Source organism: Patescibacteria group bacterium (assembly GCA_035288465.1).
In the GTDB taxonomy this organism is placed as follows: domain Bacteria; phylum Patescibacteriota; class UBA1384; order DATEAH01; family DATEAH01; genus DATEAH01.
The window spans coordinates 57,672-115,342 of the sequence record DATEAH010000009.1; the positions used below are offsets into that span (position 1 = coordinate 57,672).

The window sequence follows — 57,671 nt, forward strand, 5'->3', positions numbered from 1 at the left end:
TCTTTTTGGGTCCAACCGGTGTTGGTAAAACTGAATTAGCCAAAGTTTTGGCTGAAGAAATTTTTGAATCGTCCGAAGCATTGATTAAGATTGATATGTCTGAATTTATGGAAAAACACAATATTTCCAGATTAGTGGGCGCACCTCCAGGTTATGTTGGCTATGAAGAAGCTGGCAAATTAACCGAATCGATACGTCGCCGACCGTATTCAGTCGTTCTTTTTGATGAAATCGAAAAAGCCCATCCCGATGTGCAGAATATTCTACTTCAAGTTTTAGAAGATGGCTATTTGACGGATGCTCGAGGCAGGAGGGTAAATTTTAGAAATACAATTATTATTATGACCTCAAATATTGGCATGCGTGAATTAACGACTCAAGCCGTGGTTGGTTTTCGAGCCCAGGATAATCGCAAACAGGATTTTCTCAAAAGTTATGAACAAATGAAAGACAAGGTTCTACGCGATTTAAAACAGCAATTTCGACCCGAATTTCTAAATCGTGTTGACAGGGTCGTGGTTTTTAAACCTTTGGGCGAAAAAGAAATTGCCGAAATTGTTGATTTAAGACTCTCGGAATTAATCGAAAGACTGCAAAAAGGACAAGAAATTTTACTGAAATTTTCGCCAAAAGTTAGGGAAAAAATTGCCAAAATTGGTTTTGATCCCGAAAATGGCGCTCGACCAATTCGACGAGCCATTTCTGATTTAGTTGAAGAACCATTAGCTGAAGCGATCTTAGCTGGAGAGATAAAATCTGGCCAAAAAGTATTAGTGGATCTTCGTGGAGATAAAATCGTTTTCAAATAAATAAAATCGTATATCTAAAAAAAATCCCTCTAAGGATGATGGTTATGAAAAGTTGGCCCTAAAGGGAAAAGTAAAAAAATAATAGATTAATGTCGTCTCGTCTGCAAACGCGATGGGGGTCGGCGACAGCAATCAGGTTTTGTGGGATGATGTTTTAAATGACCATTTCGGCCGTTATTTTTGGTTGATTTCGGTTGGGTGGGTTCTAAAGGCTGCATTTGCCACTTATTACATGCAAGCGAATCGGGTCGGAAGGATCGCTTACGAAATGAACAAGACAATTCATCTGTATCAATCGCCATTTGATCTGTGGATTCGCCAGTCCAGACTGATTGAAATTGAATTTGGTGGTGGGCATGAGTGCAGAAACCGCACCGTTTCACCCGATCCCGATGTAGCTGTCTGTTGTCTGACGCCTCCGACGAAGTGGTGCTTGGAACGACTGGCTTTTTCGGCAAGAGCTGTCACCTCTTCTGGAGTTCGCACGGATGTTCTTATTATACCAATTTCCAAATTTTTGTCAATGTCGAAAAAATGGCCGAGGGTTCCAAGATGAACATTTATTTGAATCTCTGACCCGTATCTGTTGACGCCAGCAATAATGCATACGCTGGTTAAAAGACGTGCAATTTGCACAAAGCTTTGTGCGGTGACGCTTAGCCTTAATCCGGTGAACTTTTTTTCTTCTCTTTGAGTTTGGGATTAGATCCACCTCCACAAGAATATCAGAATGTTAATAATATACCCATTTTTTGTTTATTTGTCAAATTGAAATCTTGCCAAATAATTTAAAACGTGAGATAATTTAGCAAATGAATATTAAAATTGATGAAGTTCTCAAAATTTGTGCCAAATACCAAAGCAAGACAGATTTAGAATTAATTAAAAAAGCTTATTTATTTAGTGACCACGCGCATTTTGGGCAAAAACGAAAAAGTGGGGAAGATTATATCCAACATCCTTTACAGCTGGCAAAAACCTTAGCCGAGCTTGGTTTGGATGCTCCCACAATCGAGGCTGGATTATTACATGATACTGTTGAAGATGCTGGAATAAATTTAACGCAGATTGAAAAAGAATTTGGCAAAGATGTGGCGGTTTTAGTGGCTGGCGTGACCCGGGTTTCAAAAGTAAGGTTAAAATCAGATTATGTCGAAAATAATTTAAATCCGCGTGAAAAAAGTCAACTTGAAAACTTACGCAAAATGTTTATCGCCATGTCCGAAGATTTACGTGTCATTTTTATCAAATTGGCAGATAGGCTCCATAATATGCGAACTTTGTATGCCTTGCCAGCTTCAAAAGCCACCAGAATCGCCAGGGAAACTTTAGAAATATACGCGCCAATCGCCCATCGACTCGGAATTGGTGAAATTAAGGGCGAACTCGAAGATTTAGCCTTTCCTTATGTATATCCTGAAGATTATAAAACTGTTAAAAGTTTAGTCGGTGTCAGAAGGCTAGAAAATGAAATATATGTCGATCTCGTCATTTCTAAAATAAAATCAGAACTCAAAAAACGAGGCATTAAATTTACCAATATAAATGGGCGGGCAAAACACCTGTATAGCCTTTTTAAAAAACTTAAAAAACATAACCAAAATATGTCTAAAATTTATGATCTCATCGCGATTCGGATAATCTGTAAAACTGTTTCTGATTGTTACGAAATTTTAGGCGAGATTCATCAATTTTTCAAACCCTTGCCAGGCTATATTAAAGATTACATTGCCATGCCAAAGCCCAACGGTTACCAAAGTTTGCATACGACGGTTTTTGCGCTCAAGGGCCGAATTTGTGAAATTCAAATTAGAACCATTAATATGCACGATCATGCTGAAAAAGGCGTCGCCGCGCATTGGCATTATACCAATAATACTGGCGAAAAAAACGAAATTGAAAAAAGGGGGATTTTTGCGCCGAAAAAAGAAATTGCTTGGATTGCTGATTTGGCGCGCTGGCAGGAAAAATTAAATAATCCCCAAGAATTCAAAAAAGTCTTAAAAATGGATTTTTTCTCAGATCGAATTTTTGTCTTTACTCCTGAAGGCGATGTCAGAAATTTGCCCCAAAGCGCCACCCCGATCGATTTTGCCTATTCTGTGCACACGGAAATTGGTGGTACTTGTCGGGGTGCAAAAGTCAATGGGAAAATGGCTTCTCTGGATTACAAATTAAAAAATGGTGATATGATTGAAATAATCACCGCTAAAAATTCAACTCCGAGGCCAGATTGGTTAAAATTAGTTAAAACTACGCAAGCTCGCTCAAAAATTCGAACTTATCTTAAGAACAAAGGCCTAATTTAAAAATTTTAGACTTGATTTCAGATAAAAAAACGTTTAAAATAAGGCTAAATGAATTAAATTTTATTTATTTTAATTAATTAGGAAAGCGAGGCATTATGCTCTTTCAAGCCCCCAGAGGCTGCAAAGACATTCTTCCTGATGATCAAAAGTACTATCAATTTATTGAGCGAACTCTAGACAAGCAAGCAGAGATTAATGGCTATGAAAAAATTGAGACGCCGTTATTTGAATATGAATCGTTATACAAAAAAGGCACTGGCGAAGGCTCAGAGATTGTTCAAAAAGAAATGTATGAAGTCAAAAGGTTGATTAAAGATGAAAACGAAGATAAAGCCGAAAAAGAACGTTTAATTTTGCGACCTGAATATACACCAGGAGTAATTAGGGCTTTTATTGAGCATGGCATGAAAAACTTACCACAGCCTGTTCAATTATATTATTTTGGACCGGTTTTTAGGTACAATCGGCCTCAAAAAGGGCGACTCAGGCAATTTTATCAATTTGGTTTTGAACAAATTGGTGCGGCCGATCCAGCTACTGATGCGCGCATGATTTCTTTAATGCACTCATTGGCAAAAGCTTTACGCTTAGAAGAAGTGGTCATTTTAATCAATAGTATTGGTTGCAGTACTTGTCGGCCGAATTTGAAAGATTATTTAAAAGATTTTTTCAGCAAGAAAAAAGCCGCTCTCTGCGAAGATTGCAAGTCTCGGCTTGAACAAAATCCTTTTCGAATTTTAGACTGTAAAAATGAAACCTGCCAAAAAATTGGCAAAACTACCCCACCGATTATTGACCATCTTTGTGAAGCCTGCAAAGATCATTTTAAACAAGTTTTAGAATTTTTAGATGAATCTGAAATCCCTTATGATTTGGAACCGACCTTAGTTCGAGGTTTGGATTATTATGCTCGGACAGTTTTTGAAATGGTGATGAAATCAGACAATAAGCGACAAAATTCCTTGGCTGGTGGGGGAAGATATGACGATTTAATCCAAATCTATGGCGAAAGACCCACTCCTGCGATTGGGGTGGCTTTTGGTGTCGAAAGAATCATTGAATTATTAAAAGAACGCCATATTAAGCTCGAAGAAGCCGAAAAGCCCCAAATTTTTATTGCTCAATTAGGCGAAAAAGCCAAGAAAAAAGCGATCGCAATTTTGGAAATTTTACAGCATGAAAATATAATCGCTCGTGCCGCTTTGTCAAAAAATACTCTCAAATCTCAGCTCAGAGTCGCGGATCAACTTGAAGTGCCTATTACTGTCATTATTGGTCAGCGTGAAGTGATGGATGGCACCGCCATTATTCGCGACATGCGCGAAGGTGTTCAAGAAATTGTCGAACAAGAAGAGATTTTAGATCGTCTCAAGCGTAAATTAGAACTAAAAAAATAATATTCTGGAGGGAAATTGTCCTCAAAAGTCGGCATTTCAAGAGGCTCAAATCGTCAGGACAATATTCTGGCGGCCTTAAAGCCTTTGGCTGATGATTTGCGCGAAAAAATCGCTCGCAAAAGACGAGTTGTCATAAAGCCTAATTTAGGTTTTATTAAACATAATTTAGCTAACACACAAGCGGAAGCCGTGGAAGCTGTTTTAATGTTTTTACGCCAGTTTTATTCTAAAAAAATCATAATTGCGGAAAGTACTACCGTGGGAGAAACCGATCGAGCCTATTTTGAATATGATTATGAAGATTTAGCCGACAAATACAATGTGGAACTCCGCGATTTAAATGATGATGATTTTGTCGATTTTAAAATTTATGATGGCAGATTATCGCCAAAATCAGAAATTGGTTTGGCTAAAACCTTAGCAAAATCAGATTTTATTATTTCTGTATGCCCGATGAAAACACACGATTCGGTGATTGTCACTTTGGGAATTAAAAATGTCGCGGTTGGTGCGATTAGGCGAAAAGATCGGTCTAAATTGCATGCCGGTCCCAAAGCGATTAATTTATCAATCGCTAAAATTGCCAAAAAAGTTTGGCCAAGCCTATCTGTTTTAGATGGTTTTTGGGGAATGGAGGGGAATGGGCCAGTTGAGGGCGAAAAAGTTGAATTTAAAACCGCCATAGCAAGTCTTGATGCCATGGCCGCTGATGTGATGGGCACGATTTTAATGGGTTATAATCCGCAAGAAATTGGTTATTTATCAGAATTAGCAAATCAAAAAATGGGCACTGCTGACCCATTAAAAATGATTATAATGGGGGGAAATTGGCGAACGATGGTGAGAAAATTTAAACCCCACGAATCATATCAGCAACAACTCAAGTGGCAAACTTAACACGTTTTATTAAGTTCTAAATAGGCGAGCGTCCAATACGAAGAAATAAAAGCATTTGTAGGACCTGAAATCACGGCCATCACTAACAGTAAGAGCACAAAAGCACAAATTGCGTAGATGATAGTTGCGGTAGTGCCAAAAATAAAATATAACGCCACCCCAATCCCGGCAAATAATCCGCCAATTATCAAAAAGCAAATTCCAATTATTATCCCCACAATTAAGCCCAAGATAACAGAAATTAGCCAAATTAGGCTAGTTTCTTTTAGTTTAACCCGAATTGCTCCAAAAGCTTTACCAAGCGCCTCGGAAGCTGATATTTTATCAATCACGATCATTCGTAGGCCGTATTGTCGAATAATATCCAAAATAATCATCGCTAAAATCATTGGCAAAATGACAATTACCATCCAAATAATACCAATCGCATAAATATTTACTATAAACGAGAAAATTACCGGTAAACCTACCAAAAAAATTAAAGCCAGCCCCATTAAAGCTAAAAATAAATCTAAAAATATTACTTGCCAAAAAACATGGTAACCTTTTTTTATGCAACTCGCAAAATCACTTTTGTGGTCGTGCTCTATTTCTTTTACGCCCCAAACCAAACCAGCCTGAGCCACGCGCGAAATGACTATAACCGCGATCGTAATTAAAATAATTATTGCCAAAATAATAATAATCGTTAACCAATGCGCTTCAAGCCAATTGCTGATCCCTGTTAAGGTATCAGTATTATTTAGGCTAATTTTATTGCCTAAAACACGCTCTTTTATGTTTTGCGCCGTGGTAGTGGGATATGTGGGCGCGGTATTGCCATTGTTTTCCCAGATTTTTTTAAATTCATTATAATCTGCAGAGCTAAAATTACCGAAATTAAAATTCGAGCCAGATTGAGTCAAAGCCGCCAAAATTCCCAAGATCCACAAAAATTTGTTTTTGGTAGTAATTAGAAATGCTTTTTTAACAATTCCAAAATAGTTCAAAATAATTCCTTTCAACTATATTATAACAGATTTGTCAAATTATTATAATTTAAAACAATGATTGTTCAAAAAAGTCAATTCTTGACAAGATTTGTCATAGGATTATACTAAAAATAGATGTATAACATTGTGTATAACTTTTAATTTTGATAATTTAGTCGGCGAGTTTAAGGTTGCCCCTCCTTCTTAAACTCGCCCATAGAATTATCAAAGTAAATCAAATCCGAAGCACTAAATCCGAAACAATTTCTAAATCACAAAATCGCAAATCATAAACGAGTTTAGAATTTGAAAAATTAGAATTTAAAATTTGTTTAGAAATTAGATATTAGAAATTATGATTTCTCCGTCAAAAGAGGGCAAAGGAGGTTTAAAATGCCCAAAACCATTACTAAAAATCAAAAGAAAATTTTAGAACTAATTCGTTTGGCCCTCGAAGAGTATGGTGAAGCGCCGACCATCCGAGAATTAATGATGGAAATTGGCGCCAAATCGCCCAGAACCATTTCTCATCACATTGAGCAATTGGAAAAATCAGGTCTGATCAAAAGAACTGGCGAAGCGAAAAGAAATATTATTCTCACCAAAAATGATCCCAAAAATCCTTTTCGAGATTTAGTGCGAGTGCCCTTGGTTGGTTGGACTGCTGGTGGGGAAGCGATTTTTTCTGAAGAAAATATTTTAGATTGGATTTCGATTTCCACGAGATTTTTTAAAGCCCCCTCAAACGATGTTTTTCTGCTCAAAGTACGAGGCAATTCAATGAGCCCAAAAATTGATGATGGCGATATTGTGATTGTTAAAAAACAATATACCGCTGAGCCAGGTCAAACCATTGTCGCTCTTTTAGGTGCGGAAACGACCGTCAAAAAGTATTTACCCCGCGAAGACCATATTGTTTTACAGCCAATCAATGAAAATTTTGAGCCAATTGTAGTTTTCCCCGATGAACTCAGAATTCAAGGCGTAATCCAAGGCGTGCTTAAATATTGTTGAAAACTATGCTTGCAAACTTTATTAAATTATATATTATAATAGGTATAGGGACTAATAATTGATTCGAAGTATAAAGGTATTAATGATTGTTATTATTAGGATCATCATTGTCAGTGCTGTAATCTTTGCTGTTTTGGGTTTTTTATTCTCCATTTTTCAGTGGCTACCTCATTTTCCAGGAGATACCTTTTATACTCGTGAAAATTTTACCTTTTATTTTCCGGTTATTACCTGCGCGGTTATATCAATTTGCGCCGCCGCCATTTTGTGGTTAACCAAAAAAATATAAATTTGAGGTCATTGTGTTTCCATTATCATTTATCCTGCTATTAATCCTCGCTATCCCGTTCCTTTTTTTGGTGTTAAATTATCATATTTCTGAATTAGCTTTTGTCAAATTGGGAATTCCCGCCAATCTTATTTTTGCCGTTTTTATCCTTTCATTACTGGGCGGTTTAATTAATATTCCGATTTCAAAACGAAAAATTACCCAAAAAGATGAATTACCACCCTTAATGTCAATGTTTTTTTATTATCCACCACGAATGAGAGAGCAAATCATTGCCATAAATGTCGGCGGCGCCATTGTCCCGATTTTAATTTCAATTTATTTATTCAAATTTGCCCCAATTGTGCCAGTCATAATTGCCACCACTATTATTACGATTTTAACCAAATTTTTAGCCAGGCCAGTTCCAGGAATTGGGATCGCCATGCCCGCGTTTATCCCGCCGATTGTGGCAGCGGTTTTAGCGATGTTGCTCGCCCATAATCAAAATCCGGCCGCCGTGGCCTATATCTCTGGAGTGATCGGAACCTTGGTGGGTGCAGATTTGCTAAACTTAAATAAAATTAGCAAAATGGGCGGCTATGTCCTTTCCATTGGTGGCGCCGGTGTTTTTGATGGAATTTTCTTAATTGGCGTTATCGCCGCATTATTAGCTTAAATTAATAATTATATAAGGAGGTAGATGAAAAAGAAACAAATTGCGGGAGTTTTGGTTGTTTTGTCTGGATTAGCCATCATTTTAGCTTTCATTGGTTCACTAAATTATGATTTATGGTTAGCTTCAACTCAATGGTTGCTGATTGGTATTGCCTTGGCTGCTTACGGTATTTACGCCAAGTTATAAAGGCTGAGTTTATAATGTAGAATTTATCTGCTGAATTCCAATTATTTCATGAATTAAAAAGAGAGGGAGGGGTTATAATGCCCTTTGAGATTCAACCAAGTTTTATCTTGATAATTTTGGCATTTTTAGGTATTTTTGTTTTTTGGTATCCAAAAACAAGAGTTCTAATTATAAAATATTCTAAATTATTTTGGAAAATTATCTTAATTTGTCTAAATAATCTTTCAAAATTGTATAAAATAATAAGTATTTATTGGGAAAAATACATTTTTGTCTATTTCCGAACACGAGAAAAAGAGCAAATCCGTGGACTGACAAAAATTGCAATTATTCTCATTATTTTTTCCTTTATTCTCAATTCATTTGGCCTTGAACCCGACAGTCCCCAAAAAGCAGTCGCCGGCTATCAATGGACGCCTTCGGGGGGAAGTGTTATTACCGGGAGTGAATATAATACCCAAGATGCAATTGCCAACACGCCTTCATATCGGGCATTAATGTCTAGCGATGATGTCCGCTGGCTGACAAAATATGATCCTGCCGCAGGTTTAGATAAACGGACCTATATTGATGGGGTTCAGCTTCAGGGCGCTAACAAAATGTTTATCACTTATGAAGGTTACGCCAGTGATGCCGCCGGAAATTATACGGTTGAGATTTATGATAACACTGATTTTGTTTGGCGGACTTTAAATTGGCGCGGCACTGCTTTTACTAATACCAGTGACTCAACTTATACTTTTGAAATCTATAATGGTTTTTGGCAATCAGGCGGAAATCCGGTTAATACGCCCTTGTCTCGTTTTGTGACCGGAGATGCCAATAAGAGAGTCTCTATTCGAGTTTATTCGGCCGTAACTGGCGGCAGAATTCATTATTGGGACCGGCTGCAAGTTGAAGTTGGCATTGATCCGGTTTATTACACAAACTCTTTAACTAAATTAAATGGCTGGACAGGGGCAATTACCAATGATTATACCTGGACTAATTATGCCGATGACCAAAGAATGGTTGCCGCAAATCAAGCCGGAACGCCTTTGGATTTTTATCTTTCATACACCGGAATCCAAACATACCCTAGCGCTAATACTATCTTTGTTGATTTTCAAGGCTCAGTTTCAAACGCGGCCCTAACTTATCAGCTTCAAATTTATAATTTTACCGGTTTAAGCTGGGAAAATTTAAACACCACCCTGCTTGCCAATACTACTGAAACAAGTTATTATTTTGCTAAAAATAATGTCACACTTGCAGATTATATTTCTGCTAATGAAGCCAGAATTAGGATTTATACCGCTACTGGCAATACCTACACCTTAAGCGCAGACCGGGTTTATATCACTGTCGGCTCAACTAATACTGACCAAGGTTTGTGTCAGGTTTCTTTTGGCACAGAAGCTGGCGGGACAAATTGTTCAAATACTCGAACGATTGATACTTCAAGCGCCGAGAGTACTTGGCAGCAGACCACAGCGACTACCGCCGCCGCTGGTTATTACCCGGGAGATTACGCTGGAACCTGGGGAACTAATTATTCGGCGTCTGCTAATCTTTCGGTGCCAATTACCATTCCAGACAGTACCGCGGTGACTGGGATTAAATACACGGCTAGATTTCGTTCAAATGTGACCACCAACACGATGATGCCAAGCCTAAAAGATATGTCTGGGATTAATACCTCTGTGGTCGGGACAGGCTATGCCGCACCCGGGGGTTGGGTTGATGTTTCAGCTTCAAATGCATTAACGACTTATTCCACTTTAGAACCAGCCGCTTATACTCTTTCAACTTCATCAGAAGATTTTATTAATACTGAAAGCGATCTTGCGAATATACGCATGCGAACCTCAGCCAGCACTGCTACCGGAAGCGTAACGAGGGACTGGGATTTTGCTTTAATTGCGATTCGATGGCTTGCTGATGACACTGTCGCGGCCGATAATCCCCAATATGTAGCCACATCTGGGTCTCTCCAAACCGGGACAGCGGTTGCAGTTGGCGCGACAAATACCGCATCATATTCCGGCACATTAAATTCTGAAAATTATTACTGGCAAAACCAAAATTCAGCTTCTGGTTTGGATGTTCGGGTCAACATCGATGGTGTTAAACTCAACAATGCCAACAAAATGATTATTACTTATGAAGGCATGGTTTCAAACGCGGCTTTAGTATATTATGTGCAAATCTATGATAATACCAACTCTTTATGGCGAACCTTAAATGACCGAGGAGCAGCCCTCACCAGTATTACGGAATCAAGCTATTATTTCTCGATCTTTAATGGTTTCTGGGGAGCAGACACTCCCTTATCAAACTTTATCACCAGTGATGCCAACAAACGGGTTCAACTAAGAATCTATTCTGAATATAAGGGTACTGCCTATACTCAATCTATAGACCGACTTCAACTTGAAGTAGCCACTGACCCAATTTACTGGGCTAAAGACCAGACAGTTTTAGCGGGTGGAGATGGGGCAGTGACTAGTACCGGAACTAATGCCAGAGCCTTTGATATTACTAAAGATTCCTCTTATACGTATGCAGTAGGATATTGCGGAAATGATTGGTGCATAGAAAAAAGAAGAATTTCTGACGGAAGTTTAGTCAATGATTTTGGCAATAATGGTTTGGTTATTGGTACAATATCGAGCAATAATGCGACTGCGCTTGCGATTGACGCAACTTATATGTATATTGTCGGGAATACTGGTGGATTTCCAAGTAATTTTTATTACGAAAAAAGAAACCTTATTGATGGTAATCTAGATTTAGGTTTTGGGACTAACGGTGTTATTACCGGTGATCCCGATAGTAATATGGCTACAAGTATTGTCATTGATAATAGTAATATGTATGTGATTGGATACGACGATTCAAATAATTTACGCATTGAAAAAAGATCATTAACTAATGGCACATTAGATGCAGGTTTTGGTACCAATGGTGTGATCACTGGCGATCCATCAAGCAATATCGCTGAAGATATAGCCATAGATAATGAGTTTATGTATGTGGTAGGAGCTGATGACACTCCGGACTGGCGAATCGAGAAACGTTATTTATCTGACGGCGACCCGGATGTAACTTTTGGCATTAATGGGGTGAAAACTAGTGACGCCGCCAGTAAATATGCTTTTGCAATTGCGATTGACGCGACTCAAATGTATGTGGTGGGTCAAGATGAAACGCCGGATATTCGTATTGAAAATAGATTGCTTTCTGATGGCAGTTTGGATTTGACTTTTGGTTTAAATGGGGTGAAAACTAGCGACGCCGCAAGTGTTGTCGCCCAAGATATTGCCATTGACGACCAATATATGTATTTGACAGGGTCCAACACTACCCCGGACTGGCGAACTGAAAAACGCCTCTTATCTGATGGCAGTTATGATTTAGGTTTTGGTACTAACGGTGTTGCGACTAGTGCCTCAGCGAGTGACTACGCTTTTGGTATCGTGATTGATGCAAATGATATGTACATCGCCGGTAGTGAATACGCAGCCGATTGGCAGTGGCGGGTTGAAAAAAGAAGTTTATCTGACAGCTCTTTAAATACAATTTATGGAAGTCTTAATAATAATTACAAATTTACTCATCCGGCGGCTGGCAGCGCCATCTCTACTGGCGGTTCAGATGACCAAAGGATGACTTTTGCCAATCCTTCAGGTGCCTCTTTTGATTATTATCTCACCTTTGGCAATGTGACTAAATACACTGGTGCGAATGCGATTCTGGTCTATTATGAAGGCAACACCTCTACTGCCAGTTTAACCTATAAAATTAAAATCTATAATTTTACCACTCCAGGCTGGGAAGATTTATCTAGCACTGTTTTTGCTAATACTTCAGATACTGCATATCAATTTGCCAAAGCTCCCATTGCCAATCTTGATGATTACATCTCTGATGGCAATATCAGGATTGGTTTTTACACCAATACCACTCAAGCTGGTACTTTTTCTGTTGATTACGTTTATGCCACCCTGGGTAGCGTGATTTCCGATGCTGGCAATTCTGAATTAACTTTTGGCGCCACCAATGGCGGCTCTTCATCATTAAATAGCCAATCCATAGATACAAGTTCAACCTCGCCTTCTACCTGGCAGATAAATACTTCAAATACCGGTGCAAATCCTTATGCTTCAGATTGGGCAGGACAATATAGTGTCAATCAGCAAGCCACCGCTTTAATTGATTTTTCAACTACTTTAGGGAATAATACCCCCACCACTGGTATCAGATATGCTTTTCGGATGTTAACTGCTTCCACCAGTTTGACTTGGCAAGGGTATCAACAAGATTATTCGGGATTAATCGGCACTGTTGGCGGTTGGTTAGCAGCTGGTACAACCAATAGTTCCGATTCAACATATACATATACCGAAGGCTGGAATGGCACCACTTTTAGAAATAATGAAAATTATCTCAATACTTTCGAAAATACCTTGAATTTAAAATTAAAACCGACTGCCAGTACCCGAGGTACCCAGTTAACCACCAATTGGGATTTTGCTTTTGCCTCTTTGCGTTGGTATGAAAATTCAGCCAACGCCCATTATAATTTTCAACTCACCCCAACCAATAGCAGTATTACTTTAGGTTCAGATATCGATCCTCAAGATGCGGTGCAAAATGTTGGTTCTTGGCGGGCCGCCTTAGCTTCAGATGATAATAGATGGGTAATTAAAAATGACCCTACCGCCGGACTTGATGCTAGAATCAGCCTTGATAATATTGACTTAAACTCCGGCAACAAAATGATGATTACTTATGAAGGCTCAGTCTCATATGCCTCAGCTTATTATTTTGTCCAAATTTATGACAATGTAAGTTCGGTTTGGCGAACTTTAAATGACCGAGAAGTAGCTTTAAATAATACCACCGAAACTAGTCCATATTATTTTTCAATTTTCAACGGTTACTGGAATGATGGCGGGGGTTCTGTTAACGCGCCTTTGAGTAATTTTATCACCAACGATGCCAATAAACGGGTTCAGATTAGATTTTATTCGACGACGAACATTGTTGGATTTACCTTAGCAATAGACCGTGTGCAGGCCGAAGTCGCGACTGATCCGGTTTATTGGCCAAGTAATTTTAATTTATCAAGCGGCAGTGATGGGATTATGGATGGCGTTGTCGCTAGTGATAGCATTCGCGCTATGGCGAAGGATACCAGCTATATGTATGTGGTAGGTAATGATAGCACTCCTGACTGGCGAGTTGAAAAAAGAAGTTTAATAAGCGGCAGTTTGGATACTGGTTTTGGCACCAATGGCGTAGCCACCGGCGCTTCGGCAAGCAACTGGGCTTATGCCATTGCTATTGATGCTAACTTTATGTACGTTGCAGGGGGTGATAGTACTCCTGATTTGCGCATTGAAAAACGCAGATTGTCTGATGGCAGTTTAGATGTAGGTTTTGGCACCAATGGCGTGGTTACTGGAGCATCGTCTAGTAATGGAATTTCGACCATTGCCATTGATTCTACCTATATGTATGTGGCTGGGTGGGATAGCACTCCTAATTGGCGCATTGAAAAACGCAGCTTGTCTAATGGCAGTTTAGATTTAGGTTTTGGCAATAATGGCGTCATTACCAGCGATTCGGATGGCGATTATGCTCAAGCTATTGCCATTGACACTAATTTTATGTATGTGGCGGGAATAACCGGCGCTCCTAATTGGCGCATTGAAAAACGCAGCTTATCCGACGGCAGTTTAGATTTAGGTTTTGGCACCAATGGCGTAATCGCTTGCGACCCAGCAAGCAATGATCTGGGGGGGATTGCTGTAGCTGCCGGTTTTATGTATATAGCAGGTTTTGATGACACTTTTAATTGGCGCATTGAAAAACGCAACTTATCCGACGGTACTCCGGATAATGGTTTTGGCACCAACGGTGTCGTCACCGGCGACCCGGCGAGCAACAGGGCTTATGCCATTGCCATTGATGCTACCTATATGTATGTAGCGGGACGCGATGAAAATACTAAATGGCGCATTGAAAAACGCAACTTATCCGACGGTACTCCGGATAATGTTTTTGGCACCAACGGTGTCGTCACCGGCGATGTAACCAGTTTTGTTGCTTTTGCCATTACTATTGATGCCAGCAAAATATATACGGCAGGTTCTGATTGGGTGGGTAACTGGCACATTGACAAAAGAGCTCTTTCTGACGGTGCCTTAGATACATCTTCTGGCTCAGGTTTTGGCAATGTTGATTATAATACTTACAAAGCCACTCATCCAATTGCCACGACAGCAATTTCTTCGGGCGGTTCGGATGATCAATACCTAGCTGTTCAGAATATCTCTGGTCAATCGTTTGACTTTTATCTGACTTTCGGCAATGTTGCCACCTATACCGGTGCTAATGCCCTTTTTGTTTATTATGAAGGTAAAACCTCAGCGGCAGGTTTAACCTACAAAATTAAAATCTATAATTTTACTACCCCCGGCTGGGAGGATTTATCAGCCACGGTTTTTGCTAACACCACTGATACAGCCTACCAGTTTGCCAAGGCTCCGATTGCAAATCTCGATGACTACATTTCGGGCGGGAATATTCGGATTGGTTTTTACACACCTTCCACCACAGCTGGGAGCTTTAGTATTGATTATCTTTATCTGATGCCGGGTTCAGTGATTGACAATGCCGCTAATTCGGAAATATCTTTTGGCACAGAAGCGGGCGGTACCGCCGCCACCGGGACGCAAAGCTTGGATACAAGCTTAGGAGCAGGCGCCGAAAATTATTGGGGAGTCACCACCGCGACAACTGCCACTAATCCTTATTTTGGCGACTGGTCAGGAACCTACAGCACAAATGATAACGGCGCCGCTAATATCTCCTTTCCGGTGACAATGCCCGCCAACGCTAAAGTGACTAACACCAGGTCTGTGGCAAGGTATTTGTCTAATTCAGCCGCAAACACGATTGAATACGCTTTTAAAGATTATGGCGGAGCTTTGGGAACAACCGGCGGTTGGGTTGATCCGGGCGCTGTCAGCAATAACTCTTCCACTTATTCTATAAATTACTATCGGCAAACCACAAATCCCGAAGATTTTATCAATACCTCAACTAACAAAATGAACATGAAAATCAGAACCACCGCCAGCACTGATGCTAATTTGGTCACTTACCGCTGGGATTTTGCTTTCGTCACTTTTGCTTGGACAACCGAAGAAGATCACCCTTCGGGTTCTCATCAATTCACCGGTACAGGCGGTTCTTTAGAAGTTGGGATAGGCATGGCGTTGTCATCAACTAATTATGGCAGCTGGCGCGGGACTTTAGCGTCTGATAATGGTTACTGGCAAAACCAAAATTCAGCTTCGGGTTTAGATGTGCGAGTCAGCATCGATGGTGTTAAACTCAACAATGCCAACAAAATGATTATCACTTATGAGGGCATGGTTTCCAACGCGGCCTTAACTTATTATGTCCAAATATATGATAATACCGCTGGTTTCTGGCGGACCCTAAATGATCGAGGCGCCCTATTAACCAGCACCACCGAATCAACTTATTATTTCTCCATCTTCGACGGTTTTTGGGGTTCAAGTACTCCCTTATCAAACTTTATCACCAGTGATGCCAACAAACGAGTTCAATTAAGAATCTATTCCGAATATACTGGCACGGCCTACACCCAATCTGTTGACCGATTCCAACTTGAGGTTGCCACGGATCCTGTTTATTGGGCTAAAGACCAGACAGTCTTGGCGGGTGGAGATGGGGTAATTACTAGTGCTGCTGATGGCTATGAAGCCACTGATGTTGCCAAAGATGATACCTATATGTATGTGTTTGGAAACAATGAATCTTTTGATTGGCGGGTTGAAAAAAGAAAGTTATCCGATGGCACCCTAGATGTTGGTTTTGGTAATAATGGTGTTGTTTCAAGCCCGGGAGCAAGTAATTATGCTGAAGCCATTACTATTGACTCGACTTATATGTATATCGTAGGTAGTAATTGGACAACTGAGGACAAAATACGAGTTGAAAAACGTCGTTTGTCTGATGGTAGCTTAGATATGAGCTTCGGCACAAATGGTGTAATTTTAGGTGATTCAAGTAGTTCTTATGCTTACGCCATTGATGTTGACTCAACTTATATGTACATAGTTGGAACTGATGACACTCCTGACTGGCGAATTGAGAAACGTTATTTATCTGATGGCAGCTTAGATTTAAGTTTTGGGAATAATGGTATTATCACTTGCGATCCTTTAAGTTATGCAGCATTAGCAATTATTATTGATAATAATTTTATGTATATTACCGGGAGAGATGAAACGGCAGATTGGCGCATTGAAAAAAGGGCTCTTTCAAATGGTGATTTAGATTTAGGTTTTGGCGATCAAGGTGTAATCACCGGTGACCCGGCAGGTTTCGCGGCTAATAATCTTGCCATTAATGACACGTATATGTATGTCGTTGGAAATATCCCAACCCCTGATTGGCGCATTGAAAAAAGAGCTTTACTTGATGGTAGTTTGGACTTAAGTTTTGGCAATAATGGTGTTATTTCAGGTGATCCATCCAGTAATACTCCATATGATATTACTATTGATTCAAATTATATGTATGTTACCGGAGATCAATGGGCGGCTGGATATGACTGGCGAATTGAAAAACGAGCCCTCTCAGACGGTGCTCCAGATTTAGGTTTTGGCACCAACGGGGTGATCACCGGTGATGTAGCCACATATCGGTCTTATGGCATTGTTAAAGACTCAAATGATATGTATGTGGTTGGGGGTGACGGTTCTGATTGGCGAATTGAAAAACGAGCCCTCTCAAATGGTGCCCTAAATACTATCTTTGGCAGTCTTAATAATAATTACAAATTTACCCACCCGGCGGCTGGCAGCGCTATTTCCACTGGCGGTTCAGATGATCAGAAGTTGGCTTATGTCAATCCTTCAGGTGCCTCTTTTGATTATTATTTAACTTTTGGCAATGTCGCTACTTATACTGGCGCAAATGCAATTTTGGTCTATTACGAGGGTATGACTTCCACCGCTAGCCTTACCTACAAACTTAAGATATATAATTTTACTAATTTGAACTGGGAAGATTTATCCTCAACTGCTCTTGTCAATACGGCAGATACTGCCTATCAGTTTGCCAAAGCGCCCATTGCAAACCTCGATGATTATATCCAAGGCGGCAATATCCGGATTGGTTTTTATACCTCTACCACCCAAGCCGGCACTTTTTCTGTCGATTATATTTATGCCACCCTGGGCAGTGTGATTTCTGATGCGGGGAATGCCCAAATCTCTTTTGGCTCAACTGACGGTTCAAGCGCTTTAAACACCCAAAACCTCGATGCTTCTTTAGCCAGTCCTGCTGTTTATGGCGTAAATACTGCCACCACTGCCGCCAGTTTTTACGCGAATGATTATGCACCAGGTCTATATAATGTTGCTCAAAATGGGGCCGCGAATATCAATTTTAACATCACACCCACTAATAATACTTTTGTGACCGGTATTCGATATGCGGCGCGTTATCGTTCTAATTCAACTTTACTGACAGTCCAGCCTAATGTTTTTGATTACAGCGGTTTACTTGGGGTATCAGGCGGCTGGTTAGCGGTCGGCACCACCAATGCCCTTACTACCTATACTTATTCTGAAGGTTTTCATAATGCCACGAATAATAACGCTTGGGGTTTTAATAACGATCTTTCTAATATGCGTTTGAGAACTACCGCCAGTACTTTAGGCACCCAAACGGCAATGGGCTGGGATTTTGCCTTTATGAGCATACGTTGGAGTGAGGTTGAGCGAATAGTGACGGTTGGTACCACTGGCACTCAAACTGCCGATATGGATATTCCTTCCTCCAATAATTATGTCGGCGGCGCTTTTACTTTTATTCGGGATGCTAGCACCGCTAATATTACTTCAATTACTATTTCTGAAACAGGTTCAGTCTCTGCCAATGCTAATCTGGCTAATTTAGACCTTTATTATGAAACTGCCGATATTTGTAATTATAATGGGAATGAAACACTTTTTGGCACGGCGGCTAATTTTAATGCCTCGGAAAAAGCGACCGTGACTGGAACAATGGCGGTAGGCACGTCCCAAATCTGCGTATATCCGGTTTTGGATGTAGGGGCTGGCACTGAAAATGGCCAGATCATGGAGATAGAAATTACAAATCCTTCAACCGACGTGGTAGTTTCTTCCGGAATTGTCAGTCCTGATACTGTAGTGGCGATTGCTGGCCTCACCACTTTAGGCAATAATCCGCCTAATAACCCGGCTAATTTAGTCCAGCTAAAAACCGATAATACCGTAATTTCCACCGGCGGCTGGACCAATGAAACTTCAGTCAAATATACTGCCACGGTCACTGATCCCAACAACGATCAAATTAGATTGTGTGTCGAAAAAGACCCGCTTGGAACAGGTTTTAGTGGTACCGAAGATGCTTGCGGTGATTTGGTGGCTTCTGGCTCAACCGCTAATGTCACTATTTCTACTCAAACTGATAATACCCAATACCACTGGCAAGCCCGAGCCAAAGATGATCAAGATGAATATTCTTCCTGGGTTTCTTATGGCGGCAACGGTGAAAATGAACGAGATTATGGTCTTGATGCCAGTCCTCCAACCAATGATTCCTTAACCTTTACTAATCCTTATGCTGGGGTCGGAAACAGCGCTGTGGCCGATGATACTACTTCTTGGAATTTTCAAGCAAAAGTGACAGAATTGGCCGGAGTGGGTAACATTGATTATGTCGAGATTCGTTTTGCAAATTCTTCGGATAACACCCAGCCTTATGATTCTTTGAAATTGCGCTGGACCGAAGCTACAGACACTTTTACTGAAATAACCGATGTGCAAGATACTGCCATCATCACCTCAATCGCGGCTGATTCAAATGCGGTTGACAATCAGTGGACATTGGATTTCAAAATAAAATTTAATAATAATTTTTCTCTCAAAGATACTAATTACAACGTTGAACTTTATGCAGTAGACGATCTTAGCAATGCTGATAATGATGATTATTCAAATCTATATCAAGTAACCGCCCTATCACTGTCCTTAAATCTTGATTCTAACAGTCTAGATTTTGGCAGTTTAGCTCCTGGGACACCCAAAACTTCAACTTCCATTTCAACCGTGACCACCAATGCGCCTAACGGTTATGATTTGAAAATTCATGATGATATTGTCGGCAACAATTCAAGTTTAAGACATACCGATTTGATGACATATATTATGGATTATTTAGGGACGATTAATGCGCCAACGCCATGGAGCGGAACGGGTTTGGGGATATGCGTTTATTCGGCAACTAATAAAGAGGCAAAGTGGGGATTGGGAATTTCTGAAGCTGATATCAATAATCGTTATGCCGGCATCCCCCAAGTCACAGCTACAATTCACAATAAAACGAGTAGCCCAACCTTAAACGATCAAACCAGAATCGGCTATAAATTAGATGTGCCGAATACCCAAAAACCTGGTACGTATTCTGGCAACGTCACGTTTACAGCGACCGCACTTTTATTTTAATTTTGTTTTAGGGGATTTAAGATGAGATATTATAAATTATCAATTATTTTCGTCATTATTGCTTTATTTTTCGTTGGTGCAAATTCTACGCAAGCGGCTTCTCCTTTTTCCCTAAAAATTTCTCCTTTAACCTTTAATTTTGAAATTAAAAAAGGAGGGAGCGAAACTGATAAAATTTTCTTAACTAACCCGGTAAATTACCAAACCAAAATTAATTTTGAGGTAGAAGATTTTATTATGGAAGACGAGCAAGGAACACCGAAGTTTTTGCCAAAAGGATCAGGAAAAACTACTTTAGCAAGTTGGATTGAGGTTTCAGCTGATAATTTTTATTTGAGTCCAAATGAAACTAAAGAAATTCCTTTTACAATTACAGTCCCCGCAAACGGGGAACCCGGTGGTCATTATGCCGCGATTTTTTTCAAAACTGAGCCGACATCGACCAAAGGGCAGGCCCAACTTGAAATATCGGGTCGGGTAGGAGCCTTAGTTTTGGTTTCAGTGCCGGGTCAAGTTTCCAAAACCGGGGAAATTTTGGAGTTTAAAACCCCGAAATTTGTAAATTCGGGGCCGGTTAAACTTTTTGTGAGATTTAAAAATACCGGCACGGTCCATTATCAACTTGGTGGGACAATAAAAATTTATAATTGGTTAGGTAAAGAAACGGCGACTGTCCAGCTACCCGAACATCTGGTTTTGCCAGGCAGTACTCGCCAATTTGAGGGGAGTTGGAAAGCAAATTTTTTATTTGGCAAATATAAAGCTCGGTTGGAAATGAAAGATGGTGGAGGGAACACAAGAACTGCTGAGGCAATATTCTTCGCTTTTCCATGGAAAATAGGTTTAATAATTTTAGGAAGTTTGCTAATTTTAATTAACATCACATATATAATAAAAAGAAAGTTTAAAATAGTTAGAAAATAAAGGGGGGAAAATGCAAAAAAGAAGCAAGTTTTTATCAATTATGGTAGTTATTTTGACAATTTTTTGGCTTTGGCAAACGACCTTGGCAGCTGATACACAATCTTTAAATATGAATGTGAAAGTGATTGATGTGCTACCCCCTGCCAATGTTTCTAATCTAACCACCTCAGCCGGCGATCGCCACATTACTCTAACTTGGGTTAATCCCACAGATGCTGATTTTAAGGGCGTCAAAATACAAAGAAGAACCAACTATTATCCAGTAGATCCAAATGACGGCGATAATGTTTATAATGGCAAAGAGACGTTATTTGTTGACCAGAATTTAACCAATGATATTCGTTATTATTATACGGCTTTTGTCTATGACTATACTGGTAATTTCGCTTCGGGTGCAGTAACCTCGGCAGTCCCGACGGCGCCAACACTCACCCTACTTGAAGAAGAAGGAAGATTACTTTTGCCAACAACCCCACAGACTAATATCAAGGCTCCGGTTAAAAAAGAAAAAATAGAAACTATCGATTTTAACTTTTATATTGTTTTTGATAAAGGTCCCCTTAAAATTGACCTAAACAATTTGCAGCAGTTGAAGGCAGTCAAAGAATCAAAATTGATGATAACGGTGCGAGATGATATTTTTCCAAAAGAGGTGAATGTTATCGCGGTCACCATCGCTGGTTCTTCATATTTAATGCAACGGGTTCCTGATCAGCATCTTTATCGGACTATTTTTACCATGCCGACCCAAAAAGGAATTTATGATATTACGGTGATTATCATCTATAAAGACGGCACCACTCAAGATGTTAAAATTAAAACCGTCGTTGATCCTTTCGGTTATGTTTACCAAGAAAAATCATTTTTCGGATTTGGCGAAAAGCAAGAAGTTAGAATTAATGGCGCCCAAATCACCCTTTATTATTCAAAAGGTAATAAATGGCATGAATGGAATGCCGAGGAGTTTAACCAACAAAACCCAATAACTACCGATAAGACTGGTGAATATTATTTCTTTGTCCCTAATGGTAAATATTATATGAAAGTAACTAAATCGGGTTATTTAAGTTATCAAACTACGCCTTTTGAGGTTAAAGATCAAGTCCTTAACAAAAATATTAAACTTGTGCCAATTTTTCGGGCTTGGTTTTTGCTGATATTGGCGTTAATTGTGCTTCTTGGTATTATTTTGATAATTGTGATTAAGAAGAGGAAACGAAGATTGCAAAAACCGAAAAATCTAGATATAATAAGCTAGTCCAATTATTGCTGGGGCGATTAGCTCAGCCCCAAAGGGGCCCTTTTCCCCAAGGGAAGCCTTCGGCTCGGAGTGGTAGGTATGACTTATTATGTTCATTTTTTAAAAAGTAAAAAAGATAATCAATTTTACATTGGATGTACAAGTAAAAACCCTAAAGAAAGATTAAAAGAACATAATTTCGGGATGGTAAAATATACTTCGGTACGAAGACCATTTAGGTTGTATTATTTTGAAAGTTTTGCCAATAAAAAGGAAGCATTTAAAAGGGAATGGTACCTTAAGCATCCACAAGGATACCAAGATAAATTAAGAATAAAAAATAAAATAAGCGTAAATTAGCTTTGTAGAATTTATCTTCTGAATTCCAATTATTTCACGAATTAAAAAGAGAGGGAGGGGCTAATGCCCTTTGAGATTCAACCAAGTTTTGTCTTGATAATTTTGGTATTTTTAATGCTATTAAATTTTCTATGGAAAATAGTTAAAATTACTCGATTTCCACGCGGTAATTTAATCGTTTTTTTGTTAATTTTGGTATCTTTTTCCTCATTTATGGCTTTCGGGCTTTCGGAACAACCCCAACAAGTCCAAGCCGCTGCTAAAACTTGGGATGGAGAAGGAACGGATGGAACTTGCGGCGGCGGCGCTGGCGATGGCAATAAATGGTCGTGCGCTTTGAATTGGGATAATGATGCCTTGCCGGTGCCGGCAGATACTGTTACTTTTAATTCCACTTCAACAAAAGACGTGACTATTGATGCGGCTGTCACAGTGGCTGGTTTTACCATCGCTGCCACTTATTCTGGTACCATTACTTCTTCCGCGGGAGCAAACTTAGCCATTAATGGCAACTACTCCCAATCAGCCGGCACTTTTTCACCAGGTTCAACCACAATTACGGTATCTGGACATTTTTTCATCTCAGCTGGCACTTTTACAGCTGGAACATCTACCTTAATTATGACTGGAGATTACAGGGGCCTTGCCGCAGAAGGCAAAACCCTAAATAATCTCACCATTTCTGGAATTGTTGGTATCAATACTAACCTTTCCATAGCTGGAACCGGTATCTTAACGGTCGATGCGGCAAAAAGTATTTATATTTCAGAATATTATACTTTATCAATGTTATCTGGAGCCACCACCACAATAAACGGGACAATTGATGGCATTGGCACCTTGGAATTAATTGATGGATCCGGTGTAAATTTATCTGCGGGCGGGACTTTAAGATCAATTACCAGATTTACGACCTCGACTTCTAACACTACTATTCCAGACCGTGCATACGGCTCAGATCTCGAATTATACAACAATACCGGATCTGGATATTCTGGAATAATGGAGGCAGGCACTACCACCATTAATGATAATTTATATTTATACGCCAATGGCGCCGGCAACATCACTTTAGATGCTGTCACAAATGATCCCGACGTAGATATTGAAGGCAGTTTTGATTATATTGGCACCGGTGCCGGCTTAGAAGATGCTTCGCTTGGTGATGGTAATTGGAATATTGCGGGATCAATAAGTTTGGCCGGTGGAACCTTAACTGATGATGCCTCGAGCGTATATTCCGATGGAGGTGAAGTAGTTGAAGCAATGGGCGTAACGCTGGGGAGTAGTGTCATAAATATAATTAAATATAATGGAGATTTAATTGCGGCTGGTGATTTTACCAATATTGGAGGAGACCCAAATGCCGATTATATTGTTAGATGGAATGGTGCAAATTGGGTGGCGATGGGTTCAGGTTTAAATAATGAAGCAGTAGATTTGTTGGTTTATAATGGCTATTTAATTGTGACAGGTTATTTTACCACTGCCGGTGGTGTGACTGTCAATGGTATCACCAAATGGGACGGGGCAAGTTGGACGGCAATCGGTACCGGAATTTCCGGGAGTCAGGGGTATGCTTTGGGAGTCTACAATGGCAAAATGATTCTTGGCGGCGAATTTACCTCAGTGAGTGGTGTCTCGGCAAATCGGATTATCTCCTGGGATGGCATCACTTGGACAGCGCTCGGGACTGGATTAACAGGTGGGCCGTTTGGCGGTAACTGGGTGAATGATTTAACAATTTATAATTCAGGTTTAGTGGTTGGTGGACAATTTGGCACTGCGGGCGGGGTGACTGCGAACAAGATTGCCAACTGGAACGGCTCAACTTGGTCAACTTTTGGTTCAGGTATTGGCAATCAGTACAGTTCGGTCGCAACGGTTGAGGTTTATCATGGTAACCTATACGCTGGTGGCGGATTTAGGACTGCCGGTGGATTAACGGTAAATGGTATTGCTAAATGGAACGGTGCCGCCTGGTCAGCCTTGCCTGGTGGCGGAACTCCAAATTACGTTTTTGCATTTTTCGTTTATCAAGGAAAGTTGCTTGTTGGCGGAAATTTTAACTTAATTGGTGGCGTCGCCGCAACACGTACCGCATTTTGGGATGATTCTTCATGGTCGACCGCGATTAATATGGATGAAACAAGCTCGAGCGTTGGAAATTTTATTGGTTATAACGGTAAAATTGTTATCGTCGGAGATTTAGATAAAACTTACAATGGTACCATAATTCGCCAATTAATCACTTGGCGGGAAAATTCAGTTACTGTTAATGGCCAAACCTTAAATAATCTAGAAATTACCAATACTTCAGCGGCCGGGGTTGCATTTAAAGACTCAGCGACAATTGCCGGTACCTTTACGGTTGATACCGCTTCGGTTATTTTAAATTTTAACGCCGGTTCTACCTATACTGTCAATAATATTACTCTTAATGGTCAGGCTGGTACGTCAAGGATTAATTTATCAAGTTCAAGTGCGGGCACGGATTGGAATTTAAATGTTTCAGGTGCACAAACTATCAATTATGTTGAAGTTTCAGATTCAGACGCTTCGGGTGGCAGTACAATTGATGCTGATGACGGCACGAACCGTGACCGGGGCGGCAATACAAACTGGGATTTTGATGATTCAGAGGATAGATATTGGGTAGGCGCAGCTCCTGCTGGTTGGAATAACACCGCCAACTGGTCTGATATTTCAGGTGGTTTAGGCGGGCATAGTATCCCATACAGAGCAAATTCAGTCTATTTTGACAATGGCGGCGCTGGCAGTATTACGATTAATGACGATACCGATATCGAAGTGGCTAAATTGACGATTGAAGCGACTTTTCCTGGAGGTTCAACTTTTGATGCGGATAATGTTGAAATTACCTGTAATGGAGATTTTAGTGTATTTGGCGGCACATTCAATGCCGGAACCTCTACGCTAATTATGGATGCGACTGCGGCAAATTCAAATTTAATAACTAATGGTTATACTTTAAGCAGTGTTGAATTTCATCTTGATAATACCGCGGCTGCGAATAGAACGATAATTTTAGGATCAGGACCCGGTGAGACCTTGGCTTTTAGCGGTAATTTTACCTTAGATAATAATGATGACAATAATTTAATTGTCGATTCTGCCTCTAATGATCCAACGATTAATATCATCGGTTCAATCAGTGTTTCTGGTACAGGCGCTGGATCTGATTCACTTCAAATGGGTGACGGCACCTGGACTGTTTCCGGCAATGCTGATCTTTACGGAGGTTCAATTACCGCGAATTCATCTACTTTGGTAATGAATGGTTCAAATAAAAATATTATTGGAGGCAGTAATACACTTCATAATCTCACCATTTCAGGCGTGATTGGTTTAGATGGCAGCCTTAACGTTGATGCCACTGGCACCTTAACGGTAGATAACACTAAAACACTTCAAATTTCGCCATCTGTCACCTTGTCAATGCTATCAGGAGCCACGACTACAATAAATGGCACCATTGATGGTCCGGGCACCCTTGAACTTATTGACGGAGCTGGTGCTAATTTATCCACCTCAAACACCTTAAGAGCCAAAACCAGATTTACCACTTCAACTTCGAATATTACCATTCCTGCCCGAACCTATGGCTCAGACCTTGAGCTCTATAATAATACTGGCTCAAGCTATTCCGGCATTGTTAATGCTGGTTCTATCAGTATTACCGGCAACCTCAATATCAGCGCTAATTCCACTGGTAGCCTGACTTTAAATGCCGCCACCAATGATCCTAATTTTGATATTGAGGGCAGCTTAGATTATACCGGCATCGGTGATGGTTCAGAATCTATCTCCATGGGTGACGGTTCTTGGAACATTGCCGGCTACACAGACTTTACTGGCGGTACCTTAACTCAAGATGACTCTGAAGTAATTATGGATGGTTCAACTAATGCTTGGTCAGGATTCGGTGTTGGTACATCAGGTGAGTACCCATATGTTTTATCGATGACAAATTATAACGGAAAACTTATTATAGGAGGTGGGTTTACGACTATTGATGGAGTTCCTGCAAATTACATTGCTCAATGGGATGGCACTAATTGGACTGCATTGGGCACGGGCATGGATAGTTATGTTCGCGCTTTGACGACATACCAAGGTTATTTAGTTGCGGCCGGTAGTTTTTATACCGCCGGCGGTGTAGCTGTTAACCAAATTGCCAAATGGGATGGTGCGAATTGGTCAGCGATGGGAGAAGGTTTAACCGGCACAAATTCTGAAGTTGACGCGCTTTGTGTATATCGTGATAAGCTGTACGTAAGCGGTGATAGTTTTACGATTGATGGGCAAACTGACAATAGTATCGCCGAGTGGGATGGGTCAGATTGGTCAATCGTAAGCGGTTCACCTTCATCAAGCGTTTTTAGCTTAATAGTTTATAATAATAATCTTATTGTCGCTGCATATGATGAAGTGGTACCCGGGATTAGTTATATTGCCCAATGGGACGGTTCAACTTGGTCAGCCCTTGGAAGTGGTGTAAATAATTATGCCTATAGCTTAGAAATATATAATAATAAATTGATTGTGGGGGGTACTTTTACGACTGCCGGCGGCATTACCGTAAACAGTATTGCCCAATGGGATGGCGCAAATTGGTACGCCATGGGTACGGGCATGGATCAATATCAGCTCGTCAGAGCAATGTATGTAGAAAATAATTATTTATTTGCTGGCGGAAGTTTTACGACTGCCGGTGGAGTGACGGTTAATAAAATCGCCAAATGGAACGGTACGAGCTGGTCGGCGATGGGTACGGGTATGAGTGGAAATGAAGTTTATGCGATTAATTCTTATAATGGTAATTTAATTGCAGGTGGCTCTTTTACGACCGCCGGTGGAGTGACTGTTAATAATATTGCGAAGTGGCGGCCATCAACAATTACTTCTGCTTCGCAGACACTTAACGATTTAACCATTAAAGAAACTTCAACTGAGGGGGTTGTACCGGTTGATACTTTAAATGTCGCGGGGAATTTATCTGTTTCTGCTGATGGGGCAGATAATGCTATTTTTAATGCCGCCGCCAACGATCCAACCATAAATGTTGCTGGTAATGTCGATTTTACCGGAATAGGTGGAGGATCGGAATCGCTCTTAATGGGTGATGGCACTTGGACTGTTTCTGGAAATATCAATTTTACTGACGGTACTGCCACCGCCAATAATTCAATCCTTATTCTTAACGGATCTAATCAACAAAATATTACCAGCGCCGGTAGTTATTTGAATAATTTAATTACCAAAAACACCTCGGTTAATGGTGCCAGGCCGACTGACGCCTTAGTTGTTGATGGGTATTTTTATCTCCAAGCTGATGTCGCCTCGGCAGTTACATTTGATAATGCTAATAACGTTGCTGTTACAATCGCCGGGAATTTATATACCAATCTTGGCATTGGCGCCGGTGACAGAAATCTCAAATTAGGCAACGGTACTTGGCAAGTTGGTAACAATCTTGATTTAAGCCTGGGTACGCTTGATGAGGGAAATTCTACCGTGATTATGACTGCCACTTCGGCCGGCAAAACAATCGAAAGTAACGCTCAATCATTTAATATTTTTGAATTAAATGGTTTAAACGGCGGATGGGATTTATCTTCTATATTAAGAAGTATTAGCCTGACCCTCTCCAATGGTACCTTAACCACCAATGATTTTGATTTAGATATGGGTACGGGATTGGCCGGGGGGAGTTATTCTCAAACAAATGGTATCTTAAATGCTGGAGCCTCACAAATTACTTGTTGGGGAAATTTTTCAGTGACCGGTGGAACTTTTAATGCTAATACTTCGCTAATCACGCTTGGTATCCGAGATTTGGGCAGTTCAACTTTTACGGGCGATGGTTATACATTCAATGACATCGCTTTCGTAAAGGTGCTTGGTGGTGGCGTTGGAACAATTAATTTAGGGTCAGGGACTTTGAATTTTACCGGAGATTTCTTTTTATCCAATTCTTCAGGCAACTTAATTGTTTCCGCAGCCACCAATGATCCTGATGTTAATATTGCCGGGGATTTGTATTCTAATGCTGGCGCAAGCGTTGAAACTTTCGATATGGGAGATGGTGATTGGAATGTTTCTGGGGATGTTAATTTTGCCACTGCGACCATAACCGCTGCAGCTTCAACCTTAATTATGGATGGTGATGCGACAATCCTAAACGGAAATAGCCGAATTTTAAATAATTTAAAAATTAGCGCCGATATTTCAATATCAATAGGAAGCGTTGGTGTTTCGGGAATCTTAACCGTTGATCCTACCCAAATACTCACCATTGAAGCGAACAGGTCAGTCGCTATGTCTAACGGCTCCACTACTACATTAAATGGTGAAATTACCGGATTAGGAAGGTTTATTTTAGCTGATTCAGCGGGTGCTAATTTGTCTGCTGGTGGGACTCTTTCTGCCCCAACCCGTTTTTATGCGAGCACTGGCGATGCGACTGTTGCTCCTCGAACCTATGTTGGGTCAGTTGAATTTTATTCAAGTAATGTTAATCCTCGAAATGTGATTTTAGGTACTGTGCCCGGACAAACAATTAATTTTTCATCAGATTTTAATCTAAACGCGAATGGCAATGGCAATTTAGTAGTTTCTGCCTCTGCAAACGATCCGCAAATTAATATTTCCGGCAATCTTGATTATACCGGTGTCGGATTAGGCACAGAATCAATCACTGCTGGAGACAACACTTGGAGCATTTCCGGGAATGTGAATTTCAGCGATGGCAGTTTTACGCGGGAAGGCTCCTCTTTTATTATGAATGGGTCATCCGCACAATCTTTAACTGCAAACAACGTTAATTTTAATAATTTCACATCTCAAAATTCATCAGCCGCCGGTTTAACCTTAAATGACGGATTTACGGTTTTTGGGACTTTTGCCGATAATACTCCTGACACAAAAATTACTTTTAATGCTGGCTCTACCTACAATTTTACAAATATTGATCTTGACGGAACATTGGGTCAAGAAATTGTTTTAGTTTCATCAACTCCTGGTGCCTCCTGGCTATTAAACGTCACCGCTCTTGTTCCAACCGTTTCGTTTATAGATGTTTCAGATTCAAATGCCTCGGGTGGTTCGCAAATTATCGCCACAAATTATTGTCAAAATTTAGGTAATAATCAAAACTGGTTGTTTGGCGCCGCTCACGTCACAATTAACCCGGTTAGTGCAACAATAAATCTTGGTGAAACTTATCAATTTACTGCCCAAGCGTTTGATTCATCATGGACTTTACTTCCAACTGCCACCATCACTTGGTCGGTCGTGGCAGGTGGTGGTACAATTGATAACACCGGCAAATTTACCGCTGGAAATGAAACTGGGATTTATTCAAACACAATTCAAGCCGAATCGAACGGAATCATTAATAATGCCTCGGTGACCATTAACGAATCACCATCACTACAAATTCCCACTGCCCAAATTTCTGCCCCAGATTCAGCCATTGTTGGTGCGGAAGTTAATTTTTCAGGATTAACTAATTCAACTAACTCCCCTTCGTATTTTTGGAATTTTGACGATAGTCAGACCGGATCGGGTAAAAACATTACCCACACTTTTAGTCAAACCGGTTATTTTGATGTGGTCTTAACCGTGACAGATGCTGATAACCAATCAAAATCCACCTCGCATAAAATTACCATCATTCCTCATGCCCCAATTATTATTAAAGCCGAAGAAGCTGAAGGCTTGGAAGTTTCAGTTTCAGGTACCTCAGATCCAAATATGACCATATTAACCACTCTTACCTCTGCCAAATCAGGCTCTAAAACTTCGGCTAATACTACTTCGAACAATGATGGCTCCTGGTCTATTAAGATTGATTTGGCGACACTAAGCGAAATGAAGCCGGGTTGGTATTATTTTCAAGCCATTGCCCAAGATTCAAACAAAATCTCGAGTGATTTTTCAAATCGCTACGATTTATATCTCGTCTTCATTAATAACCCCGAACAACCTGCTCCCCAAAAACCAGACACATGGTACGATCAAGCATACCAACAAATCAGCACTTTTTTGAAAAGAAATTTACCAAATCCGGTTCAAAAAACGATCAAAAGCATGAATTTGCCCATCACCGCTGTCGCCGCCACTTTAAATATCATTCCTGCTTTAGCCTCATTATTTATTTCAACTACTCCCCAAATTGCACCTTTATTCTTTGCCGTCTGGCAAGAAATTTACCGTACGATTCTTAATATTTTGCAGATCTTGGGTTTTAGAAAGCGTCGCAAGCCATGGGGTACTGTTTATGATTCGGTCACTAAACAACCAATTTCTGGAGCCTTGGTGCAAATTTTTGATGCCGTTTCTGGCCGGTTAAAAGAACAAACTTCCACTGACATTTCTGGCAGATTCGGTTTTCTCGTTAATTCTGGTGAATATTTTATCAAAGCCTCAAAAAATGGCTATAACTTTCCCTCCCTGAACATATCAGGTAATTTAGATGTCGGTTATGAAAATTTGTATCACGGCGAAAAAATTAATGTCAAATATGATTTAGGTGTCATTAATGCAAATATCCCCCTTGACCAAAAAGATTTAGCGCCGGGGGCAGAAAAGAAATACTCATTATTTTTTACAATCCTGCGTTTCTTCGCTAAAATTCAACTTCCGATCTTAATTTTAGGCACCTTAGTTTCCCTGACTAGTTTTTTCTTAGAAAGAACCCTTTTTAACGAATTAACACTTCTATTCTATTTTGCCCTTTGGTTATTTGAATATCTCAAGTATCGCCGCGCTAAAGCATATGGTATGATATTAGATATAGAGACCAAAAAACCGATTATTTTAGCTTCAGTAAGATTATTTGCTTCAGACCAAAAACTATTAAATACCTGTGTTTCTGATTGGTTGGGTAGATACCGTTTCTTAGTTCAAAAAGGCGAATATAATCTTCATGCCGACAAATCAGGCTACAATCCACATCAAGAACAAATTAATATTAACTATGAAGGTGAAAAAAACTCAGTCATTAATAATAATATTAAACTTAAAAAAGCCGCCAACATATCCAACCTGGACCTTGACTCGTCGAATTCAGAATCGCAAAATTTAAACCAAAATAATATTAATAATAACCGGAAATTAGATTTAGATATAGAATAAATATAATATTAATAACAGGAGGTTAGATGGCAAACGAGAAGAAAGAAAAAAAGGTGGGGGAGATCATTCACTATTACACTAATTTGAAAGTCGCGGCGGCTAAATTAACCGATACGCTCAAGGTTAGTGATAAAATCCACATTAAAGGTCATACTTCAGATTTTACTCAAACCTTAGATTCAATGCAGATTGACCACAAAGATGTTAATGAAGCGAAAAAAGGTGATTCGATTGGACTGAAAATTTCAGATCATGCCAGAGAAGGTGACGAAATCTTAAAGGTTGGATAACAAGAATATACTCAAAAATTAAGTCAAATAGAATTTAAATAATTATCTTGGGGCACTTTTTATGTTTAAAACGGTTTTAGTTTTTGTTATAATAGTCTTAATATTGATTTTGATTATTAGATATTTATGGATTAAAAATTATGTTTTGAAAACTCAACTTAAAGATATAAATTTTCGAAAACAAAGCCAATCAACAAAATACGGTAAAATGACTGAACAATTTTTACCATTTTTAGATCAATATCCATTTGATGAACATAATTTTCGTTTTATTGGTAACCCTATCGACGGTGTTCAATTTGAAGAAAATGAGATTATTTTCATCGAATTTAAAACCGCGAATTCAAAAATGAGCCAAAAACAAAAATCAATTAAAAATTTAGTTGACAACCATAAAGTATCTTTTAAAGAATATAACATAAAATGAAATTATTAGAATCAATCTTTGCCTCAAAAGCACAAGCCAAATTAATCAATTTATTTTTCCAAAATCCAAACCAAAGTTTCTATCAGCGCCAATTGGTACATCAAACTGGCGAATCTTTAGGAAGTATTCAATATGAAATTAAACGTTTAATTGGCATCAATTTATTAACCTTTGAAAAAGAAAAGCGAAAAATATATTATAAATTAAATCGTGATTTTTATCTCTATCCCGAATTAAGAGATATTGTCATCAAAACCGCTCAAAAAAATTTATAAAGGAGGCAAGTTGAATAAAGATTTTAAGCAAGGTCAAATCGTTAAATTTATAAATAAATCTAAGGTATATAATTTGGATAATAAAACTGAATTTGAAGTTCTCAAAGGCACCACCGGAGAAGTAATATTAGATGAAGATGCCGGCGAAATCGGATCGTGCAAAATAAAATTAAATAACAAAAAAGGCGAAAGTATCATTATTGAATGTGATGATAGTAATTTGCAAATCGCTAAATAAGCATGATTGAATTTATTATTGTTCTCATAATTGTAATTTTTGTAGGGTATATATTGGAACGTTTTTTAATGTCAATTTTCGGTTACCATATATTTCGCTTATTAATAATTCCTGGAATTTTTGTCCATGAATTATCACATACCCTTGTTGCTAAAATTTTTGGAGCAAAAATTAAAAAATTTGAATTTTTAAAAGCTGACGGCGGCGAAGTCGCCTATACTAAACCGGTTTTGCCACTTTTATCACAACCTGCCATTTCTCTCGCACCGATATTAGGAAGTTCATTAATTTTGTATTTTTTAGGCTCAAAATTAGGTTTTAATCTTCAAAGTTTAGGACAAAATTTTTCCTTAATTGACTTTGGCAATCTCGTTGCCCCCCTAAGATTAAATATAACCAAAAGTGTTATTTTAATATATCTTGTCTTAAGTTTAACCGCAGCCATGACACCATCCAAAAAAGATTTAACAAACGCTTTACGGGGTTTAATTGCCTTAATAATTTTAGCTGGTTTAATCTATTATTTTTATCCAGCCTCAAATCAATTTTTTGGTCACTTAGCTTCAATATATTTATTTGCAGTTTATGTAGTGATTCTGGCGCTTATTATTAGTTTTATTTTTTGGACAATTAAAAAATTAATTTTTTTATCGATAGGCAAGCGATAATTTATTTATGAAGAAAAAAATATTAATAATTTTATCAATAATATTAGCCGCAATAATTATTACTATATTCTTGGTTTTAGGAATTTTTTTATTTAGGAAAATTTCCAGTCTTGAAACTAGCCCAGTTCCCACCAAAGTTTCTGAAACAATTTTATATCAATCCAATTTTTCATCTTCCATAGTACTAAGTGATTGGCAAATTGCAGGCTCTAGCGACGCGAAAAATAAATGGAAAATAGCCAATAACAGCCTAATTGCCACAAATAACAATGACCAAAATACCTTAGCAATTTTAAAATCTGGCCGAAATTGGACAGATTATGAAGTTAGCACAAGTTTTTTAATTAATAATCCGGTCGAATTTGGTTTTTTAATTCGGGACTTAAATCCCGAAAATTATTATGAAATTAGGTTGATCCCGGATTCTAATAAAAATTCAGCCATTATTCAATTAAATAAAACTCAAAAGGGATCAATGACAAATTTATTAAATACGAATATAGCATATTTTTTAGGTCAAAAAAATCAAGTTAAAATTAAGATTCAACAAAACACCTTCAATATCTCAATTAACTCAAAAAATATTAGTTCACCCATTAATGATAAAAAAAATTCCATTACGAATGGGAGTTTTGGGTATTTTCTACAAAGTCGTGGTAGTATACACTTTTATGACTTAAAAATTAATAATTTAAGTTTAGCCCAAAATAAGGGACAAGTTCTTTCTGAAAAAAATGTCCTTGACGAAGCTGGTCAGTTGGATATTGAAATTAATCAACTTTTAAAAGAAATCGGCGCTGAATAAATAATAAAAAAAGGGTCCCGCAGAATGAACTTTGGGAACCCTTTTTTATTTAGTATCCGAAACTTTTTGCGATGGCTAAAACCTTATTAACATATGCAGAAGAGTGGTTATAGTGCCATAAAGCACCAGCCACAGATCCTGAGGTTCTCATGTTGGCAGAAATATAGTTAGCCGCAGAGAAGATCGCGTCGGCGACAGAGTAAATTGAAGCGACCCCGTCACTGTTACCGTCAACCGCGTAAGCTCTAAAAGTTGAAGGTAAGAACTGCATCGGGCCAGTCGCACCCGCATAAGAAGAGCGAGAAGTATCGCCAGATTGGCCAGATTCAACAGAGTGAACCGCAGCTAATACTTGCCAGGGAACACCGAATCGTGCGCCAGCCGCTTGATACAAAGCATCAAAGCCACCAGGACCAGGTTTTACAGAAGTGACAACCGGTCGAGAAGCGACGATTTGTTTGGTTTGTCGTTGGGTTTTGGCTAATCGAAGCTCTTGAGCATCGTTAGATTCACCAACGGCAATGTTAATTTTGTAGTTTGGTTTACTAACCGCTAACACATAAGCAGATTTGCGGTCGATAGCTAATTTAATGCTCTCAGCCGCTTGAGCTTTAGTAACTAAAGCGTTAGGATTTTTAGGGTCAATCGCAAAGTGAATTTTTAAGGTGTCATTTTGGGGTTTGGCTGAAACTGAGGCCCCTAAAGTGCTAACCACCATTAAGGCGATTAAAGACACTTTGATGGTTTTAAACATTAACTCATTTCGGCCTTTGGCAATTGGCTGATATAACCCTCCAAAACACCTAAAGAGGTGCTTGAAACTAAAAAGAAGCTAAATTATAGCTTCCCATTAGCTTCATTTTCCAAAGACGACCATATTATAGCATACCCTCAAAATAAGTCAAGTCTTTTAGGCTCGGGACCGAAAAGACTTGTTTTACGCACCCCAAAAGATTATCATATAATAATAGGAGTGATATGTCTGATCTCTTTGATGAACAATATGCTCAAAACTTAAAAGCCCAAGCCCCTTTAGCTGATCGAATTCGACCGACTAAACTTTCCGAATTTGTCGGACAAAAACATTTTTTAGCCAAAGATAAACCATTTCGCCAATTATTACAAAAGGGTCAAATTAATTCATTAATTTTATGGGGACCGCCAGGTTCTGGTAAAACTACTTTAGCTCGTTTAATTGCTAGATTCACCAAATCTCATTTTTTTGAATTTTCAGCTGTAAATGCCGGCGTTAAAGATGTCAAAAAGATTGTTGCGGAAGCTCAAGAAAGATTAAAATTTCGCCAACAACGAACTATTTTATTTGTAGATGAAATTCATCGCTTTAATAAAGCTCAGCAAGATGCGTTTTTGCCCTGGGTTGAAAATGGCACTATTATTTTAATTGGCGCCACGACCGAAAATCCATCTTTTGAAGTAATCTCGCCACTTCTCTCGCGATTACAAGTGATAGTCTTAAAGCCACTTTCAGAAATTGATCTTAAAATTATTTTAAAAAGAGCCATCAAAAGCCAAGTTGGTTTAAAAAATTATTCAGTAATAATTAATAACTCGATTCTTAATTTTTTAGCCAAACAGACAGGTGGTGACGCCCGTTCCGCCTTAAATGCCCTTGAGATAGCCACGATAGCTAAAAAACCAGATTCTCGGGGGATGCGCAATTTAGATTTAAATGATATTACCCAAGCTTTACAAAAACGAATGCTAAATTATGATAAAAAGGGTGATTTTCATTATGATACTATTTCGGCTTTAATTAAAAGTATTCGTGGGTCAGATCCTGATGCGGCTTTATTTTGGTTGGCAAAAATGATCGAAGCCGGAGATGATCCAAAATTTATTGCCCGAAGATTAATTATTTTAGCTTCAGAGGATATTGGCAATGCTGATCCAATCGCTCTAATAGTTGCGACTTCTGCAGCCGAGGCTGTAAATTTTGTGGGACTTCCCGAGGCACAACTCAATTTAGCCCAAGCCGTGACATATTTAGCTCAAGCTCCTAAAAGCAATGCTTCGTATTTAGGTTTATTAGCAGCCATTGGTGATGTTAAAAATCATCCAGAAATTTCCGTACCTTTGCATTTGCGCAACGCCGCCACGGAATTAATGAAAAGTTTAGAATATGGCAAAAATTATAAATATGCTCACAATTTTCCCGAACATTATGTTTCTCAGGATTATTTACCCCGAGAACTTAAAAATAAAGTATATTATCAGCCTGCCGATATTGGCTATGAAGCCAAAATTAAAGCTAGGCTTGATGATTTTAAAAATAAAAAATCATTTTTAAATTAATACTCAATATAATACGAGTTATAAAGCTGGTTTTTTTAATTGACAATTAATTGATTTTGTAATAATCTAAAGGTAATTTGAACATTAAAAATAAATCAGAACGTAAGGGAGGCGTAAACTGATGGCAGGTCAAGCACTAGACACAATCGTGATTCCGGTCTCGCTTAGTTTTTGTGGTATTAAAAAAGGGGCACCCAAAACAGGAGGCAAAAAAGATTTAGGTGAATTTGTCTCAAACATGATTTTTGATCGTTTACATAAAATGGGTGTGAATCCAAATGATCACACTATAATTATTGAAGATCCACAAAATCCCGAAAATGCGATGGTTTTTTCGATGTTATCACGACCCAAACAAAACCCAAGGAGAAGATCAAGATGACACCGCCTGAAAGTCCAATTGCATTAGCTTGGCAATGTTGGAATATTGCCATACATAGTGGAGACACCGGCGAAATGTTGAATATTGTTGATTCTACTTATCGGGTGGAGACTATGCAATCCGATAGCGGTGGTACATATTCAGAACAAATTGGGTTGTTCGCTCAAGCGAGAAGATTAGGGTTAACTTCAGCTATTGTATATGCGCGTGAAATCGCTGATCGTCAATCTTCTGAACGAGCTCAAGTTGCTACTTTTTATCAGCTCGGCATGGAAATTGGGTGGGAAAGCGATTTTTCTAAAAGGGAGCCGAAAATGCTGGGTTACTCTCGGCAATTGCTTTTAATTTTTGCGGTACGCAACTTGACCCTAATGATTATCGCTGGCGCAATAACAACCTGGCTCAATACGAAACCTGTCGTTTTTGTGCCCTTTATACCGCCGCTTTACAGGCCTATCCAGACTTTACTCATCGTGAAATTTGCGAAGCATTGAATTTTCCAAATCCGATGTATCTTGTCAACCATCCCGCAATTTTTCGAACCATAAAACTTATCAGGAAATGGGTTGGTAGATAAAGATAGTTTTCTAATTCAAGCCGTTACCAGGCAATTACCCGAAATGGGTAAAATCCTGAGTCTCGGCTTTTTTTATGTATATAATGGATTTTAAAATTTTCAAACATGACTTTCTGGTATAATTTTTGAAATAATACTTTTGTATATGATATAATAAAATTAATTGTGGATATTTTTAATTCTTATATATTTTAGGGGGGTAAGATTAACATTAAATTCAAAGGCAGAACAATAAAATTAATTGTTTCTGTTTTATTGTTAATGGGACAGTTTGGATTTTTTGGTTATATAGTTCTCAAACCACAAAAACCAGCCAAGGCAACCGATCTAAATGTTAATCCTAATTTTTGGAATCGGTCGGACATGGATTTTGGGACTAAGACGGGTGGGGTTTTGGGCGCCACCAAATTTACCGGAGTGAGCAATAATAATTTTTATAGTACCTCCATTACTAATACTACTGATACCACCGAACTTCAGGTTTCCAAGACCATTACAGAAACTCTTAACGGTAGCTGGAATTATCCTGGTGGCGATTGGGTGATAATCGTTGGCGATTCAGGAAAAATTATCAAATCGACAGATCAAGGATCAACCTGGGCAAGTAAAACTAGCGGCACCGCCAATGCTCTTTATGGAGTGAGTGCTTCTACTAGTGTGCTTGCTTTTGCGGTTGGCGCCTCAACGACTATTCAAAAATCAACCAACAGTTGGGAAACCTGGGTTTCAAGCAATACTGGCGCGCCGGCCAAAGATTATTATGCAGTTCATGTTTATTCAGCTACTGCCGCCGTGGCGGTTGGAGCAGACGGCACGATTATTAAAACGACGGATTCTGGCGCCAACTGGGTACAAAAAGGCGGTGGGGTGACCGCCGCTCATCTTCGCGGAGTAACCACCGCAGACGGCACGAACTTTTTTGCGGTTGGCGACGGTGGCGTGATTGTTAGATCTGCGGATGTGGGAGAAACTTGGGGAATAGTTGGCGGAGAGGTAACAACCAATAATTTAAGAGCCACTCGGGCTTTTAACACTACCAATGCCTGGGCGGTTGGAGACGCTGGCACAATCCTCTATAGCAGCAACAATGGCGCTAACTGGTCTGCGAAAACGTCCGGTACCACTGAAAATCTCTATTGCGTTTATGCTCCAGAAGCGACACGCGTTCGATTTGGAGGTACCAACGGCACTTTTTTATTTACTGATAATACGGGCACTTCTTTTACTGTTAATCAAAGCCCGGGAATGAATGGCATTATTAGGACAATCAACGGCAGATTTAGAACCAAATATATCGCTGTCGGCGATAGCGGAACGATGAGGATATATAAATCTGAAGGAGCCACTCCGGCCACAGACAGCCGTTGGTCCACCGTGCTTTTCGAAGACACCAGCCACGATTTAAAGATGCCTTTGGTTGGTTTTATTAAACTCAAATTAAGCGGGTTTTTGGCCAATGAATATGCCGAAGTTCGGGTGATGGGTTACACTAATAACACTTCCCAAGAAGCCATTACCCCTATTAATTTACTCGGAGGAATCTCTTTTAAGATTTATACTGACAAGATAATGATGGGTGATTTTGCCATCGCCAGGGATGTCGGCAAAACACAGGTGACTATTGACAGCCAAAACTATATGTTTGACGAAATCTATTTTAACGCCCAGCGCCATGCTACTGTTAGAGAAGGATTTTTATTGATAAATTCAAAAGAAACTTTGGGCCAACAGGCAGGAAGTAGCACTTCATCCGTTGATTACAAAAATAGGATTGAGATTACGATTAATAGCAATGCCGGCAAGGTTCAGCTTGACCGGTTGTCTTTAGCGGGGCCGACCGCCCCGGCCAGCAAAAAATCACTTTCTGATTCTTTCCCTGATACTGATAATTTGCAAGCTCTTAGTAATGTCGAATTAACCCAAGCTTCAGCTAGCCCTTTTACCAAAAACCCCGCTAATCCGATTTTACCAGCCGGAGGCGTTGCCACTAATTATTTATATAGCGGTATTAGAAGCGGCAATACTTTTCAAGGATGGGGTGGACATTATGGCACTTCAAATGGGCCATACGCCTGGTATCGTTTTTCGGGTACTTATCCGATCACGGGGCAGTTGACGATGGACGGCACGCCCTTTATCGACACCGGAAATATAAGAAACCGAGAATTTGCCGACCCGAACATATTTTTGGATGATGACGGTTTATATAAAATGATTTTTAATATTTATGCTTGTTATAACGACCGGGTGTATGCCAACGACGATTACGGGGGGGTGGCACTGGCGATTGGCGGCACCAGTCCGACTGATACTTTTGATATTTATCCCAATGCTCAAGATCCGCTTTTACTAATGAGCAGAAGAGGCAATCTTAATCCGTTGGGAGAACTGCCCGATTCGGTAGCCATCACAAAAACAACCGGCTTAAACGCTAATGAAAAATATATGATGTATGGCCAATCAAAGCTTGATGTCGCGGGCTCGATGACTAACCGCGAAATGGTTACCTATACCGGTGCTACTCCTTATAATGTTACGACTTGGCCAACCGGCAATGTGCCTTTGCCGACCTTTTTGTTTTCAATGGAGCAAGTTCAAATAATACAGCGGGATATTGATGACTATATTTTAGTTGGCGGACAATCCGGTTCTACCGGTAATCCGTATGTGGTGCGTTCTCGCAGCCCTTATTGGTGGGAGCCAGGCCTGTTTTATCCGATGACTGGCGCCGGTGGCAGTTGGGAATCAAATAAGGTTTGGTTCCACTTTATGATTCCTAACGAAGAAAGCGGAATTTTTGATTTGTTTTATCGGGCTACGGACGTCGCTGCTAATGGTAACACCGGCACTGCCACTGCCCGTCTCGATGGTTTCGAATGGATGAGTTTATCGGCGGGCCAGGCCTCCGGCTCGATGAACACCGTAGAAATTGTCAAACCAGCCACCGGCTGGAATGAACTTAACCTTAATCTAGATCAAGTAGGCGGTGGCGATAACATTAAAGCCGAGGTTTTAGATGCCGCTGGCAATCCCATTGCCGGCTTTACTCAAGCTGAAGCTGATGCCATCACCACTCCCGGCACGTCGGTCAAAGCCAGCTGGAACGGCAATACCTCGCTTAAATCCATTACTGGCAACATCAAACTCAAGTTCTATTTCACCAAAGCCGTGAATGCCCCTCGTCTTTACCAATATAAATTATATCCCGGCACAAATCCGACCCTAACCTCTCTAAAAGCTGAAAATCGTACCAATCCGGCCGGTACTTCCTTAACTCCCACACTTTCTTGGACATTTCAAGATGCTGATACCAGTGATACGCAAGACGCATATCAAGTAATATTAGCCTCGACACAAGCTAATATTAATAATAATGTGGGCGATCTTTGGGATTCTGCAAAAACTACCAGCGCCAATAGTTCTGCCATTGCCCCGGTGACACTATCCAATGAAACTGTTTATTGGTGGAAAATTCGAACCTGGGATCAAAATGATAATGCCAGTGATTGGTCGCTGGCGCAAACCTTTGCCACCACCAAAGCTGGACCATCAACTGTAACTGAAATTGTTGATAATTATATTACCAATAATATTAATGTCCCATATTCGATTATTAGATATTTACCAGCATCGCTCACTTCAACCTCAAAAGATACTATTGCCCTACAAGAAGAAATCGATAAGCTCAAAGCTGAAATTTGTCCCGGTTCAGCGGCGGATTGTTCTGGCCTAACTCAGGTAGGAGAAAAAATCATTAATAAACCTTTTGGGGTATCTTCAAATATCGCTTATCCGTGGATGATTTTATCTTTAATTTTAAATTTAACCTGGATTTTAAGAATTTTAATTACGCGCACCCAACCCTTTATCCCTTAAAATTTGTTTTTAATAAAAATATAGGAGGAATTTTGGATAAAATGGTTTACTTCACCTCTAGAATTATTACCGGGCTTTTAGTTTTATTATTATTTTTTATTACCATTGGTGAAAGTATTATGGGGTTTAATTTGGGTGGATTTTTAATGCTCTTAGCTTTAGATTTAGTTATTTTATTTTTTACAATTATCGCTTGGCGCAAACCCAAAATTGGCGGGATAATATTTTTAATGCTGGGCATTTTTGCTACTACAATGATGATTGTTATGCCTGACCAAATGGATTTAATGCCAATATTAGTTTTTGGGTTGCCGATTATAGTCGCTGGCATTTTATTTTTAATCGAAGGTTTTTAACTTAAAATAAATAAGGAGGAAATATGAACAAGAAAACGCTTTATATTATTGGTTTGGTAATAATTTTTTTAGCAGCAGGTAATTATCTTTTATATCGATACAAACCCGATTTATTCGCTTCGGTTTTAACCACTTATGGTAATTTTGAGTTCGCCACTAATCAAAATAATGTTAATGTTTATTGGAAATACCCGGGTATTACCACCTATCGATATGCAGGTTCACTGCCAGTTGCACGACAATACAAACTAATTCAATGTAAGCGCGGCGTTACATATAATATCAAGCTGGTAAAAACAGGTTTTCGTGATAATTTTTTTAATGCTTTTTGTCCTAAAAGAACCGGCATTATTCTTTTAACACCAAAATAAATTACTAAACATAAATAGTTAATTTTTAATGAAAAAAATATATATAATAATAGTTATTTTTTTAATTATAGGTTTGGGAACAATTAGTTATTTTGGATATAAATATTGGCAAAATAAACCTAAATCAAATAATCAATCTAATACAAACTCTAATTCAAACAATATCCAAACCACCAATCCACCCTTAGAAAGCAAATATGGATTAGTGTTTCCAGTTGATCAATTTAAAAAACGCCTTTTCAAAAAACCATTTGGAAAATATATCACCTCGCAAAACTCACCGGTTCAACCAGAAAGATTTGCAGGCTTCCATACCGGCGTTGACATCGAATATGAGGATATTACTACTGACGTACCAGTTTATGCGATCGCTGATGGAAAGGTTGTTTTATCGCGAACCGTCTCCGGTTATGGAGGAGTTTTCATGATCGAAATACAGTTAAATGGAGCAACACACACAGTTTTATATGGCCATATTCGGCCAAGCTCTTTACCAAAAGTTGGCTTAAAAGCTAAAAAAAGTGATCAATTAGCAGTTTTAGGCACAGGTTATAGTTTGGAAACTGATGGGGAGAGGCGACATTTACATTTTGCTGTATTGTCTAATCACCGACTTGATTTGAGAGGATATGTTCAAACCAAATCAGAATTAACGGGTTGGATCGATCCGGCGACTCTATATAATTAATAATTTTTATTTTAGGGGGATGATGAAAAAACTATCAAAAAGTTGGTATTTTTGGGGGATTATTATCTTTGGTCTTGGTTTTTGGTGGAATAATTATAATCCTTTGGCGCTATTTCATTCATGTCAATTATTAAGATACACAAATCCGTATTTTAGTTTTACCGGCTGGATATCGGGACAGAGACTTGCCCTAAATAGTTCGTCAAGTATTATTTCGAGTCTCACCCCAAGTTATTGCTATTTTCCAACTTTGTTGGGTTTAATAATAATGACGATCGGAATAATTATTCTTATTGTTGCAATTTATAAACATCAATTATCCCGTCAAAAATTACAACCTAAGCAATTTTAAAATTTAAATATATGAAAAATAATGCCAAATATCTTTTATTATTAATTTTTTTAGCAGTTATTTCTTTTATTGTTTGGGATAAAAGCCAATCGACCTCATTAAATCAAGTCGAAAATAAAACTTTCTTAAAAAAAATTGATAAGATTTATCTCGAACCTGCTCTCGATAGCCAATTTAAGCCGCATATAAAATTATTTTATGAGGACAATAAAGTCCAATATTCTTTAATTTCCGATAAAAATATGGCAGAAATGGCAATTATTTCCCAAAAGGATAATTTTAGTTTAGATAAAATCGAAGAAATTACCAAAAATTATCACCCAACGTATATTAAAAAAAATTATAATACTTGGGAAGCTGAAACTAAAACTATTTATTTCTATTCAAAAACTGCTAATACTCACCAAAAAAAATTATTAGATTATCTTAAACATCAAACCGCTAAGGAAAATTGGACAATGGCTGCTGGTGGAGATATTATGCTTGCGCGTCATGTTGGCAAAAAAATGCTCGAAGCTTCTAATTGGAATTTACCGTTTTTGAAAATTAAAAATCTTTTTTATTCAGCCGATGTCGCTTTTGCAAATTTAGAATCTCCATTTGCTGAAGGAGGACAAAAAATCTTTGAAGGCATGGTTTTTGGAGCCGATCCTAAGGCTGTTTCAGGCTTAAAATATGCCGGCTTTGACGTCTTGTCATTGGCTAATAATCATTTTGGAAATCAAGGCAAAAAAGGTATGAACTACACCATGGATTTTTTGACTGAAAATCAAATTAATTATTCTGGAGCGGGTACAAACCTGACTAAAGCCCGAAGACCCACCTTAATTGACGTTAACGGCTCCAAAATAGCTTTTTTAAGTTATGAAGGGGTAGATTCAACCCCCCAAAATTACGTTGCCGATGCGACTTCCTCGGGTTTTGCCAAATGGAATTTAAACACATTGGCTCTGGATATTAAAAATGCCAAAAATGAAAAAGCTGAATTTATTATCGTCTCCATGCATGCCGGAACAGAATATAAATATTTACCGCGCGACGACCAAAAAGATTTTGCCCGAAAAACCATTGATCTTGGCGCAGATTTAGTGATTGGACATCACCCGCATCGCATACAAACTTTTGAAAATTATCATGGTAAAATGATTTTTTACAGTTTGGGTAATTTAGTTTTTGACCAAATGTGGTCAGAACAAACAAAACAGGGCATGGTAATTAAATTTGAGTTTGTTTCGAATCAAATAAAATCATTTCAAATAATTCCGGTGTATATTGAGAATTATCAACAACCCAGATTTTGTTCGCAAAATGAAGCCGAACAAATTTTGAATAATATTCTCCCTGATTCTAAGCTTTAAGTAATTTTATATTAGTGTTATATTTAAATTAGAATTAAATTTTGGAGGAATAATGGATAATTTACCAGATCCTGGTCCTGAAAAATGTATTTTTTGCCAAATTGCCGCCAATAAAAGTCCGGCTGAAGTTGAATATTCTGACCAAAATGTGGTTGGTTTTTGGGATATTCATGCCCATGCTCCTGTGCATATTCTAATTATTCCCAGAAAACACATTTCTTCGATTGAAGATGTTAAAGAAGAGGATTGGCCAATTGTCTCCCAAATGTTTAAAGCCGCCCGAGAAATTGCGCACAAGAAAAATCTACACAATAACGGGTATCGCTTGGTGGTTAATTATGGTATTAACGCGGGCGCTATGGTGGACCATTTGCATTTACACTTATTGGGTGGCAAGAATTTGGGGCCAATCGCTTGAAATCTTTATCGTTTTTGGGTATAATAGAAAAAGATTAAGAAAGAGAGGTGTTTTAAACCGTGTTAGAAGTTAGAAGCAAGAATCGCGAACCGGCGGAAAAGCTTTTCCGCCGATTTAATCGCTCTGTCCAACAGAGTGGTATTTTAAGTTTGGTCAAAAAGAAAAAATATTATAAAAAGAAGGTTTCTAAAACCGTGAGACGTGACGAAGCTAAACGTGAACAAATGGTAAAAGAGCTACGTCGAAAAAGAAAAGAAGGTTATTAATTTTTAATAGGATTAATATGGTTAAATTATTAGATCAAATTGAAGCAGATTTTATCCAAGCCTTAAAATCAAAAGATAAAAGCCTGGATGTTTTAAGAATGTTAAAAAGCGCTCTTAAAAATGCTGAAATTGCTAAAAAAGAAGCCTTAAATGATACTGAAATTTTATTGGTGATTCAAAAAGAAAAAAAGCAGCGTCAAGACTCAGTTGAGGAATTTACTAAAGGCAATCGGTTAGAGTTAGTCGCCAAAGAAAAATTTGAAATCTCAATTTTAGAAAAATATTTACCAAAAGGCCTAAATGAAGCCGAATTAACCAAAATTATTGATGCCGCAATTTCAGAAACTGGCGCAAAATCAAAATCAGAAATGGGTAAAGTAATGTCAAAAGTTATGCCACAAATTACTGGTCGTGCCACCGGGGAACAAGTTTCTAAAATAGTTAATTCGAAACTTGCGTGAAGTTATAATTATGGAAAAAACTTTTTTGATTTTTATTAATCAAACTCGCAATATAAATTTAAATCAATATCAATCACAATTTGAAGAAATTCTCGAAAAAATTCTCAAACCGCTTAAATTAGCTAATAATCTTGAAATTTCAGTCACTTTTGTCACCAAATCTGCGATTAAAAAAATAAATCTTGAACATTTAGGTAAAAACATTACTACCGATGTTTTGAGCTTTAAAAGTGAAATTCCCCTAAGATCATCTAAGGTTTTAGCGGATATCTTTATTTGCCCCCCTAAAGCTAAAATAAATGCCCAGAAAGCGGCAATTTCCGAAAAACGTGAAATTCTTCAGTTATTTATACATGCCCTAATGCATATTTCAGATTTAGATCATGAAAAACCTCAAATGAAAGAAAAATGGGATTTGATTTTTAAAAAATTGACGAATATAATAGAAGAGAAATAGCAATCGTTTTTTAATTTCATTTGATTATTGTATATTATAATTTTATTTTTATGGGAGGGGTTAGTGGCGACATCAAAATCAATGATCTGCAGCTTAGACATTGGCACCAATAAAATTGCCACTTTAGTTGGGCAAAAAAAAGAATCAGGTGAGATTGAAATTTCCGGTTTCGGTCTATCTCCATCATCAGGTGTCAGAAAAGGCATGGTGACTGATATTGAAGAGACTATTTCAGCCATTTCAGCTTCCCTTGAAGAAGCTGAAAGAATGGCGGGAACACCGCTTGAAAAAGCGATACTCTCTGTTGGTGGGGTGCAAATCTCATCAGCAAATAGTAAAGGTGTAATTGCCGTTTCTCGAGCTGATGGCGAAATTTCCGAAGATGATTTAATGCGTGTGATTGAGGCTGCTAAAGCTGTTTCTTTGCCGGCAAATCGAGAAATTCTCCATGTTATCCCTCGAATTTATACTGTCGATGGCCAAGATGGTGTCAAGGATCCGGTTGGTATGACTGGTATTCGACTTGAAGTCGATGCCCACGTTGTCTCAGCCTCAACTCCTTGTATTAAAAATTTAACTAAATGTGTTTATCAAGCCGGCTTGGATATTGAAGAATTAGTATTTTCAGGGATCGCCACCTCGTCAGCCTTTCTTTCCAAACAACAGCAAGAAATTGGTGCCGCCGTGATTGATATTGGTGCCGCCACTACGACAATGGCAGTTTTTGAAGAAGGCAACATTCTTCATTCTGCGGTCTTGCCGGTTGGGTCAGATCATATTACTAATGATATTGCAATTGGCCTTCGAACTTCAATTGATGTTGCCGAACAAATCAAAATTAAAAATGGACAAGCCACCCCAGACGACATTCGCGAATCAGAAGAAATTGATTTATCCAAAATAGATAAATCAGAAAAGCAGAAGGCTTCTGCGGTATATGTGGCCGAAATTATTGAAGCCAGATTACAAGAAATCTTTTTATTAATTTCTGACGAATTAAAAAATATTGGTCGTGATGGTACCTTACCAGCCGGGATTGTTTTAACGGGAGGGGGATCAAAAATATCTGGAATTTGCGATTTAGCCAAAAAAACTCTCAGATTGCCCGCTCAAATAGCAAAATTACAAGTCCCTGTTACGGGTATGATTGACAAGTTAGATGAGAGCATATATGCTTGTAGCATAGGCTTAATGATTTGGGGATTAGGTGCCACCCGTTCCGGAGTCATTACTCGGGGTGGGGAATTTAATCGCACCGCCAGCAAGCTCAAGTCAATCTTTAAGCATTTTTTACCATAGATTAAATCCCTAAATTTAGTATATTTTTTAAATTAGTATATAATGATTTTAAGATAATAATATAGGAGGGGCTGAGGGGAAATATGATGAAGCCGATCGATAATTCAAAACCCGCGATCGTGAAACCTTCTGGTCCCGTGGAAGCATCAAAAGTGGATACGTTTGCCTTAATCAAAGTTATTGGTGTTGGCGGTGGAGGCTGTTCAGCCATCAATCGTATGATCCAGTCCAAATTGCACGGAGTGGATTTTATTGCTGTCAATACTGATGCTCAAGCTTTAGCTCATAACGAAGCCTCAACTAAGGTACAAATTGGTAAAGAAACAACCCGTGGCTTGGGAGCCGGTGCTAATCCTGAAATCGGTCGAAAAGCGATCGAAGAAAACAAAGAAGAAATTTATGATGTAATTAAAGGTTCGGATATGGTTTTTGTCACCTGTGGTTTGGGTGGTGGCACTGGCACCGGATCAGCCCCGATGATTGCTGAAATTGCTAAAGAATTAGGGGCTCTAACTGTTGGTGTGGTGACAAAGCCTTTTGCTTTTGAAGGACAAAGACGCGCTAAAATAGCCGAATTAGGCTTAGAAGAGCTTAAAGATAAGGTTGACACTTTAATTACTATTCCTAATGATCGGTTATTGTCAATTATCGATAAAAAGACTTCATTATTTGACGCTTTTATGATCGTTGATGATGTTTTGAGACAAGGTGTTCAGGGAATTTCAGATTTAATTATCCTTCATGGTATTATTAATGTGGATTTTGCCGATGTGAGAGCGGTGATGTCTGACGCTGGCTCTGCCCTAATGGGTATTGGTCGCGCTTCTGGTGATAATCGAGCCATGGAAGCGGCACATGCCGCCATTGAAAGCCCTTTATTGGATTTATCTATTGAAGGCGCTAAAGGTATTTTATTCAATATTACCGGTGGTCCAGATTTAAGCATGTACGAAATTGATGAAGCAGCCAAAGCCATCACTGAAGCGGCTGATCAAGATGCGAATATCATTTTTGGAGCCATCATCGATGATGCCATGCAAGGCGAAATAAAAATTACAGTTGTTGCTGCCGGTTTTGAAGGACGTCTACGACACGAAGAAAAAAAGCGAGAAATGACCACTGTTCAACAATTTCCGGACACTTCTAGTTTAGAAAACCCCGTCGAAGACGATTCTTTTTCAGCCTCACCCTTTGCCCCAGAGCCTGCAAAACCCGAAGAAGAAGAGGATGAACTCGAGGTTCCGGCCTTTATTCGAAAAAAATTAAAATAAAAATCTTATTAAAAACAAAATAAAATATGACTAAAAGGGGCGTGTCATATTTTTATTGTTCTAAAATTCAAATATATAATTAGTTTAATAGATAAAAGGAGGGATCGTGGCATCTCAAAAAAAAATCAGCCCTAAACTAAAACTTAATCTTGATGAAACCCATTGGCCTGGCAAAAATAAAATGCCGGATGATCTATCTGAACCAATTTTATCCGACAATGCGCGAGAAATTTTAATTAAGCGTTATTTAATTAAGGATGATGATGGGAATCCTTTGGAATCACCCAAGGAATTATTTTGGCGCGTCGCTTATTATATTGCCGCCGCCGATCTCAAATATAATAAAAAAACAGATCATCTTAAACTAGCGCGTGAATATTATCAATTAATCTCAACCACGGATTTTTTACCAAATTCCCCGACTTTACGAGGCGCTGGCAGGGAGATTCACCAATTATCGGCTTGTTTTGTTTTACCTATCGAAGACACTATGGATGGAATTTTCACGACGCTACATGATATGGCGCTAATTCACAAAGGTGGGGGAGGGACTGGTTTTTCCTTTGGAAAACTTCGACCAGAGGGGGATATCGTGGGGGTAACTGGTGGAATTGCGGGCGGCCCAATTTCATTTATGCGTATTTTTGACTCTGTGGCCCAAGAAGTGATGCAAGGTGGCGTTCGAGTTGGTGCTAATATGGGTATTTTACCAATTACTCATCCGGATATTCAAAAATTTATTAATTGTAAAAAGGACGGCGCCTCATTCCGCAATTTTAATCTTTCGGTGGCCGTGACTGATGATTTTATGGAGAGAGTTGAAAAAGGTGAGAATTATGATTTAATTAATCCCCGAACTAATGAAAAAATGGATCGCCTTAATGCTAAAGAAATTTTTAATGAAATTATCGAAAATGCTTGGACTAATGGTGATCCTGGGATTATATTTATTGACAGCATGAACCGAGATAATCCCACCCCGGCTTTGGGAAAAATTGAATCAACTAATCCTTGTGGAGAACAACCCCTTTTACCATATGAATCGTGTAATTTGGGTTCAATAAATTTATCTCGTCTGGTTACTTTGGATAAAATTAATTGGGATAAATTAAAAAATATTGTACATCTGGCGGTGAGATTTTTAGATAATGTCATTGATGTTAATAAGTATGCCGTCCGCGAGGTTGAAAAAATTACCAAAGCTAATCGAAAAATTGGTTTAGGAGTAATGGGTTTTGCCGACATGCTGGCGCAATTAGAGATTCCATATGCCTCCGAAAAGGCCGTTGTTTTAGCTCAAAAAGTGATGGGTTTTATCCAACGTGAATCTCAAAATGCCTCCCACCAATTAGCTAAAAAACGTGGTCCCTTTCCGAATTTTAAAAATAGTATTTATGCCAAAAAAGAACCAATCAGAAATGCCACCATCACCACCATTGCGCCTACTGGAACCCTATCATTAATTGGCGGTTGTTCAGGAGGTATTGAACCATTTTTTGCCTTAGCTTATAAGAAAAAATCATTATTCAATAAAGATGGTTCAGCATCTTTAGAGCAAATTTATGTCAACCAGACTTTTGAAAATATCGCTAAAAAAATAGGTTTTTATTCGCGAGATTTATTAGAAAAAGTAATCGATACCGGGTCTGTCGCTGATCTTAAAGAGGTTTCGAAAAAATATAAAGATATTTTTGCTACCGCTGGCGAAATTGATCCTGAATGGCATATTAAAATGCAAGCGGCTTTTCAGACACATGTTGATAATGCGGTTTCAAAAACGATTAATTTTGCCAACAAGGCCACCATTGAAGATGTTAAAAATGTTTATTTAACCGCTTATAAAACTAAATGCAAAGGGATTACGATTTATCGAGATGGTTCTCGGGATGTCCAGGTTTTAACTAAAGGCAAACATGATAACCAAATTATTAAAACCACTCCAGATAATGATCTAATTTTGGATACTTCAATTACTCATCAAAAATTAGCACCCCGAGAACGACCCGATAAAATTGCCGGTATGACTTATAAGGTTATTACTGGCTATGGTAATATGTATGTAACGATTAATGAAGATGAATTTGGCGATCCATTTGAAATTTTTACCCATATTGGTAAATCCGGTGGGTTCTTTGCTGCCAAGGCTGAAGCAATTTCCAGGTTAATCTCCTTAGCACTCCGTTCTGGAATTGATGCCCATGAAATCGTTGACCAATTAAAAGGGATTCGTGGCCCAAATCCAGCGTGGGGCGAAAAAGGGATGGTTTTATCAATGCCAGATGCCATTGGTCAAATATTAGATTTGCATATCAAAAAAAATCAAGAACAATTAAGTTTGGATAATTACCAAAAACAAATAAATCCAGAAAATTTAGAAAATCCAAATCAAGAAAATTTAATATCTGCAGGCTCAAACAATGATGCGCCCGACAATCACCAATCAGCCGAAAAACTTAAAACTCTCGCTGATTTAGGCGATGCGCCGGCTTGCCCAGAATGCCATGAAGTTTTAGAATTAGGGGAGGGGTGTTTAAAATGTCATTTTTGCGGTTATTCAAAATGCGCTTAAACTTTAATAATTAAAATAAACAAAAATGAAAAATCAAGGATTGACACAAGTATATACTGGTGATGGCAAAGGTAAAACTACCGCGGCGTTAGGCTTAGCTCTAAGAGCGTTGGGTTGGAATAAAAAAGTTTGTATGATACAGTTTATAAAGGGTGATAAAAAAATTGGCGAAATCAAAATTTCCAAAAATTATCTGCCGCACTTTTCGATTCATCAATTTTCTAAAGACACGCGTTTTATTTTAAAAGCCAATAAATCAGATCAATTACTTGCTCAAAAAACCCTCAAACACGCGGAGAAAGTAATTAATTCAAAAAAATTTGACATTGTGATACTAGATGAAATTAATATTGCTATGTCGCTAAAATTAATTACAATCAATTCAGTTTTAGAAATAATTAAATCAAAACCTAAAAAACTGGAATTAATTCTAACTGGACGCAATGCTCCTCAAAAAATTATCGATGCCGCAAATTTAGTGACAGAAATGAAAATGATCAAACATCCATATTATAAAAATATTCCAGCACGAAAAGGAATTGATTTTTAACTTAAACAGGAAGGAGAACCGTGCCAAACGTAAAAGTTACCAAAATTTCAAGTAAAATTAGTACTGATTCCCGATGGAAAATTGGTTTAGTCGTTGTGATAGCTTTAACTGCTATTTTTGTTTGGAAAGATCTGACCACCCAAAGAACTGGGAGTGAAAATTCAAATCCAGAAGTCCTAGGCGCACAAACCATCACCTACAAAGGTGTTGATGGGAAAACTACTTTGGATTTATTAAAAAAAGATCACCGAGTTGAATATTCTGATTCAAGCTTGGGGGTTTTTATTAATTCAATCGATGGTGTTGCAAACTCAACCGAATCGTATTGGATGTATTATGTTGATGGGGAGTTAGGACAATTAGCACCTGATAAATTTATGACGAAAAATAATCAAACCATTGAATGGAAATATGAAAAAATTGATAATTTAAATATTTAAGTAAATTATATGAGGTTTGATGGTTTACTTTTTTATTTTTGCCGGTGCCGCCTTGCGTTTACTGCCGCATGAACCAAATTTTACCCCAATTGCAGCAATAGCTTTGTTTTCCGGTGTAAATTTATCTCGAAAGCAAGCTTTAATAATTCCTATTTTAACTATGTTGGCTGCTGATATTTTTATTGGCTTTGCCAGTTTTTGGGTGACAATTTCGGTGTATGGCAGTTTTTTAATTATCAGTTTATTAGGTTTATGGCTTAAAAATCACCAAAAAATTCAAAATATGGTTATGGTCAGCCTTACCGGTTCATTTATCTTTTTCTTTTTAACTAATTTTGCAGTTTGGGCCGCAACGCCGTGGTATGAAAAAAATCTTCAGGGAATAATTAATTGTTATTATATGGCTTTGCCGTTTTTTAGAAATACAGTTTTAGGTGATTTATTCTACGTGGCTGTTATTTTCGGTTTATTTGAATTATCAAAATTATTAGTTTCAAAAAGGAGTGTGATATGGAAAAAGATCTCTTTATTGAATTAAATGATTCAAAATGGAAAAATGAAATTATTAAAGCCGAAAAGCCGGTCTTAATTGATTTTTATGCCCCATGGTGCGGTTCATGCAAAGCCTTAGAACCAACCCTTAAAGCCTTTGCTTTAAAATATCAAAATAAACTTAAATTTGCAAAATTAAACGTTGATCAAAATCCCAAAATTGCCAACCTAAACCATGTGATGGGTTTACCAACCTTATTATTATATAATCAGGGTAAGATTGTGACTAATTTAACCAGAGTTCAATCATTAGCCCAAATAGAAAAACAACTTGAAAAGCATCTTTAATGCTGACATTTTTAGATTTTTTAAATTTTACTCTCAATGTTTATTTAGTGATATTATTTATTCGCGTTATTTTATCATGGTTCTCGTTCAATTGGGATAATCCGCTTTTAAACTTTATTTTTGAAATCACAGAACCTGTCCTTATCCCATTTCGAAAATTTGCCACTTTTGGCAACATTGATTTTTCACCCGTGCTCGTTATGATTATCTTAGAAATTATTAGGCAGGTGATTAATAATTTTTTATGAAGCCTTTCCAGCTTAAAAATCAGATAAATTGTGAGATTTTAGGCGAAATCCGCCGAAGTCCGATTATTTATTGGCACGAAGGCGGATAAAATCAATCTAATTTCATTAAATTTGTGAGGTAATCTGAAAATTATCCATTTTGCTGATATTCATATTGGTATGGAAAATTATGGAAAAATAGATAATCTCACCGGTATGAATTTTCGATTCATGGATTTTTTAAATTCATTTGATGAACTAATCGTAAAAGCGAAAAATATAAATCCAGATCTTATTGTTTTTGCCGGCGATGCTTATCGCGATCGAAATCCGACCCCAACCCACCAACGGGAAGCGGCGCTCCGTTTTAAAAAATTGGCCCTAATTGCTCCCACCATCCTAGTGGTTGGAAATCATGATTTGCCGCAAGCCTTAGAAAAAGCCAATACTTTAGATATTTTTTCCGCGCTCGAAGTTGAAAATATTATCGTTTTTCGAAGACCGACCCTAAAAGTTATCCAATCAAAATCTGGTTCGGTCCAAGTTTTGGCCTTACCCTGGATTACCAAAAGTAAACTGTTAGAAAAAGATCAATTTTTAGGAAAATCAGCCGATGAAACTCAAATTTTATTGGCTCAAAAATTAAATCAAATTACTAAAAAATTTATTGACAAAATTAATCCCAAAATTCCAGCCGTTGCAGTTGTTCATGCCACGTGTGAAAATGCCACTTTTGGCTCAGAAAGATCTGTGATGCTTGGCACAGACTTAATTTTATCGGAAAAATCATTTATCAGTCCTAAAATCCAATATGTTGGTTTAGGGCATATTCATAAATTCCAAGTTCTCAGAGAAAATCCGCCCATTATATATGCCGGTTCGATTGACCGAATTGATTTTGGGGAAGAAAAAGATGCCAAAGGTTTTGTGGTAGCTGATATTGAAGTTGGCAAAAAAACTGAATATAAATTTATTAAATTGTCGGTCCGTCCTTTTAAAACCATCAATTTGAAATTAGATTATTTTGATGATTCCCTTGAAAAAACGATTAAAAAACAAATTGGTCATGCAAATTTTAAAAACACGGTAGTGCGCGTTAAGGTTAAAATGCCCGCGGACTTGATTGGCCAGGTTAATGAGCATCTGATTAGAAAATATTTAAATGACGCTTTTCACATTGTTTCAATCACTTTTGAAACCCCGCAAACTCGTAAAATCAAACAAACAGTCTTTTTAGAACAAGGTGAAACTCCTTTAAAAACTCTAATTCACTACCTGGAAATTAACAAAGTCTCTTCCAAAAAACGCGAACAATTAATTAAATACGCTAAAGATTTAATTGAAGAAAGGGAATAGAAGATATTATGGTACCAGAAAAATTGCAATTACACAATTTTATGAGCTATCAAAACCCAAAATCTTTAGATTTTAAGAGTTTTAATTTAGCTTGTTTGGCTGGCGATAACGGTGTGGGCAAAAGTTCGATATTAGAAGCATTAAGTTGGGCAGTTTGGGGGAAATCTAGAGCCTCCTCGGATGATGATTTAATTTTTCAAAAAGCTTCTGAAATGTGGGTTGAATTTACATTTCAACTTGAAAAAAGTCATTACAAAATCTTGCGCAAACGGATTCGCAAAAAAAGAGGTCACTCTGAACTTTATTTGTTTTCTTTTTCACCCAAAACCAAAGGTTATCACTCTTTATCAGAAGACAAAATTTTGAACACGCAAAAGAAAATCGAAAAATTAATCAAGATTCCATACCGAGTTTTTATTAATTCTGCCTATTTAAGGCAAGGAAAAGCCGATGAATTTACCACTAAAACTCCGGCGGAACGCAAAGATATTTTAGCTGATATTTTGGATTTAGAATATTTTGATGATTTATCTAAATTTGCCCGTGAAAAATCTCGAAACTTTCAAAATGAAGCTAAATCTCAAAAATACCATCTCGATGAGCTTGAAATGGAAATGACCCGCGAGCCAGAAATTAAAAAAAGTTTTCAAAAATCATCTCAAGTTTTCAAAAAAATTAATTTACAAATTGAAACTGTAAAACAACAACGACAAAACTTAGAAGTAAAAATTAAGATCGCAAATAAAATTAATTTAGAATTAGAAAATTTGAAATATGGCTTAGAAAATATTATTTTTGAGGGCAAAAAATTAAAAACGGAAAAAATAGAAACCGAAATGGAACTTTCCCAAATTGAAAAATTAACAAAACGCCGAAAACTAATTCATGATAATTTCGAAAGGCTTCAAAAATTAAAAAAAGCTGAGGGATTAATGGCCACAAATCAAATTCAAACTTTAACCTTAAAGCAAAAAACTGCCAGTTTTATAGCAGATATTGACAAAATTAAATCCCAAATTAAGAAAATTAGCCATATTGCTAAATGCCCAACCTGTTTGCGAATTTTGCCTAAAAATGAGGCTGGACAAATTATTAATAATTTAAACCAAGAAATTAAAAATCAAATTCAACCAAAATTAGATCAAATCCAAGCTAAAATCGACAAGATTAACTATTCTCACCCAAAACACAACCAGGTTAAGTTTCTAATTCAAAATTTAGCTTCAGCCGAAGATGATTATAATCAATTATCACAACTCGAAGCCGTATCTTTTGAAAAGAAAAAATTACTCCAAAAAATTAATTTAAAAATCAAAACCAAAAAAGATGAATTTATTAAACTAAACTCAAAAATCACCAAGCTTACTGCCAGCCTGAACAAGTATTCTGAGATTGAAGAAAAATATCAACAAATTAGTCAGAACATATCTGAGTTAGATAAAGCACATTCAAATATTAGGGAAGAGCTTGGCGGTTTGCAACAAGAGATAAAACACTTAGAAAGCGTTTCGCAAAAATATCATCAACTAAAAACTCAGCTTGCCAAAAACCAAAAAGATGCCGATATTTTTTTGGAGCTGGCAGAAATTTTTAGTAAAAATGGCATCCAGGCGAGAATTTTAGATAATGCCATTCCAGAAATTGAAAATCAAACCAATCAAATCTTGTCAAAATTATCGCAAGACACTATGAAAATTAGTTTTGAAACCCAAAAAGCCAAGAAAAGCCAAGATCAATCTTTAATTGAAACTTTAGACATCGCGATTACTGATAATAATGGCACTAGAAATTATGAAATGTTTTCCGGTGGAGAAGCGTTTCGAATTAATTTTGCCATTCGCATTGCCCTCAGTCGGTTTTTAGCGCAAAAATCAGGCGCTAAATTGCAGTTTTTAGCTATTGACGAAGGTTTTGGGACCCAAGATGACAACGGTCGTTTACAATTAGTCGAAGCGATTAATGCTATTTCTCAAGATTTTAAAAAAATTATTGTCATTACCCATATTTTAGAACTCAAAGATGCTTTTGAAACTCGAATTGATATTACCAAAGATGAAAATGGCTCACACATTACAGTGGCTTATTAATATAATTTGTAAAAATTAATAATTTTAAATAATTTATTTAGAATTTATAATTATTTACAGTTGAAATGTTTATTATATAAATAGGAGTAGGACAAATAAAAAAGCTTAACTTGACAAATATTGTCCGATATAGTATAATAACGGCAAAGGAATTTTTATCGATTTTTAAAGGGGGGTCCCGTTTCGGGATCCGTTTTTGAAATTAATTTTTGAAAATTGTTTGCATTAGTTACAGTTGGTGGTTATTTATTGTTTTTTCGGCCAAGGTTTGGCTGGGAATTAGGACAGCTTGTACCAATTTAGGGTTAGTGCCCGCAAGTGAGGTACGAATGTACCACTCTCCCGGTCAAACTCTGTTCGCAAGAACAGTGATGTTATATCAGTGACACCGGCACCCTTTGGGGTTGCCACAGTCAGTACCTGAACAACGAGGTGAAACACAATGACCAGATCCACAGTCGTATCCATCGTGGTCGTTCTGCTCGTCGTCGCGTTCGCGCTTCCTATGGCGGATGCCGCTGGCTTTGGGTTGTCCATGACGCCCAGCCAACATGAAGAGTTCGGACGCTGTAACGTCTGGATAGACGCTGTCTATCCAGATGCCCTGCGAGCCAGCACATCGTGGGGCGCAGATCAAGTTCCAGAGATTGTCTTTGCACCGGACTTGATACTGCGCGTCA

44 protein-coding genes (2 of these 44 cut by a window edge) are annotated in these 57,671 nt (G+C 38.2%); 42 read left to right on the forward strand and 2 right to left on the reverse strand.

Annotated features, from left to right (window positions below):
- From VJJ80_03465 to VJJ80_03485, 5 genes are all read left to right on the forward strand, one after another.
- Positions 1-809: the 3' end of an ATP-dependent Clp protease ATP-binding subunit gene (locus VJJ80_03465; protein HLC39147.1), read on the forward strand. It extends 1,717 nt beyond the left edge of the window; the window shows 809 of its 2,526 coding nt (coding positions 1,718-2,526); its start codon lies beyond the left edge, outside the window; it ends in the stop codon at positions 807-809.
- Positions 810-921: 112 nt separating this feature from the next.
- A complete protein-coding gene (locus VJJ80_03470; GenBank protein HLC39148.1) occupies positions 922-1,365 on the forward strand; it encodes a hypothetical protein in 444 nt (147 codons plus the stop codon).
- A 256-nt stretch (positions 1,366-1,621) separates the two neighbouring features.
- Complete coding sequence (locus VJJ80_03475) at positions 1,622-3,118, forward strand: RelA/SpoT family protein (GenBank protein ID HLC39149.1); 1,497 nt, start codon at positions 1,622-1,624, stop codon at positions 3,116-3,118.
- Between the two features lie 95 nt (positions 3,119-3,213).
- On the forward strand, positions 3,214-4,515 hold the full coding sequence (hisS, locus tag VJJ80_03480; GenBank protein HLC39150.1) for a histidine--tRNA ligase: 1,302 nt from the start codon (positions 3,214-3,216) through the stop codon (positions 4,513-4,515).
- Between the two features lie 15 nt (positions 4,516-4,530).
- Positions 4,531-5,412 (forward strand): DUF362 domain-containing protein, encoded by an 882-nt coding sequence (locus VJJ80_03485; protein ID HLC39151.1) that lies wholly within the window; start codon positions 4,531-4,533, stop codon positions 5,410-5,412.
- On the opposite strand, the gene VJJ80_03490 is transcribed toward VJJ80_03485, so the two are convergent.
- A complete protein-coding gene (locus VJJ80_03490; protein ID HLC39152.1) occupies positions 5,409-6,401 on the reverse strand; it encodes a hypothetical protein in 993 nt (330 codons plus the stop codon). The two genes, VJJ80_03485 and VJJ80_03490, sit on opposite strands and share 4 nt — an antisense overlap.
- Before the next feature lie 375 nt (positions 6,402-6,776).
- Between VJJ80_03490 and lexA the strand changes: the two genes are divergently transcribed.
- From lexA to VJJ80_03560, 14 genes are all read left to right on the forward strand, one after another.
- Positions 6,777-7,397, forward strand: coding sequence for a transcriptional repressor LexA (gene lexA, locus VJJ80_03495; GenBank protein ID HLC39153.1), 621 nt, complete (start codon positions 6,777-6,779; stop codon positions 7,395-7,397).
- Positions 7,398-7,699: 302 nt separating this feature from the next.
- A complete protein-coding gene (locus VJJ80_03500; protein HLC39154.1) occupies positions 7,700-8,344 on the forward strand; it encodes a DUF1614 domain-containing protein in 645 nt (214 codons plus the stop codon).
- A gap of 24 nt (positions 8,345-8,368) precedes the next feature.
- The gene (locus VJJ80_03505) at positions 8,369-8,530 is read left to right on the forward strand and encodes a hypothetical protein (protein ID HLC39155.1); all 162 of its coding nucleotides are present in this window, start codon (positions 8,369-8,371) and stop codon (positions 8,528-8,530) included.
- A 77-nt stretch (positions 8,531-8,607) separates the two neighbouring features.
- Positions 8,608-20,088 carry a hypothetical protein gene (locus VJJ80_03510; protein ID HLC39156.1) on the forward strand — a complete coding sequence of 3,827 codons (11,481 nt, stop codon included), beginning with the start codon at positions 8,608-8,610 and terminating at the stop codon, positions 20,086-20,088.
- A 21-nt stretch (positions 20,089-20,109) separates the two neighbouring features.
- Positions 20,110-21,012, forward strand: a complete 903-nt coding sequence (locus VJJ80_03515; GenBank protein ID HLC39157.1) for a hypothetical protein — start codon at positions 20,110-20,112, stop codon at positions 21,010-21,012.
- A gap of 10 nt (positions 21,013-21,022) precedes the next feature.
- Positions 21,023-22,270 (forward strand): hypothetical protein, encoded by a 1,248-nt coding sequence (locus VJJ80_03520; GenBank protein ID HLC39158.1) that lies wholly within the window; start codon positions 21,023-21,025, stop codon positions 22,268-22,270.
- A gap of 81 nt (positions 22,271-22,351) precedes the next feature.
- Entirely contained in the window at positions 22,352-22,612 is a 261-nt protein-coding gene (locus VJJ80_03525; GenBank protein ID HLC39159.1) for a GIY-YIG nuclease family protein, read from the forward strand.
- A gap of 63 nt (positions 22,613-22,675) precedes the next feature.
- Positions 22,676-31,774, forward strand: a complete 9,099-nt coding sequence (locus VJJ80_03530; GenBank protein ID HLC39160.1) for a PKD domain-containing protein — start codon at positions 22,676-22,678, stop codon at positions 31,772-31,774.
- Between the two features lie 26 nt (positions 31,775-31,800).
- Positions 31,801-32,064 carry a translation elongation factor-like protein gene (locus VJJ80_03535; protein HLC39161.1) on the forward strand — a complete coding sequence of 88 codons (264 nt, stop codon included), beginning with the start codon at positions 31,801-31,803 and terminating at the stop codon, positions 32,062-32,064.
- 61 nt (positions 32,065-32,125) lie between these two features.
- Complete coding sequence (locus VJJ80_03540; GenBank protein ID HLC39162.1) at positions 32,126-32,491, forward strand: Holliday junction resolvase-like protein; 366 nt, start codon at positions 32,126-32,128, stop codon at positions 32,489-32,491.
- Positions 32,488-32,766: a hypothetical protein gene (locus VJJ80_03545; GenBank protein ID HLC39163.1), complete on the forward strand. Its 279-nt coding sequence runs from the start codon at positions 32,488-32,490 to the stop codon at positions 32,764-32,766. Before VJJ80_03540 ends, VJJ80_03545 begins: the two co-directional genes overlap by 4 nt.
- A gap of 10 nt (positions 32,767-32,776) precedes the next feature.
- Positions 32,777-33,004 (forward strand): hypothetical protein, encoded by a 228-nt coding sequence (locus VJJ80_03550; protein HLC39164.1) that lies wholly within the window; start codon positions 32,777-32,779, stop codon positions 33,002-33,004.
- 68 nt (positions 33,005-33,072) lie between these two features.
- Positions 33,073-33,672, forward strand: a complete 600-nt coding sequence (locus VJJ80_03555; protein ID HLC39165.1) for a M50 family metallopeptidase — start codon at positions 33,073-33,075, stop codon at positions 33,670-33,672.
- Positions 33,673-33,679: 7 nt separating this feature from the next.
- Positions 33,680-34,477 (forward strand): hypothetical protein, encoded by a 798-nt coding sequence (locus tag VJJ80_03560; GenBank protein HLC39166.1) that lies wholly within the window; start codon positions 33,680-33,682, stop codon positions 34,475-34,477.
- Positions 34,478-34,526: 49 nt separating this feature from the next.
- On the opposite strand, the gene VJJ80_03565 is transcribed toward VJJ80_03560, so the two are convergent.
- The gene (locus tag VJJ80_03565; GenBank protein HLC39167.1) at positions 34,527-35,231 is read right to left on the reverse strand and encodes a lytic transglycosylase domain-containing protein; all 705 of its coding nucleotides are present in this window, start codon (positions 35,229-35,231) and stop codon (positions 34,527-34,529) included.
- 224 nt (positions 35,232-35,455) lie between these two features.
- Here VJJ80_03565 and VJJ80_03570 point away from each other — a divergent pair, with 224 nt between their 5' ends.
- The 23 genes from VJJ80_03570 to VJJ80_03680 form a co-directional block, all read left to right on the forward strand.
- Entirely contained in the window at positions 35,456-36,790 is a 1,335-nt protein-coding gene (locus tag VJJ80_03570; protein ID HLC39168.1) for a replication-associated recombination protein A, read from the forward strand.
- Positions 36,791-36,911: 121 nt separating this feature from the next.
- A complete protein-coding gene (locus VJJ80_03575) occupies positions 36,912-37,172 on the forward strand; it encodes a hypothetical protein (GenBank protein ID HLC39169.1) in 261 nt (86 codons plus the stop codon).
- Positions 37,169-37,666, forward strand: a complete 498-nt coding sequence (locus tag VJJ80_03580; GenBank protein ID HLC39170.1) for a hypothetical protein — start codon at positions 37,169-37,171, stop codon at positions 37,664-37,666. Before VJJ80_03575 ends, VJJ80_03580 begins: the two co-directional genes overlap by 4 nt.
- A gap of 344 nt (positions 37,667-38,010) precedes the next feature.
- A complete protein-coding gene (locus VJJ80_03585; GenBank protein HLC39171.1) occupies positions 38,011-41,625 on the forward strand; it encodes a YCF48-related protein in 3,615 nt (1,204 codons plus the stop codon).
- 32 nt (positions 41,626-41,657) lie between these two features.
- Positions 41,658-41,981 carry a hypothetical protein gene (locus VJJ80_03590; GenBank protein HLC39172.1) on the forward strand — a complete coding sequence of 108 codons (324 nt, stop codon included), beginning with the start codon at positions 41,658-41,660 and terminating at the stop codon, positions 41,979-41,981.
- A 23-nt stretch (positions 41,982-42,004) separates the two neighbouring features.
- Entirely contained in the window at positions 42,005-42,352 is a 348-nt protein-coding gene (locus VJJ80_03595) for a hypothetical protein (protein ID HLC39173.1), read from the forward strand.
- A 28-nt stretch (positions 42,353-42,380) separates the two neighbouring features.
- Complete coding sequence (locus VJJ80_03600) at positions 42,381-43,040, forward strand: M23 family metallopeptidase (protein ID HLC39174.1); 660 nt, start codon at positions 42,381-42,383, stop codon at positions 43,038-43,040.
- A 22-nt stretch (positions 43,041-43,062) separates the two neighbouring features.
- Positions 43,063-43,392: a hypothetical protein gene (locus VJJ80_03605; GenBank protein ID HLC39175.1), complete on the forward strand. Its 330-nt coding sequence runs from the start codon at positions 43,063-43,065 to the stop codon at positions 43,390-43,392.
- Between the two features lie 11 nt (positions 43,393-43,403).
- Entirely contained in the window at positions 43,404-44,750 is a 1,347-nt protein-coding gene (locus VJJ80_03610) for a CapA family protein (GenBank protein ID HLC39176.1), read from the forward strand.
- A 52-nt stretch (positions 44,751-44,802) separates the two neighbouring features.
- On the forward strand, positions 44,803-45,168 hold the full coding sequence (locus VJJ80_03615) for an HIT domain-containing protein (protein ID HLC39177.1): 366 nt from the start codon (positions 44,803-44,805) through the stop codon (positions 45,166-45,168).
- 59 nt (positions 45,169-45,227) lie between these two features.
- Positions 45,228-45,434, forward strand: a complete 207-nt coding sequence (locus tag VJJ80_03620; protein HLC39178.1) for a 30S ribosomal protein S21 — start codon at positions 45,228-45,230, stop codon at positions 45,432-45,434.
- Between the two features lie 17 nt (positions 45,435-45,451).
- Positions 45,452-45,895, forward strand: coding sequence for a GatB/YqeY domain-containing protein (locus tag VJJ80_03625; protein ID HLC39179.1), 444 nt, complete (start codon positions 45,452-45,454; stop codon positions 45,893-45,895).
- Positions 45,896-45,905: 10 nt separating this feature from the next.
- The gene (ybeY, locus tag VJJ80_03630) at positions 45,906-46,352 is read left to right on the forward strand and encodes an rRNA maturation RNase YbeY (protein HLC39180.1); all 447 of its coding nucleotides are present in this window, start codon (positions 45,906-45,908) and stop codon (positions 46,350-46,352) included.
- A 63-nt stretch (positions 46,353-46,415) separates the two neighbouring features.
- Positions 46,416-47,651, forward strand: a complete 1,236-nt coding sequence (gene ftsA, locus VJJ80_03635) for a cell division protein FtsA (protein ID HLC39181.1) — start codon at positions 46,416-46,418, stop codon at positions 47,649-47,651.
- Between the two features lie 86 nt (positions 47,652-47,737).
- Positions 47,738-48,922: a cell division protein FtsZ gene (gene ftsZ / locus VJJ80_03640; protein HLC39182.1), complete on the forward strand. Its 1,185-nt coding sequence runs from the start codon at positions 47,738-47,740 to the stop codon at positions 48,920-48,922.
- A gap of 106 nt (positions 48,923-49,028) precedes the next feature.
- Positions 49,029-51,491, forward strand: a complete 2,463-nt coding sequence (locus VJJ80_03645; GenBank protein ID HLC39183.1) for a vitamin B12-dependent ribonucleotide reductase — start codon at positions 49,029-49,031, stop codon at positions 51,489-51,491.
- A 25-nt stretch (positions 51,492-51,516) separates the two neighbouring features.
- Positions 51,517-52,041, forward strand: coding sequence for a cob(I)yrinic acid a,c-diamide adenosyltransferase (cobO, locus tag VJJ80_03650; GenBank protein HLC39184.1), 525 nt, complete (start codon positions 51,517-51,519; stop codon positions 52,039-52,041).
- A gap of 20 nt (positions 52,042-52,061) precedes the next feature.
- On the forward strand, positions 52,062-52,481 hold the full coding sequence (locus VJJ80_03655) for a DUF4430 domain-containing protein (GenBank protein HLC39185.1): 420 nt from the start codon (positions 52,062-52,064) through the stop codon (positions 52,479-52,481).
- A 19-nt stretch (positions 52,482-52,500) separates the two neighbouring features.
- Positions 52,501-53,019 carry a DUF6580 family putative transport protein gene (locus tag VJJ80_03660; GenBank protein ID HLC39186.1) on the forward strand — a complete coding sequence of 173 codons (519 nt, stop codon included), beginning with the start codon at positions 52,501-52,503 and terminating at the stop codon, positions 53,017-53,019.
- Positions 52,992-53,321, forward strand: coding sequence for a thioredoxin (trxA, locus tag VJJ80_03665; protein HLC39187.1), 330 nt, complete (start codon positions 52,992-52,994; stop codon positions 53,319-53,321). Before VJJ80_03660 ends, trxA begins: the two co-directional genes overlap by 28 nt.
- A 380-nt stretch (positions 53,322-53,701) precedes the next feature.
- Positions 53,702-54,904: an exonuclease SbcCD subunit D gene (locus tag VJJ80_03670; protein HLC39188.1), complete on the forward strand. Its 1,203-nt coding sequence runs from the start codon at positions 53,702-53,704 to the stop codon at positions 54,902-54,904.
- 8 nt (positions 54,905-54,912) lie between these two features.
- Positions 54,913-56,991 (forward strand): SMC family ATPase, encoded by a 2,079-nt coding sequence (locus VJJ80_03675; protein HLC39189.1) that lies wholly within the window; start codon positions 54,913-54,915, stop codon positions 56,989-56,991.
- 442 nt (positions 56,992-57,433) lie between these two features.
- Positions 57,434-57,671: the beginning of a hypothetical protein gene (locus tag VJJ80_03680; protein ID HLC39190.1), read on the forward strand. Its footprint extends 836 nt past the window's final position; the window shows 238 of its 1,074 coding nt (coding positions 1-238); the start codon lies at positions 57,434-57,436; its stop codon lies beyond the right edge, outside the window.

Bases quoted from the DNA above. Each gene is read 5' to 3' on its own strand.
- VJJ80_03470 (HLC39148.1), top strand. From the start codon at position 922: ATGGGGGTCGGCGACAGCAATCAGGTTTTGTGGGATGATGTTTTAAAT.
- VJJ80_03475 (HLC39149.1), top strand. From the start codon at position 1,622: ATGAATATTAAAATTGATGAAGTTCTCAAAATTTGTGCCAAATACCAA.
- hisS (HLC39150.1), top strand. From the start codon at position 3,214: ATGCTCTTTCAAGCCCCCAGAGGCTGCAAAGACATTCTTCCTGATGAT.
- lexA (HLC39153.1), top strand. From the start codon at position 6,777: ATGCCCAAAACCATTACTAAAAATCAAAAGAAAATTTTAGAACTAATT.
- VJJ80_03505 (HLC39155.1), top strand. From the start codon at position 8,369: ATGAAAAAGAAACAAATTGCGGGAGTTTTGGTTGTTTTGTCTGGATTA.
- VJJ80_03510 (HLC39156.1), top strand. From the start codon at position 8,608: ATGCCCTTTGAGATTCAACCAAGTTTTATCTTGATAATTTTGGCATTT.
- VJJ80_03515 (HLC39157.1), top strand. From the start codon at position 20,110: ATGAGATATTATAAATTATCAATTATTTTCGTCATTATTGCTTTATTT.
- VJJ80_03520 (HLC39158.1), top strand. From the start codon at position 21,023: ATGCAAAAAAGAAGCAAGTTTTTATCAATTATGGTAGTTATTTTGACA.
- VJJ80_03525 (HLC39159.1), top strand. From the start codon at position 22,352: ATGACTTATTATGTTCATTTTTTAAAAAGTAAAAAAGATAATCAATTT.
- VJJ80_03530 (HLC39160.1), top strand. From the start codon at position 22,676: ATGCCCTTTGAGATTCAACCAAGTTTTGTCTTGATAATTTTGGTATTT.
- VJJ80_03535 (HLC39161.1), top strand. From the start codon at position 31,801: ATGGCAAACGAGAAGAAAGAAAAAAAGGTGGGGGAGATCATTCACTAT.
- VJJ80_03540 (HLC39162.1), top strand. From the start codon at position 32,126: ATGTTTAAAACGGTTTTAGTTTTTGTTATAATAGTCTTAATATTGATT.
- VJJ80_03545 (HLC39163.1), top strand. From the start codon at position 32,488: ATGAAATTATTAGAATCAATCTTTGCCTCAAAAGCACAAGCCAAATTA.
- VJJ80_03555 (HLC39165.1), top strand. From the start codon at position 33,073: ATGTCAATTTTCGGTTACCATATATTTCGCTTATTAATAATTCCTGGA.
- VJJ80_03560 (HLC39166.1), top strand. From the start codon at position 33,680: ATGAAGAAAAAAATATTAATAATTTTATCAATAATATTAGCCGCAATA.
- VJJ80_03565 (HLC39167.1), bottom strand. From the start codon at position 35,231: ATGTTTAAAACCATCAAAGTGTCTTTAATCGCCTTAATGGTGGTTAGC.
- VJJ80_03570 (HLC39168.1), top strand. From the start codon at position 35,456: ATGTCTGATCTCTTTGATGAACAATATGCTCAAAACTTAAAAGCCCAA.
- VJJ80_03575 (HLC39169.1), top strand. From the start codon at position 36,912: ATGGCAGGTCAAGCACTAGACACAATCGTGATTCCGGTCTCGCTTAGT.
- VJJ80_03580 (HLC39170.1), top strand. From the start codon at position 37,169: ATGACACCGCCTGAAAGTCCAATTGCATTAGCTTGGCAATGTTGGAAT.
- VJJ80_03585 (HLC39171.1), top strand. From the start codon at position 38,011: ATGGGACAGTTTGGATTTTTTGGTTATATAGTTCTCAAACCACAAAAA.
- VJJ80_03595 (HLC39173.1), top strand. From the start codon at position 42,005: ATGAACAAGAAAACGCTTTATATTATTGGTTTGGTAATAATTTTTTTA.
- VJJ80_03600 (HLC39174.1), top strand. From the start codon at position 42,381: ATGAAAAAAATATATATAATAATAGTTATTTTTTTAATTATAGGTTTG.
- VJJ80_03605 (HLC39175.1), top strand. From the start codon at position 43,063: ATGAAAAAACTATCAAAAAGTTGGTATTTTTGGGGGATTATTATCTTT.
- VJJ80_03610 (HLC39176.1), top strand. From the start codon at position 43,404: ATGAAAAATAATGCCAAATATCTTTTATTATTAATTTTTTTAGCAGTT.
- VJJ80_03615 (HLC39177.1), top strand. From the start codon at position 44,803: ATGGATAATTTACCAGATCCTGGTCCTGAAAAATGTATTTTTTGCCAA.
- VJJ80_03625 (HLC39179.1), top strand. From the start codon at position 45,452: ATGGTTAAATTATTAGATCAAATTGAAGCAGATTTTATCCAAGCCTTA.
- ybeY (HLC39180.1), top strand. From the start codon at position 45,906: ATGGAAAAAACTTTTTTGATTTTTATTAATCAAACTCGCAATATAAAT.
- ftsZ (HLC39182.1), top strand. From the start codon at position 47,738: ATGAAGCCGATCGATAATTCAAAACCCGCGATCGTGAAACCTTCTGGT.
- cobO (HLC39184.1), top strand. From the start codon at position 51,517: ATGAAAAATCAAGGATTGACACAAGTATATACTGGTGATGGCAAAGGT.
- VJJ80_03660 (HLC39186.1), top strand. From the start codon at position 52,501: ATGGTTTACTTTTTTATTTTTGCCGGTGCCGCCTTGCGTTTACTGCCG.
- trxA (HLC39187.1), top strand. From the start codon at position 52,992: ATGGAAAAAGATCTCTTTATTGAATTAAATGATTCAAAATGGAAAAAT.
- VJJ80_03675 (HLC39189.1), top strand. From the start codon at position 54,913: ATGGTACCAGAAAAATTGCAATTACACAATTTTATGAGCTATCAAAAC.